At 52.3% G+C, this 52,029-nt stretch carries 48 protein-coding genes and 1 riboswitch (1 of these 49 cut by a window edge); of the genes, 18 read left to right on the plus strand and 30 right to left on the minus strand.

All coding sequences use genetic code 11. The features are described from left to right. Positions 1-992, plus strand: partial view of a hybrid sensor histidine kinase/response regulator gene (locus A1332_RS12445; protein WP_064008811.1) — the 3' portion only. The gene continues 1,438 nt to the left of window position 1, outside the view; the window shows 992 of its 2,430 coding nt (coding positions 1,439-2,430); its start codon lies off the left edge, out of view; it ends in the stop codon at positions 990-992. A 399-nt stretch (positions 993-1,391) separates the two neighbouring features. Here the strand turns inward: A1332_RS12445 and A1332_RS12450 are convergent, their stop codons facing one another. The 4 genes from A1332_RS12450 to A1332_RS12465 all read right to left on the minus strand — a co-directional run bounded on the left by A1332_RS12450 (position 1,392) and on the right by A1332_RS12465 (position 7,935). Beyond that, positions 1,392-3,071: a hypothetical protein gene (locus tag A1332_RS12450; protein ID WP_064008812.1), complete on the minus strand. Its 1,680-nt coding sequence runs from the start codon at positions 3,069-3,071 to the stop codon at positions 1,392-1,394. Then, the gene (locus tag A1332_RS12455; RefSeq protein WP_064008854.1) at positions 3,041-4,711 is read right to left on the minus strand and encodes a DUF1175 family protein; all 1,671 of its coding nucleotides are present in this window, start codon (positions 4,709-4,711) and stop codon (positions 3,041-3,043) included. Before A1332_RS12455 ends, A1332_RS12450 begins: the two co-directional genes overlap by 31 nt. A gap of 239 nt (positions 4,712-4,950) precedes the next feature. Then, positions 4,951-5,673, minus strand: a complete 723-nt coding sequence (locus tag A1332_RS12460) for a VPLPA-CTERM sorting domain-containing protein (RefSeq protein WP_064008813.1) — start codon at positions 5,671-5,673, stop codon at positions 4,951-4,953. A 96-nt stretch (positions 5,674-5,769) separates the two neighbouring features. Beyond that, positions 5,770-7,935: a zeta toxin family protein gene (locus A1332_RS12465; protein WP_064008814.1), complete on the minus strand. Its 2,166-nt coding sequence runs from the start codon at positions 7,933-7,935 to the stop codon at positions 5,770-5,772. A 311-nt stretch (positions 7,936-8,246) separates the two neighbouring features. Between A1332_RS12465 and glyQ the strand changes: the two genes are divergently transcribed. From glyQ to A1332_RS12485, 4 genes are read left to right on the plus strand one after another with little or no spacing between them, the layout of a single operon-like run. Next, positions 8,247-9,161: a glycine--tRNA ligase subunit alpha gene (gene glyQ, locus A1332_RS12470; protein ID WP_036272636.1), complete on the plus strand. Its 915-nt coding sequence runs from the start codon at positions 8,247-8,249 to the stop codon at positions 9,159-9,161. Between the two features lies 1 nt (position 9,162). Further along, positions 9,163-11,232 carry a glycine--tRNA ligase subunit beta gene (gene glyS / locus A1332_RS12475; protein WP_064008815.1) on the plus strand — a complete coding sequence of 690 codons (2,070 nt, stop codon included), beginning with the start codon at positions 9,163-9,165 and terminating at the stop codon, positions 11,230-11,232. Beyond that, positions 11,229-11,771 (plus strand): D-glycero-beta-D-manno-heptose 1,7-bisphosphate 7-phosphatase, encoded by a 543-nt coding sequence (gene gmhB / locus A1332_RS12480; protein ID WP_064008816.1) that lies wholly within the window; start codon positions 11,229-11,231, stop codon positions 11,769-11,771. The genes glyS and gmhB overlap by 4 nt, the downstream gene beginning before the upstream one ends. Further along, on the plus strand, positions 11,737-12,501 hold the full coding sequence (locus tag A1332_RS12485; RefSeq protein ID WP_064008817.1) for a lysophospholipid acyltransferase family protein: 765 nt from the start codon (positions 11,737-11,739) through the stop codon (positions 12,499-12,501). Before gmhB ends, A1332_RS12485 begins: the two co-directional genes overlap by 35 nt. Before the next feature lie 393 nt (positions 12,502-12,894). Here the strand turns inward: A1332_RS12485 and A1332_RS25655 are convergent, their stop codons facing one another. From A1332_RS25655 to A1332_RS26320, 3 genes are all read right to left on the minus strand, one after another. Continuing rightward, entirely contained in the window at positions 12,895-13,032 is a 138-nt protein-coding gene (locus A1332_RS25655) for a hypothetical protein (RefSeq protein WP_020483805.1), read from the minus strand. Between the two features lie 100 nt (positions 13,033-13,132). Then, entirely contained in the window at positions 13,133-15,040 is a 1,908-nt protein-coding gene (locus A1332_RS12490; RefSeq protein WP_064008818.1) for a DCC1-like thiol-disulfide oxidoreductase family protein, read from the minus strand. Positions 15,041-15,174: 134 nt separating this feature from the next. Beyond that, positions 15,175-15,303, minus strand: coding sequence for a hypothetical protein (locus A1332_RS26320; RefSeq protein WP_020483807.1), 129 nt, complete (start codon positions 15,301-15,303; stop codon positions 15,175-15,177). Between the two features lie 217 nt (positions 15,304-15,520). Between A1332_RS26320 and A1332_RS12495 the strand changes: the two genes are divergently transcribed. Continuing rightward, positions 15,521-15,940, plus strand: coding sequence for a hypothetical protein (locus A1332_RS12495; protein ID WP_064008819.1), 420 nt, complete (start codon positions 15,521-15,523; stop codon positions 15,938-15,940). 56 nt (positions 15,941-15,996) lie between these two features. Here A1332_RS12495 and A1332_RS12500 read toward each other — a convergent pair whose 3' ends face one another. After that, entirely contained in the window at positions 15,997-16,188 is a 192-nt protein-coding gene (locus A1332_RS12500; RefSeq protein WP_064008820.1) for a DUF2970 domain-containing protein, read from the minus strand. Between the two features lie 76 nt (positions 16,189-16,264). Between A1332_RS12500 and metH the strand changes: the two genes are divergently transcribed. Both metH and A1332_RS12510 read left to right on the plus strand, forming a co-directional pair. Continuing rightward, positions 16,265-19,936: a methionine synthase gene (gene metH, locus A1332_RS12505; protein WP_064008821.1), complete on the plus strand. Its 3,672-nt coding sequence runs from the start codon at positions 16,265-16,267 to the stop codon at positions 19,934-19,936. Positions 19,937-19,947: 11 nt separating this feature from the next. After that, positions 19,948-20,205: a glutaredoxin family protein gene (locus A1332_RS12510; RefSeq protein ID WP_064008822.1), complete on the plus strand. Its 258-nt coding sequence runs from the start codon at positions 19,948-19,950 to the stop codon at positions 20,203-20,205. A 71-nt stretch (positions 20,206-20,276) separates the two neighbouring features. Here A1332_RS12510 and A1332_RS12515 read toward each other — a convergent pair whose 3' ends face one another. Both A1332_RS12515 and A1332_RS12520 read right to left on the minus strand, forming a co-directional pair. Then, positions 20,277-24,404 carry a PAS domain-containing protein gene (locus A1332_RS12515; protein WP_064008823.1) on the minus strand — a complete coding sequence of 1,376 codons (4,128 nt, stop codon included), beginning with the start codon at positions 24,402-24,404 and terminating at the stop codon, positions 20,277-20,279. A 117-nt stretch (positions 24,405-24,521) separates the two neighbouring features. Continuing rightward, on the minus strand, positions 24,522-25,547 hold the full coding sequence (locus A1332_RS12520; RefSeq protein ID WP_064008824.1) for an HD domain-containing phosphohydrolase: 1,026 nt from the start codon (positions 25,545-25,547) through the stop codon (positions 24,522-24,524). A gap of 363 nt (positions 25,548-25,910) precedes the next feature. On the opposite strand from A1332_RS12520, the gene A1332_RS12525 reads away from it, so the two are divergent. After that, the gene (locus A1332_RS12525; protein ID WP_064008825.1) at positions 25,911-26,096 is read left to right on the plus strand and encodes a YjfB family protein; all 186 of its coding nucleotides are present in this window, start codon (positions 25,911-25,913) and stop codon (positions 26,094-26,096) included. Positions 26,097-26,117: 21 nt separating this feature from the next. Here the strand turns inward: A1332_RS12525 and rsmI are convergent, their stop codons facing one another. Continuing rightward, positions 26,118-26,969, minus strand: coding sequence for a 16S rRNA (cytidine(1402)-2'-O)-methyltransferase (rsmI, locus tag A1332_RS12530; protein ID WP_064008826.1), 852 nt, complete (start codon positions 26,967-26,969; stop codon positions 26,118-26,120). Positions 26,970-26,990: 21 nt separating this feature from the next. On the opposite strand from rsmI, the gene A1332_RS12535 reads away from it, so the two are divergent. The 3 genes from A1332_RS12535 to A1332_RS12545 are packed head-to-tail and all read left to right on the plus strand — an operon-like array spanning position 26,991 to position 29,774. Continuing rightward, complete coding sequence (locus A1332_RS12535; protein ID WP_064008827.1) at positions 26,991-28,811, plus strand: penicillin-binding protein activator; 1,821 nt, start codon at positions 26,991-26,993, stop codon at positions 28,809-28,811. A gap of 1 nt (position 28,812) precedes the next feature. Beyond that, positions 28,813-29,181 carry a YraN family protein gene (locus tag A1332_RS12540; protein WP_064008828.1) on the plus strand — a complete coding sequence of 123 codons (369 nt, stop codon included), beginning with the start codon at positions 28,813-28,815 and terminating at the stop codon, positions 29,179-29,181. Positions 29,182-29,186: 5 nt separating this feature from the next. Then, positions 29,187-29,774: a phosphoheptose isomerase gene (locus A1332_RS12545; protein ID WP_020483819.1), complete on the plus strand. Its 588-nt coding sequence runs from the start codon at positions 29,187-29,189 to the stop codon at positions 29,772-29,774. Positions 29,775-29,829: 55 nt separating this feature from the next. Here A1332_RS12545 and glgC read toward each other — a convergent pair whose 3' ends face one another. From glgC to A1332_RS12560, 3 genes are all read right to left on the minus strand, one after another. Beyond that, positions 29,830-31,095 carry a glucose-1-phosphate adenylyltransferase gene (glgC, locus tag A1332_RS12550; RefSeq protein ID WP_064008829.1) on the minus strand — a complete coding sequence of 422 codons (1,266 nt, stop codon included), beginning with the start codon at positions 31,093-31,095 and terminating at the stop codon, positions 29,830-29,832. Positions 31,096-31,196: 101 nt separating this feature from the next. Continuing rightward, complete coding sequence (locus A1332_RS12555) at positions 31,197-31,670, minus strand: hypothetical protein (protein ID WP_064008830.1); 474 nt, start codon at positions 31,668-31,670, stop codon at positions 31,197-31,199. 308 nt (positions 31,671-31,978) lie between these two features. After that, on the minus strand, positions 31,979-33,871 hold the full coding sequence (locus tag A1332_RS12560) for a transketolase C-terminal domain-containing protein (protein ID WP_157204008.1): 1,893 nt from the start codon (positions 33,869-33,871) through the stop codon (positions 31,979-31,981). 964 nt (positions 33,872-34,835) lie between these two features. Between A1332_RS12560 and A1332_RS12565 the strand changes: the two genes are divergently transcribed. Next, positions 34,836-35,300, plus strand: a complete 465-nt coding sequence (locus A1332_RS12565) for a hypothetical protein (protein ID WP_064008831.1) — start codon at positions 34,836-34,838, stop codon at positions 35,298-35,300. Between the two features lie 74 nt (positions 35,301-35,374). Here the strand turns inward: A1332_RS12565 and A1332_RS12570 are convergent, their stop codons facing one another. The 3 genes from A1332_RS12570 to rluD are packed head-to-tail and all read right to left on the minus strand — an operon-like array spanning position 35,375 to position 37,911. Then, positions 35,375-36,250: a ZIP family metal transporter gene (locus A1332_RS12570; protein ID WP_064008832.1), complete on the minus strand. Its 876-nt coding sequence runs from the start codon at positions 36,248-36,250 to the stop codon at positions 35,375-35,377. Between the two features lies 1 nt (position 36,251). Next, the gene (pgeF, locus tag A1332_RS12575) at positions 36,252-36,977 is read right to left on the minus strand and encodes a peptidoglycan editing factor PgeF (RefSeq protein WP_064008833.1); all 726 of its coding nucleotides are present in this window, start codon (positions 36,975-36,977) and stop codon (positions 36,252-36,254) included. After that, positions 36,958-37,911, minus strand: a complete 954-nt coding sequence (gene rluD, locus A1332_RS12580) for a 23S rRNA pseudouridine(1911/1915/1917) synthase RluD (protein WP_064008834.1) — start codon at positions 37,909-37,911, stop codon at positions 36,958-36,960. Before rluD ends, pgeF begins: the two co-directional genes overlap by 20 nt. Before the next feature lie 83 nt (positions 37,912-37,994). On the opposite strand from rluD, the gene A1332_RS12585 reads away from it, so the two are divergent. Genes A1332_RS12585 through A1332_RS12595 form a run of 3 tightly spaced genes read left to right on the plus strand, consistent with a single transcriptional unit; the run spans position 37,995 to position 40,668 of the window. After that, the gene (locus A1332_RS12585) at positions 37,995-38,840 is read left to right on the plus strand and encodes an outer membrane protein assembly factor BamD (protein ID WP_082769185.1); all 846 of its coding nucleotides are present in this window, start codon (positions 37,995-37,997) and stop codon (positions 38,838-38,840) included. Positions 38,841-38,844: 4 nt separating this feature from the next. Then, complete coding sequence (locus tag A1332_RS12590) at positions 38,845-40,059, plus strand: hypothetical protein (RefSeq protein ID WP_064008856.1); 1,215 nt, start codon at positions 38,845-38,847, stop codon at positions 40,057-40,059. 54 nt (positions 40,060-40,113) lie between these two features. Beyond that, complete coding sequence (locus A1332_RS12595; RefSeq protein ID WP_064008835.1) at positions 40,114-40,668, plus strand: DUF2058 domain-containing protein; 555 nt, start codon at positions 40,114-40,116, stop codon at positions 40,666-40,668. 4 nt (positions 40,669-40,672) lie between these two features. Here the strand turns inward: A1332_RS12595 and trmB are convergent, their stop codons facing one another. The 9 genes from trmB to aroG all read right to left on the minus strand — a co-directional run bounded on the left by trmB (position 40,673) and on the right by aroG (position 45,530). Further along, the gene (trmB, locus tag A1332_RS12600; protein ID WP_064008836.1) at positions 40,673-41,362 is read right to left on the minus strand and encodes a tRNA (guanosine(46)-N7)-methyltransferase TrmB; all 690 of its coding nucleotides are present in this window, start codon (positions 41,360-41,362) and stop codon (positions 40,673-40,675) included. Between the two features lie 119 nt (positions 41,363-41,481). Next, positions 41,482-41,763, minus strand: a complete 282-nt coding sequence (locus A1332_RS12605) for a hypothetical protein (RefSeq protein ID WP_064008837.1) — start codon at positions 41,761-41,763, stop codon at positions 41,482-41,484. A 60-nt stretch (positions 41,764-41,823) separates the two neighbouring features. Further along, positions 41,824-42,030, minus strand: a complete 207-nt coding sequence (locus A1332_RS12610) for a DUF2283 domain-containing protein (RefSeq protein WP_064008838.1) — start codon at positions 42,028-42,030, stop codon at positions 41,824-41,826. Between the two features lie 368 nt (positions 42,031-42,398). Further along, a complete protein-coding gene (locus A1332_RS12620; RefSeq protein ID WP_064008839.1) occupies positions 42,399-42,719 on the minus strand; it encodes a hypothetical protein in 321 nt (106 codons plus the stop codon). Between the two features lie 4 nt (positions 42,720-42,723). Next, positions 42,724-42,924 carry a (2Fe-2S)-binding protein gene (locus tag A1332_RS12625; protein WP_064008840.1) on the minus strand — a complete coding sequence of 67 codons (201 nt, stop codon included), beginning with the start codon at positions 42,922-42,924 and terminating at the stop codon, positions 42,724-42,726. A 21-nt stretch (positions 42,925-42,945) separates the two neighbouring features. Continuing rightward, a complete protein-coding gene (locus A1332_RS12630; RefSeq protein WP_064008841.1) occupies positions 42,946-43,185 on the minus strand; it encodes a DUF2442 domain-containing protein in 240 nt (79 codons plus the stop codon). Further along, complete coding sequence (locus tag A1332_RS12635) at positions 43,182-43,454, minus strand: DUF4160 domain-containing protein (protein WP_197491450.1); 273 nt, start codon at positions 43,452-43,454, stop codon at positions 43,182-43,184. The genes A1332_RS12630 and A1332_RS12635 overlap by 4 nt, the downstream gene beginning before the upstream one ends. Positions 43,455-43,466: 12 nt before the next feature. Continuing rightward, positions 43,467-44,444 carry a sulfur carrier protein ThiS gene (gene thiS, locus A1332_RS12640; RefSeq protein WP_064008843.1) on the minus strand — a complete coding sequence of 326 codons (978 nt, stop codon included), beginning with the start codon at positions 44,442-44,444 and terminating at the stop codon, positions 43,467-43,469. Positions 44,445-44,447: 3 nt separating this feature from the next. Further along, positions 44,448-45,530 (minus strand): 3-deoxy-7-phosphoheptulonate synthase AroG, encoded by a 1,083-nt coding sequence (gene aroG, locus A1332_RS12645; protein WP_064008844.1) that lies wholly within the window; start codon positions 45,528-45,530, stop codon positions 44,448-44,450. A 107-nt stretch (positions 45,531-45,637) separates the two neighbouring features. On the opposite strand from aroG, the gene A1332_RS12650 reads away from it, so the two are divergent. Further along, positions 45,638-46,432 (plus strand): RMD1 family protein, encoded by a 795-nt coding sequence (locus tag A1332_RS12650; RefSeq protein ID WP_064008845.1) that lies wholly within the window; start codon positions 45,638-45,640, stop codon positions 46,430-46,432. 216 nt (positions 46,433-46,648) lie between these two features. Further along, on the plus strand, positions 46,649-47,359 hold the full coding sequence (locus A1332_RS12655) for a PEP-CTERM sorting domain-containing protein (RefSeq protein ID WP_064008846.1): 711 nt from the start codon (positions 46,649-46,651) through the stop codon (positions 47,357-47,359). Here A1332_RS12655 and cobD read toward each other — a convergent pair. The 4 genes from cobD to A1332_RS12675 form a co-directional block, all read right to left on the minus strand. Continuing rightward, the gene (cobD, locus tag A1332_RS12660) at positions 47,288-48,352 is read right to left on the minus strand and encodes a threonine-phosphate decarboxylase CobD (RefSeq protein WP_231890284.1); all 1,065 of its coding nucleotides are present in this window, start codon (positions 48,350-48,352) and stop codon (positions 47,288-47,290) included. The genes A1332_RS12655 and cobD overlap by 72 nt on opposite strands. Then, entirely contained in the window at positions 48,339-49,256 is a 918-nt protein-coding gene (gene cbiB, locus A1332_RS12665) for an adenosylcobinamide-phosphate synthase CbiB (protein ID WP_064008848.1), read from the minus strand. The genes cobD and cbiB overlap by 14 nt, the downstream gene beginning before the upstream one ends. A gap of 106 nt (positions 49,257-49,362) precedes the next feature. Next, the gene (locus tag A1332_RS12670; RefSeq protein ID WP_064008849.1) at positions 49,363-49,938 is read right to left on the minus strand and encodes a hypothetical protein; all 576 of its coding nucleotides are present in this window, start codon (positions 49,936-49,938) and stop codon (positions 49,363-49,365) included. Positions 49,939-49,957: 19 nt separating this feature from the next. Then, on the minus strand, positions 49,958-51,781 hold the full coding sequence (locus A1332_RS12675; protein WP_064008850.1) for a TonB-dependent receptor domain-containing protein: 1,824 nt from the start codon (positions 51,779-51,781) through the stop codon (positions 49,958-49,960). A gap of 118 nt (positions 51,782-51,899) precedes the next feature. Next, positions 51,900-52,029, minus strand: a riboswitch (cobalamin riboswitch). This riboswitch is flagged as partial in the annotation.

Below are 52,029 nucleotides of genomic sequence, written 5' to 3' on the forward strand. Positions count from 1 at the left end.
TGGTGGGCAACGCCGTGAAATTTACCGAACAGGGCGTTGTCACCATCCGTCTGGGCGTGAAGCAAAATCGGCGGCAGCATTTGCTGCTTGAGGTTGAGGATACCGGCCCCGGTATTCATCTGGATGACCAGAAGCGTCTTTTCGAACCCTTCGTGCAGCTGGTGGAAGGCTGTGTGAATAAAGGTACGGGGCTTGGATTGACCATTAGCCGCCAGTTTGTGCGACTAATGGGCGGTGATATCAGTGTGGCAAGCACGCCAGGCAAGGGCTCATTGTTCCGCATCGAGTTGCCGGTGGAAACGGCAAGCGCGGATGATGTCGTTAAACCTGAGGCTAAAAAACAAGGCGAAGTGATAGGGATTGCACCGGGGCAGCCTGTCTACCGCATCCTGATTGCCGAAGACCAACTTGAGAATCAACTATTGCTCAGCCGATTGATGACAAGCATCGGTCTGGAGGTGAAGGTGGCGGAAAACGGCGAACAATGCGTCGAAACCTACCGGAACTGGCAACCAGACCTGATCTGGATGGACAGGCGCATGCCAGTCATGAGCGGCGAGGAAGCCACCAAGCGTATTCGCCAATTGCCCGATGGCGGGAAGGTCAAAATCGTCGCGGTCACCGCCGAAGTCTTTAAGGAACAGCAGCAGGAGATGCTTGACGCCGGCATGGACGATTTCGTGGGTAAGCCCTACCGCTTTGGGGAAATATACGACAGCCTGACGCGGCAATTGGGCATACGCTACCTGTATCGCTCCGACACCCTGGAGGAACAAACCGAAGCCGTCGTATTGAAATCCGAAATGCTGGACAGTTTGCCGGTTGCGCTACGCAACGAACTTAAAGGCGCACTGCAAGAGCTGGATAGCGAACGCATCTCAGAAGCCATCCGGCAAATCAGCGAAGTCGACACGACATTGGGTCGCGTATTGTCCAATCTAGCTGACTATTTCAACTACCCAGCCATTTTGAAGGCACTGGAGAGGGACTAGGCATTCGAGTCTGAGATATAGCCCCATGTCGACGATATAAGGTTTTTAGCTTACGACTGTCCGTTGTCTGGCAATAATCAGTCGATCAAGAAAATACTTTGAACGGCAATTTGGGGTCGATAATCTCCCTTCGATCAGACTTGACGCGAAAGCGTTCGGTCATAGTTCCATGCCTGGACCGCATAACCTTAACTTTATTTTTTAACCCAGTTTTGCGCAAATCGGCATCCCAACGGAATCGCCTTTACGCGCTATTGGCCCCTCGTTGCCGCGAGTAGAGTCGTCCGATAAGTTTTGGCCTGACACGGGCTTATTTCCGGCATTCAAAGTTTTCTTCCTGAATATTTATCGACAACCTTACTGGGCTGAAGCTTAACGATCTATATTACGGAAACAATTCTATTGGGATACTAACTTCCCTTCTAGCTTTGCCCCTGCAGAAGCATTCTCAACCCTCCCCGCATAACTCAAAATCGGCAAGCCATAAAACAACTTATCCCCCTCCTGCCGCATCGCGGCCTTGGCGGCTTCATAGTCTTGCTGCCAGCGCGGGGCAAATTCATTGGCTTCCTGCGTGGTACCCGCTCCGCCGGCCAAAAACAGTTCGCGCACCGCCGCGCCGGGATTGACGAAAGCGGTTAGTTGCGCGGCTTGCCAGCGTGGATTTTCGATGCCGCGTTGCCAATCCAAGGGGCTTAAGGACTGTTTGTTGCAGGCGTCTTTCATCCTGGTCAGCAGGCTTTCCGAGCTGGCGGCTAGGAACAAACTGCCGCCGGCACATTCCGCACCCAAGTCCGGGTTTTTTAAATATTGCGCGTACGCGGCGCTGGCTTGCGGCTGCTGGGGATTGGCGACGATGATGCCCACCGCGCCGGTCGGGCTGTCTGCAGTGAAATCCCAAACCAAACCCACGCCTGCCGGTTCCGCACCGGGTGGCTGGGTAGAGGGGCCGTTTGCAGCCAGCGTTTGCCAGTCTTCTGTCGTTAAATCAGGCGACAAGGCCAGGCTGGCAGCGGCGCCGGCAAAGGCATCATGCGGGATGCTGGCTAAAACGCCTTCAAACAATTGTCCGTGCAATTGGCTTTGCCAAGCCGCCGCCGGCAGATTCAAGGTACCCAGTTGGCCGTCTGTTAAGGCAAAATCCCATTGCAGCGGATAGGTTGGCGCGCCGGTCAGCACCGGCAGTAAATTATCGATAAAGGCTTCGCTGCGTAGCGTCAAACTCAAGGGCGCATCGCTGCGGCGGCTTTGCGGGGCGATGCTGTCGATCACGTTCAATAACGCTTCCAAGCTTTGCGCCAGATAAATCCGCTCGCGGAACTGGGTGAAAAACAGCTTCTGCAAACCGATACGGGCTTCCAGGATCGGTTCCGGGAGTTTGTTGAGACGATAGCCGCTGGTCGCCAACACGCCGGCCAAGGCCGGCATGGCTTGATCGGCAAACTGGCTGTCGCTACGCGAGTAGCTGATCACCCAGCCCTGGCTGGCATGGGCCATGTCGTAATGCAGCTCGGCGTTGGCGGCGATGGCATCGCGCAGCAGTTGCGCCAGAAACTCGCCTTGCAGGCCTTCCAGATTGAGTTGCTCGGCTTTGACTTTCAGGCTTTGCAACAAACCGAAAAACAAGCCTTGCACGAAGCGATTGCCGACCAAGCTTTGCACTTGCGGCTGCGCATCCCACCAGTTTAAAAATGCCTCGCCCTCATTGAAGTTCAAGGTAAAAGCCACCGGATGTTTTTTTACATACCAGGTCGCCTGCTTCGGACAATCGGCGGGGCGCTGTACGGTGGCGTCCATCGTGGTGCCCGAGCCGACATCGCCGCCAGTCAAGGCGGGACAATGATCGTCGCCCGCCGGCACTGCATCGTTGCTGCCGACCAGCGAGGTGCTGGCATCCAAGTCGTTATTGGCGGCATCGCGTAATTTCACGGTCAAATCCAGCAAGGGCAGACCGGCGCGCATCAAACGGCTGAGAGGTTGCCGGGAATAATCCTGATAGCCGACGATGCCGGCGGTAGCGGTCAGCACCGCCGCCGAGGCAATCACGGTCAGGCGTTTTGCGGGGCTAAGCGGTTCCATTCGTATACTCCAAGGAAATAGGGATTTTCAGCGCGGGGGACCCACACCGGATCGGGCGATTGCAATAGTTCGGTGACGCTAACCACCCGCACTTGAGCATCGGCGCCTTGTGCGCCGTTGTGGTAGACGGCCAGATTTTCCGGATGGCCGGCGGCGAACAGCATTAGGTGATAGGGTTCGTCGTTGATCAAGGGTTTTTGATACACCAGCAAATCGCCGCTTTTTGCTGCGGCCAGGTCGCGGGATTTCAAGCGAAAGTTGTAGCCGATCAGGGTTTCCGCGTCGGCAAAATGACCGTAGCGCGCTTGACCGTTATTCAAGCCGGTTTGCCAGATTTGCGGATAGTCGGGGATGGCTTTGCGGGCCTGCTCGGATAAGGGTGGCAACATCAATTTGGCCGGCACGCCGAGTTTGGCGGTGCGCGCGGCGTCGCGTGGCTCTAAAGCGGTGCGATAGGCAAAACGTACCAAGCCGGCGCAGTCGCGTTGTTTGGGCTCCCAGAGCGGGCTGAGTTTACGGGCTTGCAGCAGGGCTACATCGGTGACGACTTGGCGTAGCGCATCGGCGTCTTGCGGTAGCAGGTAAGTTTGCCTATTTGTATTCCCCTCACCCTGCCCTCTCCCGGAGGGAGAGGGTTCTAACTTGGCTTTTACGAGAAGCTCGTCTCCAGCGGGAGATGGAGTTGCGTTGCTTCCCGATGCAGGCGGCTCCAGATAGCCCAATTCTTCCGCGCTGTCCTCGGCTTCGCCTTCCCGTTTGGGCTCGTGTTTGATGTATTCCTTTACTTCCGCCGGCATATCCCGTTCGGCATCCTGCCCCGGCACATAGATTTTCGCCGGCTGGCGGTTGCCTTGGATCACTACATACGCCAGGGTTTTGGTTTCGCCGGGCCGGGCCAGCGGTTTTTGCACCCGGCGCCGACTCTCGGAGGGCAAACCTTCGTCAAGGATGATGTCCAGATTGGCCAGGGTATGCTGCACTGCGCCGCCCGGCCAGTAATTGGTGTCGATGCGGAATACGCCAATCGGTGGGGCCGGATGCACGTATAAATATGGCCCGTAACCAGGCTGGTCGAAATTGTCGCCGTTTTGATTTAAAAAGAAGATGCCGCCACTGTTGGAATTGGTATCGGCCCAATACACATGGCTATTGTCCGGCTCGTAAATGTGCAAATCGGTATAAACGCCGTCACTATCGCTGGTGAGCACCACTTTCAAACCTATCGAAGAAATCACCGCATCGACTGTGGTGGACGCCTTGGCGACGCCAACGCTATTGGCGCATTCGGCAATCACAGTGTTTTTACCCTTCGCGGAGGGAAAAGCGCGGGAGAAGCTGCCATTGGCGTTGCGCACGTAATAACGCACGCCGTTGATATTCACCACAATCGGATCGGCGCTTGGGTCGGAACAGGTGCCGGCCACGGTGATCTGCAAACCGCTGGTCCAGCCGCCGGCCGGTTTGCTCAGTGTCAGCGTTGGCGCGATGGCTGGCCCGGTTGTCAGTGGATGCTGTTGCCCACGGCGGGTCAGAACATCCGGATCGTCGCTAGGCGCGGCGCGGCTTTGAGCCGATAAAACCAGCAGAAAGGCCGTAACCCAGCCCAGCCAGCGAATATCGAACAAGTGAGGTATCCGCATTAAGGCCTCCATCGGGCTACCGGATTTAACGAGTGCTGGAAATGTAGCAAGCAAATCGGCTAACGGCAAATCTAACTGCCGGATGTTCTGCATAACGTGGACAGACCAGATTTTTTGGCGCAAAAAAAATCCCTCGTTCCGCCTGGAGCGAGGGATCTTCTTCGTCAAGAGATAAACGGCAAAAGAAAGAACGCCGACAGGCGAATCTTTAAGCTGGGCCGATTATTCCATGCTCAGGATTAAACGGCAGCCCGACGCCGTTGCAGACCCAAAAAGCCGACCAAACCAGTCAAGAACATCCAGGCCGCTGCTGGCAAAGGCACCGGAGAACCTAAACCGCCGCCGCCCGCTGTGTCACCATCGCTAACAAATGAATCGCTTTCTCCGTCCGTACCAATTGATCTGACATGTAAGCCGATGCGTAAAGCTTCGTCTTGCAGGCCATGCGCAAGGTCCAAAAAGCTGACGCCAGTCTGCAAGGCTATACGAATACCCAGCAAATCATTACTGGCGTTGATCCCTTTGCTAGGATTGCCCGGATTAACATCAGCGCCAAAACCAGAAGTTGCAACAAAAGGGGTAACCAGTGAGTTGCCAGCTGGCAAATTGTTTGGGTTCAGGGTAGTACCAAAATCGGTAGTGCCACCAAGCTGCAGAAAAGGGGCGTATTGAGACAGCAGAAAGTTACTATCGTCAAAATAGATCTCGGCAATATTGGAAGCAATGCCCACAGCGTTTTTAAACGTGAACAATACATCATTGGCACCAATACTTTGATTCAAAATTGAAAAAGCATCGGCTTGATTGAAAACATCAACACTCAATTGGCTAGCCACGTTTTGACTGCTGTTACTGGTAACACGGTTAAAATCCAGGCTTATAGGCGAGGCAAAAACTTGGGTGCTGGATAACAGTAATACTCCAGCTGCTACAAACGATTTGCTTAAAACGAACGATTTCATTACAAGGTCTCTCATGATTTTAAAAGCGATGCTTGATTCTATAGTCTTAGCAATTCACTCACAACCCTCCCCAAAGGGCAGTAAGGAAGGATAAAGTTATTCGAGAGTCCCTTGCAAACGGGTAACCCAAGCGTCTTTCGCATTCGGATCGACATGAAACGCCAGCGCCACCGGCTTGTGCAACAAACCTTCTTCTCCAGAGGCGTTAGGGTTGAGCTGGCGTTTTTCCACAAAGTCTATCAAGCGCCGCAGGTGGTAAACCAGCAACACTCGATTGCCCTCGCTACCTTTGTAGATTAAATAGCCCACATTATCTTCGCTCAAGTCCGGGTTGCGGGAGATCAGCGCTGCCAATTTGGTGTCGCAAATGCCGGCCAGGCTTTTCAATACCGAATCCGGATGCAGGCGGATCAATCCCAGGAAATGCTCGACCAAGTTGCCGGCCAGTTGCTGCTGTTGCAGTTGCTCCAGCTCGGCATCGCTGAGTAAGAAACTTTCCGCGACCAGATAATGCCGGTCACGTTCGCCGTCGTTGGCAAACAGCGAAATCTTTGCCACCGCCGTGTCCTCCAAGGCATTCAGGAATTCTTGCGGCGAACGGATGTGTTTATCGATGGTGACCACCCAGGGCAAGGCGCGACCGGTCGCTTCAAAGCGCGATTTGACGCTGCCGATAACGCCGGAACGCGACAGCTCCAACTCCCGGCCGACTGGCTTCACCAAAAACGCATCGACGGCGGCGATCTGGGTGCGAAAGCCGGCGGCCTGGAAATGTTTGATCGCGGTCGAATAGCGCGGATAGTAGGGAATGCCGGTGCCGTCGTAGAGAATATTGATCCGCAGTTCGCGTGCCTGTTGCGCCACTAAGTCACGCAGCCGATTGGCGAAGGGTTCGACGTAAACGTAGTCGTCGCTGTGGTGATTGGCAGCAGTCAACAAGCGGTACAAATCGCTGAGCTTTCTGAATTCGTCCAAAGAGGCGATTACAAAATTGTCGCCGCACAGTGCCGTCGCGATTTCCTCGACGGCGGTTTTACCGGCGCCGGCGCCGCCCATGCTCATCAAAAAGTGCGGTTGGTCCACTGGGGTTTTGCCGGCAAAAATCGCGTCCCTGGCCGCCAATAAAATCCGAGTAATCTTAGCCAAACGTTCGTAGGCAATTTCCACGGTGCGGCGCAGGCGGGTTTCGTTGCGGGCCGCGACCAGCATTCTTTGTTTTAAGGTTTCGTTGTCCGCCAATAAAAATAGATTGGCTTGCTCGCCGGCGCATTGCTTCAATAAATCGATCAATTCGGCCTGGCTGGGGGAGCGCAAGCCGGTGAGCATGTTCACGTCCAAGCAAAACAAAGGGGCGACACCGTCTTCGCGAATGGGGATGGCATCAATCTCGAATTTGCCGGGGGCGCGCAAATCTTCGGTGCCCGGCAGATAGCCGATGATGTGTTCGGATACGCTCAAGGGGTTGTCGGCAAAATGCTGGCCGGCAATCAGTTGCTCGGCGGTGATGCTGCTCAGCGGCACCAGGCCACCGGTAACGGTGATCAGACATTCCACGCCATCGCCGGTGATATGCGACAGAAACGGAATGCCTAGTAAAAAGCGTTTGTTCTCCGGCCATTTGCCATAGCGGTTGGCTTGGTTGTGCAGGCTTTTAATCCGTTTAGGATCGAGCGCATGAGCAAAGGCGCGGCTCAGCGCCCGGTGTTGGCTGCCGTGATCGTGCAGGACTAAAGCGTCATCGGCAGTTAGGCGGCGAAAGTCGATACCTTGTTCGTAGACCGCTTTAAAGGCCGGCAGATTGCCCAACGCGGTTATGAAAAAATCCAGGGTAATGCGGTTGCCATAGCCATACGGGCGAATCACGCGTAAGGAATGATAAAAGCTGGCCAGCCGCTCGGCGATGTCGTCGCTATGGATCACAAAGCCGTTATTATCGAAAATCGCCGTGTCGGCATTGCTGTCGCCATCCAGCACCAATCGCTCGATAGCGACGCGAAACTGCTTGCGCTTGTCCGCATCCGGCATGGTGCCGGGCCGATGAGTGACGGTGGGCTGCTCCTTCCAATCGCTGAACATCTCGCGATGAATGCGCGAGTACAAGCCGGTCATATAAGTGACGCGCTTGGTCTGGTCGTGCGAGACGGTGATTTCCAGCTCTTGCAGCAAGGTCGATAACAGCCCTGCACCTTGAGCTATGGCCAGTGCGGTACGCAGGCGTTTTAGCGGTCTGTAGCCCGGAATATTCCGGCTGGGGTTTTGCATGATCCACCCTCTTATTTTTATAGTTATTATTTTATAGGGGGTGATCTTAACTGGTTATTGGAGGAGAAGGAATATTGGCTGAATGTCATTGACCGGGATAGCGCTATTGTTGGCGGCCGAGTAAGTCTGTTGCACTGCGATATGGTGCTCCGTCTTATGACGAGGCCAAGGGGGTATCATTCTCGGATTTCGCCTGCGTGGAGCGATGTTAGCAGGCTTGGGCAGGATTCTTTAAAGCCCCTTGACGCCTGTCTGGCGAGCGCTTTTCAGGTACAATAAGTACATTTTTTATCTATCAAGTGGCTCCCGACGTGTCGATTAGCAAAAACGATGTCTCTACTTTTCAGGGCCTGATTCTGACCTTGCAGGAATACTGGTCGAATCAGGGTTGTGTGTTATTGCAGCCTTTGGATCAGGAAGTCGGCGCCGGCACTTTCCACCCCGCCACTTTCTTGCGCGCCATCGGCCCCGAGCCTTGGAACAGCGCTTACGTGCAGCCTTCGCGCCGCCCGACCGACGGCCGTTACGGCGAAAACCCCAACCGCTTGCAGCATTATTACCAGTTTCAGGTGATCATGAAGCCGTCGCCGGACAATATCCAGGAATTGTATCTGGGCTCATTACGGCATTTGGGTCTGGATTTGCTGGAGCATGATATTCGTTTTGTGGAAGACAATTGGGAATCGCCTACCCTGGGCGCCTGGGGCCTGGGCTGGGAAGTTTGGCTGAACGGCATGGAAGTCACGCAGTTTACTTATTTCCAACAAGTCGGCGGCTTGGAATGCCGGCCGGTTAGTGGCGAAATTACCTACGGCCTGGAGCGGATTGCGATGTATCTGCAAGGCGTGGAAAGCGTCTACGACTTGGTCTGGACCCGTGGTCCGCAAGGCGTGGTCACCTACGGCGATGTGTTCCATCAAAACGAAGTGGAAATGTCTGAGTTCAACTTCGACCACGCTAATGTTGATTTCCTATTCCAATGCTTTGATACCTACGAACGCGAATGTCTGATGTTGCTGGAGAAAAACCTGCCGCTGCCGGCTTACGAAATGGTGTTAAAAGCTTCGCATTCCTTTAACCTACTCGACGCCCGCCACGCCATCTCGGTCACCGAGCGTCAACGTTACATCCTACGGGTACGCAACATGGCCAAATCGGTCGCAGAAGCCTATTACAACCGCCGGGAAGCACTAGGCTTTCCGATCCTCGCCAGACAGGGAGCGTAACATGACCGAGACCAATCATTTATTGTTCGAACTGGGCTGCGAGGAGTTACCGCCGAAGTCCTTGAAAAAACTCAGCCAGGCCTTGCTGGACAACATTCTGGCCGGCTTGCAAGAAGCCGGTTTGAGCTACAACCAAGGCCGCGCCTATGCTACACCGCGCCGCTTGGCAGTATTGATCGACGATTTACAAACCTTCCAGGCCGACAAGGTTGTCGAAAAGCGCGGCCCGGCTATCCAAGCGGCGTACGGTCCCGACGGTTCACCGAGCAAGGCGGCACTGGGTTTTGCGGCCAGTTGCGGCGCCACCTTTGAGGATTTGGAAAAGCTGGAAACCGACAAGGGTTCTTGGTTGATTTTTAAACAAGCAGTGAAGGGCCAAGCCACCGCTGAACTGATCCCGGACATTATCCGTAAAAGCCTGAACAATTTGCCGATTGCCAAACGTATGCGTTGGGGCAGTTTCGACGCTGAATTTGCTCGGCCGGTACATTGGGCGGTTTTGCTGTTTGGTGCTGAAATCCTGATCACCGATATTCTCGGCCGCACCACCGGCCGCGTCACCCGTGGCCATCGTTTCCATTCGCCACTGGATTTGAGCATCGGCAGTCCGCATGAATATCTGGACATCCTGAAACAGTATGGCAAGGTACTGGCCGACTTCGAAGAACGTATGACCATCATCCGCGACGCCGCGAATCAAGCTGCCAGCAATGTTGGCGGTATCGCCCATATCGAAGACGATTTGCTGGAAGAAGTGGCGGCATTAAACGAATGGCCGGTACCGGTCGTGGGCAATTTCGACGCGCGTTTTCTGGAGTTGCCGCAGGAGGTGTTGATCACCACGATGCAGGCCAACCAAAAGTATTTTCCGGTTAAAAATGCGGCGGGCCGATTGTTGCCGCATTTCATTACCTTTGCCAATATCGAAAGCTCCAACCCGGAGTCCATCCGTCAAGGCAATGAGCGCGTGGTGTTGCCGCGTCTGGTCGACGCTGAATTTTTCTGGAAACAAGACAGAAAGCAATCGTTGGCCGAGCGGGTCGAGAGCCTGAAAAGCATCGTCTTTCAAAAAGATCTGGGCACGTTGTTCGACAAAACCGAGCGCGTCGCTAATCTGGCGGCTTTGATCGCCGAAAAATTTGGCGTCAATGTCGAATTAGCCAAGCGCTCCGCACTGTTGGCTAAAACCGATTTGATGACCAATATGGTCGGCGAATTCGCCAATCTGCAAGGCACGATGGGTCGCTATTACGCGGCGGCCGATGGCGAACATGCCGACGTAGCCCTGGCCTTGGAAGAGCATTATTATCCCAAGCAATCCGGCGGCGCGACACCGAGCGGCCCAATCGGCCAGGTGTTGGCGCTGGCAGAAAAAATAGACACCCTGGCCGGCATTTTCAGCGCCGGCTTGATCCCAACCGGCGATAAAGACCCTTACGCGTTGCGCCGAGCCACGCTGGGCATCTTGCGGGTACTGATCGAAAACGGTATTGCTTTGGATGTAGTGGAACTGCTGGACGCGGCACTGGATCAATTCAGCCATGACTTTAATAAGGTCGAAACCCGGCAGAAAGTGATCGGTTTTCTATTCGACCGCTTAAAAGGCTATTGCCTGGATCAAGGCTACACCAGCCACGAATTCGAAGCGGTATTGGCGGTCAATCCGACCAGCCCCTTGGATTTTATGTTGCGTATTCGCGCCGTGCAAAGCTTTAGGGCCTTGCCGGAAGCGGAAAGCCTGGCAGCGGCTAACAAGCGCATTATCAACATCCTGAAAAAATCGGATCAAGCGCCTACGGAGACCATTGGTACCCTGGTTGAGGCCGCCGAGAAAAACTTGCTTGCGGCGGCCGAGCAATCGGAAACCGACATTCTGCCGCTATTAGCCGAACAGAATTATCCGTTGGCATTGAGCCGGCTGGCGCAATTGCGCGATAGCGTCGATGCGTTTTTCGATAATGTCATGGTCAATACCGACGACGAAGCCTTGCGCAACAGCCGTTTGGCATTGCTGGCGAAATTGTCTAACCAGTTCTTGAAAATCGCCGATATATCCAAATTGCAATCGTGACCGAGCGTTACGTTATTCTGGACCGGGACGGCACTATCAATGTCGATTCCGATGCATTCATCAAATCTCCCGAGGAATGGCTGCCGCTGGCCGGCAGCCTGGAAGCCATAGCGCTGTTAAATCGACACGGCTACAAAGTGGTGGTGATCAGCAATCAGTCGGGGATTGCCAGAGGCTTATTCGATTTGGCAACGTTGGAGGCGATACACGCCAAAATGCATGAATTGGTCGGTCTGGCGGGTGGAAGCATTGAGGCGATTTACTTTTGCCCACACGGCCCAAACGACTCCTGCGACTGCCGCAAACCCAAAGATGGACTATTTCGGCGCTTTGCTGGCGCCACAAACGCTGATTTGAGCCGGACTTATGCCATTGGCGACTCCTTGCGCGATATCCAGGCCGCCGAGTCAGCCGGTGCAAAACCGATTTTGGTCAGAACCGGGAAAGGCGAAAAAACCGCTATTGATAATCCCCAACTCAACGTTCCTATTTTCGATAATCTTTATGACGCAGCCACGCACATCGTCTCGACAAGCTGATTTCAGAGTCTATTTAGGCTCGACATTGTTGTTCATTTACATAGTATTCTCGACGCTGATTGTCGGGGTAGCCATCTTGGGCGGGTTTTTTCTGCCATTTCCGATGCGCTATAAAATCGCCGATATTTGGATCAACTGCCTGCTGTATATGCTGAAGTTGTGTTGCGGCTTAAGTTATGAAGTGGAAGGCCTGGAAAACATTCCGCGTGATAGCGCGGCGATTATCCTCAGCAAACATCAATCGGCCTGGGAAACGGTAGCCTTGCGGCAATTTATCTCCCCGCAAACCGCGGTTCTGAAAAAATCGTTACTGCAAATTCCATTCGGCGGCTGGGCCTTGGCGACGTTAAAGCCGATTGCGATTGATCGGCAGAATCAAAAAGAAGCGTTAAAAATGCTGATCGATCAGGGTATCGAGCGTTTGCAGGAAGGCTTGTTTGTAGTGGTGTTTCCTGAAGGAACCAGAGTGGCGCCGGGAGCGCATAAAAAATTTAACGCCGGTGGCTCTATGCTGGCGCAAAAATCGGGTTTTCCAGTGATCCCCTTAGCGCACAATGCTGGCGAATATTGGCCACGTAACAGCTTTTTGAAATATCCGGGCGTCATTAAGGTAAAGATTGGGCCGGCCATTGGCAGCATCGATAAAAAATCGAAGGATATTAATGCAGAAGCCGAAGCATGGATCAATAAAGCAATGCAGGAAATCGACGAGGAACGCACTGAGGCGTAAATCGAAATTAGGATATAAACCTCTTCTTGACCCACAAAAAAAAAAGGCCCGCTTTCGCGGGCCTTTTTTTCAAGCTTAAAGATTAAAGCGCTACAGAAGTAGAGCTAGAAACTTTTTGTTTTGACGCATCTGGATCGTCCATGCAACCGCTCAGGCCAACAATCATCAGGGTCATAGCTAAAAGAGATAATACTTTTTTCATAACATCCTCCAAATAAAAGTTTTTTATATTTTTTCGTGTACTGAATCTAAACAGAAAATTAAGCACGGCGAGATTTAAACATGCCGAAGCAGTTTAGCGCAAACTAAATCTGTTTGGAGGAAAAGAATCTGGAATATAAGGCCCACTTGCGTGGGCCTTACTCAGGTAGGAATATCCTGCCAGGGCTAGGATTATTTAACCCCTGAACCTTGTTGGCTAGGTGAACCATAGCCTTTTGGTTTTGGATTGCCTTGGTCTGGGTCGTCCATGCAACCGCTCAAGCTTACAATCATCATTACCATAGCCAAGACAGAAAATACTTTTTTCATAACATCCTCCGATTTAAAGGTTTTTATTTTTGTGTGTACTCAAATTCAAGCACGCAAAATTTATAGCATGACAAAACCGAGTATGCAATACCCTAGATGTTTACAAAATATCGATGTCTTTCGGCAAGTTGATCTTTATGTCCTTTCCAACCCATTGCGCAGAGCCTATTGCTTGCCATTCTCCGGCCAAGTTACTGTTCCTGAGGTCTTTTTCCCACACAAACGGCGCTCGAATTCTCTTCATTTTGACAATAAATTGTGTGCTATCCAGCTCTAAGTCGGTCTTTTTCCCCCAGAACGCCGTGACTTTCATGATAAATTTTTTCAAGCGGAACTCATCGATATTCGGCGTTACCGCTATGTTGGCCCACATCGAATGTACCCGCCCCCAATTCGGCGCCAACAAGCGACCCTGCCGATCAACAAACGGCAACCATTGCTCTTCGCCGTTGGCATCCAAATACGTAATAGCCAGCAAACGGTCGTAGCCTTCGAAATGGTCGTGCAGATACAAAGCGTGCGGAGTGATGCCTAAAAACGTGTGAGACATCATCAAGACCGCGTTGCTCATATCCGCCAACATGCTGGTTATCGGCGACTGGCGGGCATCGACATGCAAGCGGTACAACAAGCCATAGTGAAAGCTGCTGTTGAACTGAAACAAGATCAGCACCAGCAGCACTTTGCTGATTTTGTGTACGCGACTTCTGGCGGGTACCGCATGCTCCGCTTCGAAAATTCGCTCGTAGAAGCTCGGCGGCAGGCTTTCGGTTGATGCAGGCATACAGCTCACATCGCACACCAACCGCGCGCGTGAATCGGCAATCGCCCGATAACGCCCGCATATCCACTGATACAGTAGCGGCAGCTTCATGGCCCAGCCTATCATCGCGGCATAACGCATCGAGATTAAAATCTGCGCATAGGTGTCAACGCCGGCATAAACCCGCCCGTCGCCATCCACCGCGTACAAATCCGTCAGCAGTTGCTTTTCGCCCAACTCTGCTAGGGCTGGATAGTCGATTGCAAACACTTGTGCAGGCTTGAAATCGACAGCGTGCAAAACGTCGAAGTGATTGAGCGTTAAAACCGTGCGATTGCACAATGGGCATTGCTGGTCGTAAAACACCGTCAATAGCGGCTGTTTGACCCGCAGAAAGGCACCGATTTTTCTATACCAGGCAAACGGCATCACTAAAGCGTAAAAAATCAGCATGCCCATGCCAAACGGATAAATATTGAACGACAGCGTGATACCGACATGCAGCGAGATACCTAGCAGAAAATACAGCCATCTGCACCGGTGGCGATGGAAAAACAACAGGAAAGTAAACTGGAAAACTATGATGGTGTAACCGATGATTTTCTGCAAAATCTCGATATTCAGTAGCCACGACAAATCCAGCGCGGACATGTAATACGGAATTGAAGACGGCAGCCAGGCACCCAAGCCGTTGCGCCAATGCTCGGCAAACATCTTGTGTATCGCCGAATCGAAGTACAAAAATCCCAGACAAATCGCGACCGGCAGATAGTAGGTCAATGCCGACACTGCCGGAGCCTGGTACTGAGAATAATGCACGAAGGGACGCAGCAATTTTTTTCTCAGGCTATCAACAGAGAAGGCCTGGTCCATCGGCATGAAGATCAGAAAGAAATTGGCGCCGATCATGAACAAATCGAAGCCGCCGTCGAAATCGCGTTGCATAGGCGTGAAATTGACGAATACCAGCCAAAAAATGTAATTAGCAATACTGACAGCCTGACAGCGGTAGCCGATGACCAAGCAAAACGCCACCACGGCCCACAGCCACAAAAAGAACGGAATCATCGGAAATTCGACATCCATGAATGGGATGGGATCGAATATCAAGTGATTGAAATACAGCAGAAAGAAAACTTCCTGCAGTGTCACCAACCCGAACAATAGCCTGAAAAGGCCTACGCCGGTAGCGGGTACTTTTTTGGAATAAAGCGCGTTTATTTTCTGAACTAACAGTTTGTACATAGCGGATCGGCAGGCCAAAAGGCCACGGATTATAAGGTATTTAAACTAGGCATGCTTCAGGCAAAAAAAAAGCGGCTACGGGATCTATCCGTAGCCGCTTTTTCCAGAAAAGCTTTGTAAGCGAGGGGTATAGCTTACTCTTCGTCTTTAGGCTCAGCAAAAACCCATTTTACAAAGAAGTATCCTGCAGCGATGATAACCAGCGCTCCAATCATGCCCGACGGTTCTTTCAGCATTTCTGTTAAATCTAAGATCGCTCCCATGGGTGCCTCCTACCTTTAGTTAGTTGTTATAAAATGTGCCATGTCTTTGGCGGTCGAGCTTCATATGTTACTTTAGCCACCTTCAAAGTCAAGCGATTCATGGCTATCGCGGAAACATCCGACCGTAATTGCCATCCAGGCGGATTATGGTAGTATGCCCTCTCGACCAGATTTTTGAGAATTATAAAAATAGTTAACAGTTACAAGGGGAATAGAGATGATTGGTGGCGTAATAATGATTTTGACGGCAATCTGGGTTTATCAAACCCTGATAAAAGCCAAAACTGGTAATGTGCTGTTGTGGGTTGCCGGCTGTGCCATAGTGTTCTTGGTCATTCAAGTGATGTTCTACAACATCAACATCATGATCATCGACGGCTTGGACGGTAAAGATGTCGGCGGCGAATATGATCGCGATCTGACCAGCGTTGGCGATAGAAAAACCCAGGAAGGCGCTGGCGGCTGGTTCATGCCGGTTTTCTTCGAATTACTGCCGCCGTTTGCCGGCGTAATGGCTGTGGCGCTAATTCGCACACAGTTCATTCTGAAACAATCCCTGACACCTGCTAACCTGTTCAGCGGCATCAAAGAGTTGTTTGTCAGTATAAAAAACAGCTTCAAAACTTCCAGCAATTAATACTGGCTGATCCCGAAGCCCAAGGTAGCTTGGGCTTCGTTACCGACCGAAATTCCTCAACCGCCGGTAACTGCGGATACGATGCTGACTATCGTTAAAATAAATAACACGGTCACGATCAGCCCGACGACAATATAGGCAGGCAAAGAGCCGTGCTGAAAATCAACCTCTCTATTCTTATTGCTTTGCACGCCGATCACGGCGGCGATCACGCTTTTTATGACATGCAATAGACTGGGTTTAGACATGATTTCCCTCAAAATTTGGTTTGATAATTATACGGACTAGCCCACCGTACATTCACCCTTGCGACCATCAGGCAGTATGAACAGCACACAAAGATTACACCAGTTATTATCTCAACGGATTTTGTTTCTGGACGGTGCGATGGGCACCATGATTCAGAGCTACAAATTGGAGGAGAAGGATTATCGCGGCACACGCTTTGCCGACTGGCCTGTCGATCTTAAGGGCAACAACGATTTATTATCGATTACCCAGCCGGCTATAATCAAGGCTATTCACCGCGCCTATCTGGATGCCGGTTCGGATATTCTGGAAACCAATACGTTCAACTCCACCCGTATCGCGATGGCCGATTATCGGATGGAGGATCTGGCTTACGAGATTAACGTCGCCTCAGCCCGCGTTGCCAAACAGGCCGCGGAGGAAGTTAGTGCTCTGACGCCGGACAAACCGCGCTTCGTCGCTGGAGTGTTAGGACCCACCAATCGCACCTCATCCATGTCCCCGGATGTGAATGATCCGGGCTTCCGCAACATTACTTTCGACGACTTGGTTGCAGCCTACAGCGAAGCCACCCAAGGCTTGATCGACGGCGGTGCCGACATCATCCTGATAGAAACTGTATTCGATACGCTGAATGCCAAAGCGGCGATTTTCGCGGTCGAACAAACCTTCGACAAACTCGGCTACAAACTGCCGGTAATGATCTCCGGCACGATCACCGACGCATCCGGTCGGACGCTTTCGGGCCAAACCGCAGCGGCATTTTGGTATTCATTAAAGCACGTGCAACCGATCTCTATCGGCTTCAACTGCGCGCTGGGTGCCCAGGAATTGCGCCAGTACATCGAAGAACTGTCCAACATCGCCGACACCTACGTTTCCGCGCATCCCAACGCCGGTTTGCCTAACGAATTCGGCGAATACGACGAAACCCCGGAGCAAATGGCCGCCGAATTGGCCGACTGGGCCGCCAGCGGCTACTTAAATATCATCGGCGGTTGTTGCGGCACCTCGCCGGACACCATCCGCGCCATTGTTGCCGCGCTGGAAAAATACCCGCCAAGGCAAATCCCGGAACTGGAAAAACGCTGCCACCTGGCCGGCCTGGAAGCCATGAGCATCGGTCCGGAAACTCTGTTCGTTAACGTTGGCGAACGCACTAACGTTACCGGCTCGGCAGTGTTCAAAAAAATGATCATTGAAGAGCGTTACGAAGAAGCCTTGGAAGTTGCCAAACAGCAGGTCGAAAACGGCGCGCAGATTATCGACATCAACATGGACGAAGGCATGCTGGATTCAAAAGCCGCGATGGTGCGCTTTTTGAATCTGCTGGCGGCCGAGCCGGACATCGCCAAGGTGCCGATCATGCTGGATTCCTCGAAATGGGAGATTCTGGAAGCCGGTCTGAAATGCATCCAGGGTAAGGGTGTCGTCAACTCGATTTCCATCAAGGAAGGCGAGGAAGCGTTTATTAAGCACGCCAAGCTGGTGCGCCGTTATGGCGCCGCCGTCATCGTGATGGCGTTTGATGAGCAAGGCCAAGCCGATACGATGACGCGCAAGGTGGAAATCTGTACCCGCGCCTATAAAATTCTGACCGAACAAATCGGTTTCCCGCCGGAAGACATCATCTTCGACCCGAATATCTTCGCGGTCGCCACCGGCATTGAAGAGCACAACAATTACGGCGTCGATTTCATCGAAGCTACCCGCATCATCAAGCAGACTTTGCCGCACGCCTTGATTTCGGGCGGCGTCTCCAATGTGTCGTTCTCATTCCGCGGCAACAACCCGGTACGCGAAGCGATCCATGCGGTGTTCCTGTACCATGCGGTACAAGCCGGCATGGACATGGGTATCGTCAACGCCGGGCAGCTGGCGATTTACGCCGATATTCCGGAAGAACTGCGTAACGCTGTCGAAGACGTGATCCTGAACCGCACGCCGGAAGGTACTGAAAATCTGCTGGCAATCGCCGAAAAATATCGCGGCAGCGGCCAGGCTGCGAAACAGGAAACCCTGGAATGGCGGGAATGGCCGGTCACTAAACGCCTGGAACATGCGTTAGTAAAAGGTATCGCCGATTACATCGAAGAAGATACCGAAGCGGCAAGGCTGGAAGCCGAAAAGCCGCTGCACGTCATCGAAGGGCCGTTGATGGACGGCATGAATGTGGTCGGCGACTTGTTCGGCGAAGGCAAGATGTTTCTGCCGCAAGTGGTCAAATCGGCGCGAGTCATGAAAAAAGCCGTGGCGTATTTAATGCCCTTCATGGATGCCGAAATAGACGGCAGCGAGCGACAAACCAACGGCAAGGTGCTGATGGCCACCGTGAAAGGCGACGTGCACGACATCGGCAAAAACATCGTCGGTGTGGTCTTGCAATGCAACAATTATGAAGTCATCGACTTGGGCGTAATGGTGCCGGCCGAGACCATTTTGAAAACCGCCCGTGAGCAAAATGTCGACGTAATCGGCCTCAGCGGCTTGATCACGCCGTCCCTGGATGAAATGGTGCACGTCGCCAAGGAAATGCAACGCCAAGGGTTTACGATTCCCTTGATGATAGGCGGCGCGACTACCTCGCGCGCGCATACCGCCGTAAAAATCGAACCGCACTACCAGTCGCCGACCGTCTATGTCACCGATGCATCGCGCAGTGTCGGCGTGGTCAGCTCCCTGCTCAGCGACGATTTAAAAGCCGATTTCGTGGAAAAAACCCGTGCCGAGTATGAAGTGGTGCGCGAGCGTCACAAGGGGCGACACGCTAAGAATCCACAACATAATCTGGAAAACGCCCGGCTCAATAAATTCGATTACGCCAGCCATCAGCCGGTTAAGCCCAAGTTCCTCGGCACCAAAGTCGTCGATAATTTCCCACTGGATACACTGGTTTGGTATATCGACTGGACACCTTTCTTCCAGACCTGGGAGTTGTCTGGCAGCTATCCGGCCATTCTTAGCGATCACGTGGTCGGCGTCGAGGCAACAAAATTGTTCGAAGACGCCCAGGATATGCTGAAACACATCATCCGCGAGCAATGGCTGACGGCCAAAGCCGTGATCGGTTTCTTCCCTGCCAACAGCGACGGCGACGACATCGTGCTGTATACCGACGACAGCCGCAGTCAGCAACGCGAAACGCTGCATCATTTGCGTCAGCAAAACGTCAAAGCGCCGGGCCGGCCAAACTACTGTCTGTCCGACTTCATCGCTCCGGTCGGTAGCGGCATTGCCGACTATCTAGGCGGTTTCGCGGTGACCTCCGGTATCGGCATCGAAACCAAGTTGGCTGAATTCGAAAAAGATCACGATGACTACAGCTCCATCATGCTCAAAGCCCTGGCCGATCGTTTGGCCGAAGCATTTGCGGAATACATGCATCAAGCCGTACGCCGCGATTATTGGGGTTATGCGGAAGATGAAGTACACGACAACCATGCGCTGATCGAAGAAGCGTATCAGGGTATCCGTCCGGCCCCCGGCTATCCGGCCTGCCCGGACCACACCGAAAAAGCCAAGTTGTTCGAGCTGCTGAATGTCACTGAGAACACCACTATCGAACTAACCGAAAACTTTGCGATGTATCCGACCGCCGCAGTCAGTGGCTGGTATTTCTCGCACCCGGACTCGCAGTATTTCAATGTCGGCAAGATCGATCAAGACCAGCTGGAAGACTACGCGCGACGCAAAGGCCTGAAGGTCGAGGTGGCCGAACGCTGGTTGGCGGCGCATTTAAACCATTAACCGTTAAAGTAATGACGGAGTTTATCCTGTTCGGCACCGAAGGCTGCCATTTGTGCGAAGAGGCTGAGGCGTTATTGGTAGCCGCCGGACTGGATTTCACGAGCCGGGACATTATGGCCAGTGAGCAATGGCAGGCGGACTACAGCGTATTGATTCCGGTGCTGTGGCACGCCCAAAGCCAAAGCCAACTAAATTGGCCATTCGATAGCCTACAGCTCAATGCGTTTAGCATAGCCATCGATACAGGCGACTGCTTGCCAACCGCTTAGTATCGGTTTAGCCGCAGTTAAAGCGCAACTGCCGGAACAACGCACCGCCACTCAAAACGGCGAACGAAAAATCAGCTGGTCAAAGCCTTCAGAATGGCCGGATAGTCAAAGTTATCAGCTAAATAGGCCAGGATTTTGCGCAATTCAGGATCCTGAGCAGTCGCCAGAACTATCGCTTGTTCTATACGTTCCGGCTCGAGGCTTTCCAGTGCATTTTTCAGTTCCTCCCGTGCGGATGCCGGCAAGCCTGCCAACATGTCCGGCGTTAATGGCGCGAACTGCCGGTTTTGTTCCGGAACACCCTCGTAAACATAACGCACACCCAAGTGCTTGGCTAGACAGTCGTAGATTTCGTTGAAGCGATAAGGCTTGCGCACAAAATCGTTCATACCGGCTTCCAGTAGTTCGCTACGCTGCTCCAGGAATGCGGAGGCTGTGACGGCAACAATGACGACCTCTCGCCCGCCTGGCAACTTACGGATTTTTTTCGTGGCCTCCAAGCCGTCCATTACCGGCATTTGCCTATCCATCCAGATAAAGTGCGGTTGCCATGTTTGAAATAGCTCTATGCCTTGTGCGCCATTGCCGGCCACCTTGCAGGAAAACCCGACCGATTCCATCAACTTGGCCAGCAATAACTGATTTTCGGGCTGATCTTCAACGATTAATATACGGTAATTGCTTTGCCCCTCAACTAAGCCGATGACGGTACCGGCTTCGGCTTTATCGAAACTGGGACCGGCGATATCCGCCTGATTAACTTCCGCGAGCGGTAAATCTATTCTAAATAAAGCGCCTTGATTCGGTTGGCTTTCCAGCGTAAGCGCACCGCCCATCAGCTCCACAAACTGGCGGGTAATGGTCAATCCCAAGCCGGTGCCTTGATTATCCCTTTGCTCACCCAACTGCACGAACGGTTCGAAAATGCGCTGTTGATCAGCCGCCGGGATTCCCACGCCGGAATCTTCAACCTCGATCTGTAGATGCGAAATTCGATTTTTACGGGTGCCAAGGCGTAAGGTAACACCGCCTTGCTGAGTAAATTTAATGGCATTACCCACCAGATTGATCAGCACTTGACGCAAGCGGGCCTCGTCACCGACGATGAAACGCGGAAATTGCGAGGCCTGATCGATCAACAACCTCAAGCCCTTTTCGGCGGCGCGGACACTCATCATATCGCTAATATCGCGCACCATATTACCCAAATCGAAGGGGGCATTTTCCAGATGCAGACGGCCTACTTCGATTTTAGCCATTTCCAATACGTCGTTAATCAACGCCAACAAATGCTCGCCGCTACGATTGATGATATCCAGGTTTTGCCTTTGCTCGTCCGACAATTGCGGATTTTTCCGCATCAATTTCGAGAATCCGAGAATTGCGTTCAGCGGAGTACGCAATTCGTGGCTCATATTGGCCAGGAATACGCTCTTGGCCCTATTTGCCGCTTCCGCTGCATCGCGCGCCACTATGAGGTCGGAAGTACGCTGCTGGATTTCGTCTTCCAGATGTTCTTTATAACGCCGCAATTCTTCCTCGTTTTGCTTGCTATCGTGGATATCCATGCGAATACCCAACATCCGAATGACCTTACCGTCCGCATCGCGCCGAATACCAAAACCGCGCACATACTGCCAACGATAACTGCCGTCTGCATGGCGCATGCGCGCTTGGTATTGATATTCCGTGAAATCCAGGGACAACACGCCGCTCATTTTGGCGCTGACCTCCGCCTGATCCTCCGGATGGACGCTCTCGAACCATTCGCGCCGATCAACCATGCCGTCACGGGCAGGATAGCCGAGCATCGTGTAATAGGTCGGCGAGGCATACCATTGGTCGTTTCTTACATCCCAGTCCCAAACACCAACCTTGGTAGCTTCCAATGTCAAACGCAACCGCTCCTCGGAATCGCGTAAATACTCTTCCATTTGCAAGCGCTCAGCCTTATCGCGCAGCACAGAAATGCCGAAGGCCAGATCGCCGGCCAGTTCCTCTAGCAAACGGATCTCCGCTGCCGTGATCGCGTTTGGTTCTGCCGAATAAATCGTTAGCGCGCCAAAAATATCCGCGTTTTGATCCGCCAAAGGCAAGGCGATAACCGAGCGATAGCCGCGTTGCAACGCAGCGTCTCGTGCCGAAGCCATCAGCGCATCGGTGCAGACATCCTGAACATACACTTTTTTGCCGCTGTAAATGGCGGCGGCAGCGGGACTGTGTTCGCCCGCCGCATCCCCACAACTGTGATCGGTAGCCGCCAGATAGCCGTCTTCAAAACCGGCCCAGGCTACCGGGCGTATCGTTTTGGGATGGCCGTGCTCCAAATAGCCTACCCACGCCATACGATATTCGGCTTCGTCACAGACAATACGACAGATTTCTTTGAGCAGGCTTTGCTCGTCGTCGTTACGCAGCAAGGCCTGATTACAATTACTGATGGCGCGCAACTCGCGATTGAGCTTGTATAAGGCAGCTTCCGTTCGCTTGGCTTCGGTGATGTCCGTGCGTAAATAAAGATAATTACAAACCTGATAGGCTTCGTCGTAAATCGGCGACGCAGTGATCTGCTCCCAGCGCAATTCGCCGTTCTTGTGGCGATTTGTCAGCGAGGATTTCCACAGTTTGCCTGCTGCCAATTTTGCCTGACAGGCTTGGTATTCGTCGGCAGTTATTTCAGTGGACACTAGTGCGCGAGGCGTCATTTTATAAGCCTCGCCGAACGTATAGCCGGTGATCCGCGTATAGGCGTGATTGGTGTAGGTCAATATGCCCTGAAGATCGGTAATCTGGATGCCGGTCGGATTTTGATCCGCCGCTTGCGCCAGCCGATTGATTTCAGTGGCAAATAGGTGCCGTTCCGTAATGTCGCGATTAGTGATACGCCTGCCCCGGTAGCTATTGTCCGCCCCGAACACGGCCTGGCAACAATGCGAGATCCAACGAATTTCGCCGTCGCGGCGGACGATGCGAAAATCTACTTCAGCCAAGCGCAAATGCTCGACGTCATGACGATGATCGGCCAGCAAGTGCCGGTCGTCGGCATGTATGATGCGGGGCAATAACCCGACATCGGCGATGAATTCCTCGGCCGCATAACCGGTAACCCGCTGGCTGGAAGGCGTCATATACAAAATCTGCTGTTCGTCGCCTTCCCAATATTCCCAGTCGTAGGTGTAGTCAGCGACGGTATGGAATTTTTCCTCCTCCACCGCCAACTTGGCCCCGGCCTGCAATTGCCGCAGCCAAGCGCGGACTACGAACCGGGCGCTGCTAACCGAAATCAAAGTAAACAGGATGACCAGACCGGCCATTTCCATAACTTCATTCCACCACTCCGCCAGAAAATCGTCCCGAGCCAGACCGACGCTCACCCATAGCGGATAGGAATCCAGTTTGCGAAAAGATACCACCCTGGCGGTATTGTCAAAGCTGGTAGGCGTGTAGAACACTCCCGAGGTATATCCGGATGCGAGCATCCGGCGAAATTCCGGCGAAATGGTTTTATCGCCAATCGCGTTGCCGGGCTCGGCAGGGGTGGGGTAACGAACAATTAGGCCCATGTCCGCATCTCTTAGGTTAATCGCCCCGCGACTGCCGACATCGATGTTGGCAAGCACTTTACCCAGGTTATCCAATGAAACGTTTGCGAAAACCACGCCGGCAAAACTGCCGTCGTCATGGTTAAGACGCCGCGCAAAATTAATCACCCAAACCTTATTGACATGAGACATCACCGGTTTGTTAATAAATAACCCAAGTGCCGGATTATCGCGCAAACTAGTGAAATAGAGCCGATCAGCCATGCTAAGCCGTGTGTCTTTAGGTACATCCACGCCATAGGATAACCAACCTTGCTGGTCTGTAGCCCTAAGCCCGATAACCCATGGCAGACGCGATTGTAAGCGCCGCATAAAAACAGACAGCGCTTCGGCATCAACGCTCCCCATAGCTTGTTGCCGCTGGATTTCCTCCACTGCCACCAACACGCCTAAGTCGACTTTTTCGATAACGCTATCTAAGTTTTGCGAGATAACCTTGGCCAGGTTCTGCGTCGTAATTTCGGCGCGCTGTTGATATTTGTCGAAGCTGCGATACAGCGCAAATCCCACGGTGACGATAACCAACAAATTAAGCAGAACCGCCCCGGCAATCAGCCGCCTGGAGACATTGTTTGGAAAATCAAGCTGACCTGGCATAGCTGAACTCACAAGACTGATGTGGTTTACGGGCTGCCCTCAGGTAGTTTCGGGCAAACGGTCTGATCGCATTCCTTAAATTTGCCAAAGCGCGCTGCTAACCGCGTAAGGAGCCGCTCAAACAGGCAGACTGTAACCCCGTTCTCGAAAAAGCTTCAAACAAATCTCGACTATCTCCGAGTTATACAGCACACCGCGATTATCGGAAATTTCCTGTAGTGCGGCATCCAGGCCCAAACCGGCTCGGTAGGGGCGATGAGACGTCATCGCTTCCACCACATCGGCAACCGCCAGAATTTCGGCTTCCAGCAAAATCTCACCCGCCTTTAAGCCATGCGGATAACCGCTGCCGTTGGGGCGTTCGTGGTGCTGCAAGACGATTTGGGCAATTGGCCAGGGGAAATGGATGGATTTGAGGATATCGTAGCCAGTTTCGGCGTGCCGCTTAATCAAGCTGAATTCCAAATCGTCCAGCCGTCCGGGCTTGCAAAGTATTTCGGCGGGGATCCGAATTTTGCCGATATCGTGTACCACGCTCGCCAGCGTAAGCCCCTCTATCCGCTCTTCCGGCAATTGCAAACCGCGGGCGATAGCCGTGGCGAGGTGAGCGACGCGGCGCTGATGACCGGCGGTGTAAGGATCGCGCGCTTCAATAGTAGCCGCAATCGCCGTGACGAAATCCAGCATGCCGGCGCGCAACTTTCTCTCGCTTTCCATGAGTTTACTGGTTCGCTCTTCCACCTGTTCTTCCAGATGGTTGCGCAGGCGATCAAACTCCAAATGAGTACGCACCCTAACCAACAATTCGTCGCGCTGATAAGGCTTGGTGACAAAATCCACTCCGCCCAAGTCAAAGCCGCGCACTTTTTCGTCGGTATCCATTATCGCGCTAACGAAGATGACCGGTACATCGCAAGTATTCGGGTTAGCCTTCAGTTGCCGGCAGACTTCGAAGCCATCCATCTCCGGCATGCGGATATCCAGCAATACCAGTTCCGGCGGGTTTTTTAGCGCGGAATTCAAGGCCAATTCGCCGCTAATAGCGGAACGAACCTCGTAGCCTTCGTCCTTCAGAATATCCGTTAATAATTTTAAGGACGCCGGGGTGTCGTCAACGGCGAGAATATTGCCTTTATGTGTCATAAAACTCTTTAATCGGTTTGCCGTAACGCTTTCAGGATACCCTGCCAAACGCAGTTTTCAGCAAAATATACCAATTTTTTCCGGGGCTGACGCAATCTCGTGCGCCGCGCCGGAAGGCGAATTCGTTTGGAACCGTTTTGGACGCCGCCCGATTCTGAATGGTGCCGGTCTAGCCGACTCCGTAGGACATTATAGTTTACGCCCCACGCCCCGGCAGAACGCGGGTAAGTTTATTGAAAGTGCCGGTATGCGGCTATTTTTGTAACTCCTCTAAAGTTATCGGCTTGCTGTTCGATAACCTAGCATGCCCACGCGTTGCCTTACGGCGACCGCTTTCCTGAACCAACCCGACGAGGCCACGTCATGCTCGATTCCGTCTCTTCCATAGCCGCACTTGCGACGCAAATGTCCACCCAAAAAACCGCTCAGCAAGTCGAAGTGGCCATGCTGGTTAAAGCCAAGGAAATGCAGGAACAACAAGGACAAAACGCCTTGAAATTGCTGGAGTCGGCCAGTGTCTCCAGTAATGGGATCGATGTCCGGGTTTAAGCGACATAAGATTGTCGGCATTTAGCCGCCTTGCTTGTCCTGCATCGCCAACGCCGCCTGATACAAGGTTTTTTTACGCTGGCCGGTAATCTCTGCCGCCAGCGCGGCGGCGGTTTTGGTGGAGCATTCTGTTAGCAGTATGCCCAAAATCCGCCGCTGCTCGTCGTTTAATTCATCATCCTGATCAACGTGCTCGCGACCGGCCACCAACACCACGAACTCACCCTTGCGCATGTTTTCGTCGATCTGCACTTTCTCCAACACCTTGGCCAGTTCGTCGCCAACGATGGTTTCATGCAATTTGGTGATTTCCCGGGCCACGACGATTTGATGCTCGGCCGGAAATACCGTGAGCATGTCTTCCAGAGCGGCCTGGATACGATGGCTGGATTCGTAAAAGGCCCAAGTCGAGTTGTCAGCCAACTTGTGTTCGAAAAAACTGCGCCGCGCCGAGCCGGTGCGTGGCAAAAAACCTTCGAAACTGAAACGACTGGTCGGCAAGCCCGCCACCGACAAGGCTGCGATCAGCGCGCAGGCACCGGGAATCGGACACACCTCCACACCCTGTTGCCTGGCCAATTTGACCAGCGGAAAACCGGGATCGCTGATCATCGGCGTACCGGCATCGGACACCAAGGCCACCGACTGACCATCGCGTATTTTGTCTACCAAGCCTTGCGAAGCATGGTCTTCATTATGTTGATGCAGCGATTGCAGCGGCTTATTGATGCCGTAATGTTGCAACAACATCTTGACGTGGCGGGTATCTTCGGCGGCAATCAAATCCACCTGCTTTAAGACGTCCACCGCCCGAAAGCTGAAATCGGCCAGATTACCTATTGGCGTGGCAACCACGTATAATTTTCCGTACATTTATTCTTCAGGCCCTATGCTATGTCTGATCGCAAATTTGCCGTCATTATGCCGCGTCGTGTTTTAAGCTGCTGGTTTTTCGGCCTGTTGTTTCTGGCGGCTTGCAGCGAACAACCGGTCAAAAACAAGACTCAATTGGAAGTGCGCCCACAGGCCAGCACCCGAAAAGCCAAACCGGCAGAACCGCCGCGCAGTTACCGGATGACCGACAATCAAAACAGTCTGCATCTGCTGGATGCCGACACTCGCTTGCAAGCCGGCGACAGCCAGGCCGCGCAAAAAGCCCTGGATAAGATCAACGCCGAACAGTTATCACCGGAACTGTTCAGCAAATATAAATTGCTCCAAGCCCAAGTGGCCTTGAGTATGGGCGATGCGGAACAAGCCTTGAAAAAGCTCGAGGGGGTGCGGCCTGCCATACTGACCGACGCCGATCAAATTGCTTATTACCAATCCATGGCCTTCGTCCATGCCTTGCTGGGTGATGTATTGCCCAGCGTCAGAGCTCGTCTTAAACTGGGCCGACTGCTGCAAAAACCCGAGCAGCAAAAACAAAACATTGTCGCCATCCTGGATGCGCTCAGCGTGTTGCCGCTGGAAACCCTCAGCGGCCCGTCGCCCATCGTCGACGAATTGAGCGGCTGGATGGCGTTGGCTAAAATTCTTAAGCAACGCAACGTGGCCGGTTTCGACACAGCCGGACAAATCCAGCAATGGCGGCAAATGTTTCCCGGTCATCCGGCCAACGCCGATTATCTGCAAGCCTATCTGAACCCGCCGCCAGCCGTTCAACAAGCAACTCAAGAACCGGAACAGCCCGCGCAACCGCCAACGCCGGGAGCAACCATTGCCGTACTGCTGCCCAGCTCGGGCTCTTATGCCAGTGCGGCTAAAGCTATCAGGGAAGGATTGACGGTAGCCCATCGCCTGGCCGCCAGCGCCGCGCCGCAAATGCCTTTAAAGTATTACGACAGCGAAAAAGACGATATCGCCAACGTGTATCGGCAAGCCGTCAGCGACGGCGCCAAACAGGTGATAGGGCCGTTGGTGAAAGAACAAATCCAAAGCCTGGTGCAATCCACCGAATTAACCATACCGGTGCTGGCGCTGAATCATGTGGAAAATCTGAGCAAAACCAATCTGTATCAGTTCGGCCTCAGCCCGATCGACGACGCGGAACAATTGGTGCTAAAGGCCAAGCGTGACGGCCAACAGAACGCTGTATTGCTGACGCCGGATACCAATCAAGGCCAACGAGTGCGCCATTATCTGATGTCGGCCTGGCAAGCAGCCGGCGGCGCGGTGGTTGGCGTGGAAAGCTACGATCCGAAACAGCACGATTTCGCGGCCATCGTAAAAACCTTACTCAGCCCCAGCGTCAGCGTGAATGGTCAGAAACAATCATTGGCCTTGTTCGTGAGTGCCAGCCCGGAATTGGCTAGAGAGCTGGCGCCGCAATTAAAGTACTCGCAAAGCAGCGAGTTGTCGGTTTATGCGATGCCCAATATCTATAGCGGCCGGCAAAACCCGGTGCGCGATAGTGAGTTAGGCAACATTAATTTCTGCGATCTACCGTGGGTGTTTGCCGACGCCTATAGCGGCCCTTTGAGCCAACAAGCCGTGCAAAATACCTGGCAAGGCCTGAGCGATAGCCAAGTCAAACTAGTCGCTTTGGGCATAGATGCCTATAACGTCATCGGCCAACTACCGCAGTTGGCCGGCGGACCTTACGCCGGCGCGACCGGTCGCTTGTCCTTAAACAACGAAAATCGCATTACCCGCAAACTGGTATGCGCCCAGTTTAGAAGCGGCGTGCCGGTCGCCTCAGGCTTTATCGAATAGCATGTTATTCGGCAAAACCAAGCCGGTTCATCTGCAAAAGGGCGATAGCGCCGAACAACAAGCCTTGGCCTATTTACAAAAGCACGGCTTGCAATGGGTGTGTAGTAACTTCCGCTGCAAAATGGGCGAGTTGGATCTGGTGATGAAAGACGGCGCGGCGCTGGTGATCGTGGAAGTGCGCTTTCGTAAATCGGAGCAATTCGGCGGCGCGCTAGCCAGTATCACCCGGCAAAAACAGGCGCGCATCATCGCCGCCACCCAACACTATGTCATAATCAACAATCTGAGCAACGTCTCGATTCGCTTCGACGTAGTTGCTGTAGCCGGCGACAACCGGCTGGACTGGATTAAAAACGCTTTTCAAACCTGAGCACTATGAGTTTACAAGACCGCATCATCGCCCACTTTTCCGACAGCATTCAAACCAAGCAGGATGCGATGGCCAGCCTGTGCGAGCTGATAGAATTCGCCTCGCAAAAAATCGTCGAAGCGTTGGTAAACGACAAAAAAGTGCTGACCTGTGGTAATGGCGGCTCAGCGGGCGATGCGCAGCATTTTTCTTCGGAAATGTTGAACCGTTTTGAACGGGAGCGTCCCGCCCTACCGGCGATTGCCCTGAGTACCGACACCTCAACCATAACGTCTATCGCCAACGACTATCATTATGACGAAATCTTCGCGAAGCAATTGCGTGCTTTGGGGCAGGCTGGCGACATCTTGTTGGTCTACACCAGCAGCGGCAACTCCGGCAATATCATCAAGGCCGTAAAAGTGGCGCACGACCGCGACATGACCGTTATCGCGCTAAGCGGCAAGGACGGCGGTGTACTGGCTGGCGCGTTGAACGAAGCCGACATCGAAATCCGCGTACCGTCTTACTCCACGGCCCGCATTCAGGAAGTACATTTGTTGATCTCGCATTGTCTATGCGATTTGATCGATCACCAGCTATTTGGCGGCTAAGGCCTTAGGCGCCCGTTATAAATCAATCCTATAAACGGGCGCTTCGGATACCTTATTACCTGACGTAATGTAGTTTTTGCCCCAACATTTCGGCAGTTACCAGCACCACCCCGCCTTCGCTGACATAAAATCTGTTTTTGTCGTCGTCAAGATTCTCGCCAATCACCGTGCCTGCTGGCACTTCACAACCTTTTTCAACGATGGCTTTGGTAATACGGCAATTTTGACCTATCCGTACTTGTGGTAACAGGATGCTGTCTTTGATAAGCGATGATTCGTTCACGGTAACATTCGAGAACACCATGGAATGCTTGATAGTTGCGCCGGAAATAATGGAACCGCCGGCAATCATCGAATCCACAGCTAGACCCCGCCGGCCGTTGTCGTCGAAGACAAATTTGGCCGGCGGCGTTTGTTCCTGATAGGTCCATATCGGCCAGGACGTATCGTATAAATTCAAATCCGGTTCGACGCCAATTAATTCCAAATTGGACGCCCAATAGGCGTCTATTGTCCCGACATCGCGCCAATAACTTTGTTGACCGCTTTGTAGATCCAAAAACGGATAGGCATTAACAATATGATCGTCGATGACGGCGGGAATAATATCTTTACCAAAATCGTTGGTGGAATTTTCAGTCTGGGAGTCTTTAATTAATTGCTGCCATAAAAAATCGGCATTAAAGATATAAATACCCATTGAGGCCAATGCGGTATCGGTTCTACCGGGCATCACAGGTGGATTGGCCGGTTTTTCGACAAATGCTCTGACCCGGCGATTTTCGTCCACGTCCATCACGCCAAAAGCAGATGCGTCTTTTAACGATACTTCCAGACAGCCTATGGTTAAATCGGCATTTTTTTCGACGTGGTCGATTAACATGGCCGCATAATCCATTTTATAAATATGATCGCCGGCCAGAATTAAAATATGATCAGGTTGGCGGGCCCGCAGAATATCGATATTCTGCAATACGGCATCGGCTGTACCTTTGTACCAAGAGTTTTCGTCGATGCGTTGTTGCGCCGGCATTATGTCGACATATTCCCCGAATTCGCCGCGCATGAATCCCCAGCCTTTTTGAATATGGCGGATCAGCGAATCGGCCTTATATTGCGTCATTACGCCTATTTTACGGATGCCGGAATTCACGCAATTGGATAACGGAAAATCGATAATACGAAACTTGCCGCCAAAAGGCACGGCGGGTTTGGCCCGCCAATCCGTCATATTCATTAACCGGGAACCGCGTCCGCCGGCAAGAATTAGAGCAATGGTATTTTTGGTTAATTGATGGATATTGTGTGTAGGCGCTGACATGGTTAAATCTTCAGAAAAATAAGCTGCTGGCCGAATATGTTTTATAGGGTGTATCAGGTTTTTCCAAGGCTTTTTCAAACCTAAAAATTACCGGCGAAAACTCAAAATACACGCATTTTTTCAAGCGAAGCAAATACGCCTGAGTCGTTAATATCCGGAGTGATATGTAATTCGATAATGCTTACCGCAGGTAAATCGACAAGGTGCTGTTCCGATGCCACAGTGCAACCTTGCGGATTAAAATTCCAATGTTGGCGGACGATTTCGTTAAACGACTGTCCGTTATCCTGAGAAATGCGAACGACGTACTCTTGCGTTCTGGCAATAGCGGATTCCAAAAAATCCAGTTGAATACACTTCACTGGCTGCGCCTGCATAAACAGTAGCCGAATAACTTGCAATCCCGGCATTCCCGCTCGCCACCCGCCTCTAAATCCATTCAGTAGAGCGGCTTCGATAGGGTGCTCCGCATCCTCTGACGAGACTTCAACGTCTGCAAGTTCCTCCAGATTTAACTGCGGCGTGGTTAAAGATGCTGTGTCGGGCCGATTGTCACCGATAATTCGTTTTTGCATGTTTTACCTGACGTAGGACTGCATTAATCAGTCGAAATAATTTGAATCCGGTTTTGTTTGTCGGAATTGATTTGCTGAAACTTTTAACTCGAGTGAAATTGGGCCGATATTTGATCTGCAATAACTGCACACCAGACATCGGACTGTTAAGAGGTACGTATTTTCGGCATGGCTCGGTCCTAGAAGAGCAAAGTGTTTTTACTGCGAATTCGCCAAGTTCCGTAGATTTGATTAGGAACCCCCGTCTTGCAACGAACCGCAGCCGAAAAATATGGGCGCTTCCCTGCGCCCCAAGTTGAGAGGGAGGATTAACCTTTCAAGAAACTGGCCATGATGCCAGCCGGGTCAATACCTTGATGCGGGAATTGCTCCCACAACCCGCCACAGCCTTCTTTATGCGTAGCAATATGCGCGTATTTCGGTGTGTAACCGCGCTCCAGCAACCAAGTACCCATACGGCTACCCAAACCGGTTTTACGGTTAAACGACTCAACCACCAGCACTTTCGGCGCTTTGCCGAGCTTGGCCAGCACGTCTTCGTCGATGACATTCAACGTAGGCTTGTTAATCAAACCGACGTCCACGCCTTGTTGTTTCAAGCGCTCAACCGCATCCAGCGAGCGATACAAGGCTTCACCGAAGCTGACGATATAACCCGCTGTACCTTCGCGAATGATTTCGTCTTTGCCGGGCACGAATTTGTAGTCGCCACCGAAAAACTCATTACCATTGCCGTCCAAAATAGTCGGCACTTTGGAGCGGGTGGAGAAGATAAAACGCAAACCTGGGTCGAAGAAGACTTTTTCCACGCAAGCTTTCATTTGCAACGGATCAGCCGGGAAATACAGCTTGGTATCGTATGCGTCGCTTAGGCCGTTGTCGGCGAACATATTGTTCAAACCGAAATGGCAGGTGTTGTCGGCCATGTCATCGATACCGGAATGCGAGAAATGGCTCAATACATTGGAGTTGTTCAAACGGGCCATAGTGATTTCAGACATCAGCATCTCTAAAAACGCGCTGAAAGTGCCGAAAATGCCTTGTTTACCTGCTGCCATACCAAAGCCGGCCGCTGCGGAAAAATTTCCGCGCTCCATGATGCCAGAGGAGATAAACACTTCCGGGAAGGCTTTATGAATTTTGAACAAGCCGCAAGAGCCTTCCAAATCGCTGTCCACAACCCGCACTTTGGCAATCCGCTCTGCTTCAGTTAAACGACCCAAAACATCCACGCAGGCATCGCCGAAGACATTGCGGTTGGCATCCCATTTGTCGCTGGAACCCAAAAATACCGCGTCGTTTTTAGGCGCTTGCACGGTTCTTAGATGATCCGCGGCGGCTTGTTGGCCGTGCGACTCCAGATATTCCAGCGCGACTTTTACCGAGACGACATCGTGGCCGTGAGTTGAGCCTTCCAGGCCGACGATGCCTGGACACATCGGCCGATGGTTGATGACTGCCACCGGGCCGGGCGTGTTGATCGCGGTGATGATGCGTTTATATAAATCATCCAGGTCTTCACCGTCGCCTTCCAGCACGGTAACACCTTGACCAGCCAGGGTTTTGGCGGTGCTGCAACCTTTCAGATAATCGGACGGATGGCCGGCGATGGTGACGTTGTTGTCGTCGATGATCAGTTTGACGTTCAGGCCTTGCGCCACTGCCAGACGGGCGGCTTCGGCATCGTTACCTTCCTGTTGCGAACCATCGGAACCCAAACAGAACAAGGTTTTATCGGGGTTGGCTATAGCCACACCGTTGACATACGGCCACATGTGGCCCAAACGGCCGGAACTGAATTTTACGCCCGGGGTGAAGCCCAATTCAGGGTGACCCGGCAAATGCGAATGCGCGGCGCGATATTCCATCAGCCGTTCAGCCGGTAGATCACCGTTCAGGGTCGACATCAGATACTGAGTGGCAACACGATGGCCGGCTTCGTCAAAGAAAATCGGCACAAATTGATCGGAACCACGAAATAACGCATCCATGATCATGACTTCCGGTACGGTATCGTATGGGCCGCCGGTATGACCGCCCACGCCGCGCGCCGCGCCGGTTGAAGTAAAAAATACGATGGCGTCACGGCAAAGCTGAATATTGGCTTTCAGGCTGGCACGTTGTGCATCGGTCAAGGTTGGGTTTTTTGGATCTAAGCTGATGCGCTGGTAAGCGCCAAGATCGATTGGAAATTTGGACATAACTAATCTCATGGTGAGGACATTATTTTTATAGACGCGCATCTAGTTGTTACGCTGTCATTTTTAAACGCGGCATAAAATAAAGATAATATTTAGCCCCGGTAAATATCCGTTGCTAATTAACTACAATAGCGCTGCTTTTTTACACAAACCGTTGCTATTTGTAGTCTTACATTTATTTTTCCATGCCGTCATATCGAACCTTACACCCATTAAAACTGGCTTTGCAAGACTTATTAAATACCTACTAATTTGTATATAAATTGAAACGGACAGCCTGTATGGCCGTGCGATAAGCAACAGAATACGTTCCATGGAAAATCAATTAGTTATTCAAGCCGTTTCTGCTCTCGGGGAAATATAAGCCGCAAAAAAATTATTTTATTTTTCGCCACAAAGCCGCTTTGCTGTACATATTGAGTGGATTGTAGTGTGTTGCGAAACCGCAATCGGAAAAACACCAAAGAGCCTACCGCTGGAAGTAGACCGCGGCCTTGGAACCATTAGTTTCGTTCTCGCTCTAAAGCGGTAAGTTAAAGAATGGCTTCGGCCGAGGATAAGCTAGGCCGATTGGTCAAGCTTTCCGATGCGGCGACCCAAGACCATCGCTTCTTCAACAGCCAGGGAACCGAAGATTTTAGCCCAAGCGTCATGTCGGATTTTTTGGAGAGCACCGGCAAGACATCGCAATGCGGCGTACGTGACCGGCACAAGGGGAGAGGTCGCGTTAGTTGTATTTCTCGGGAACGTGGGCTATGTTTCCAGCACCTAAAGTAAAACGACTGGTTGACGCTATACAAGATAACCAAGGTGGTCAAAGTCAATCAACTTACTGATAAGGGCGGAAGTCCGGCAACTTGATTTTCATGAATTCCGCATCGAAGGCCGCGAGTGCTGATCCGATAACTATTGAAGCTGCTGCAAATATCCTTGGAATACTGCTAAGTACTACCAGAGTGTCTTTATGATATTGATTATTAAAAATATCCCGTCGATTACTCAAGAAAGTGAGCTGGGAGACTTTGTCGCCCCCGCCCTCAAGTTTTGTCTGTTACTTCCCTTCAAGCTTGGCAATATCCTAAAAACCGACATCTTTTGTCTTAAAAACATAAAGACAAATGTTTTGTCGTTTCATGGTCGTATTTTTATTGACGATGAAAAAGCAGGGAAGCTTGCTATCAAAAAACTGCATGGCAAGCGCTTCAAAAATAAAATCGTCGAGGTCAGAGAATATTTTATTCGTTCGCACAAAAACGACAGACGCTTAGGGCAAAAACCGGTATCGACGGACTTACTTGAAAAGCGCAAAGGCGAGCGCCGCTGCAATATTAAGCATGAAGGCGAAACAGCAGCTTACACGAATGTATTCGATACCGAAAATATCTATCAAATTAGCCGCAGATTACGAGATGACTCTTATGATTACTAAATCACGGAACTTGCAGCCCGCGTTTCGCCCGCACGACGAAGAGACACCCGGACCATGACCTTAAAAGTCTGGAATCAAACAATACCGGTTTGCTCCACTCTCTCCCCGTCAATTTTCCCTTCAAACCGATGCGCTATGCTCTGCATCACCAAAATCAACACCACCCCTGCCAAAATAAAACCGATCTGTTGCAGCGACGTTTTGATGTCGGTCTTTTGATGTAAAGACGGGATCAAATCGGCAACCGCGATATAAATAAAACTGGAGGCCGCCAAAGTTAAAAAGTAAGGCAAGATGTGATGCAAATCGCCCAGACTGAAATACGCCAATACGCCGCCAACTACCGTGCTTAAGCTGGCAAGAACGTTGTAAAACAAAGCTTCGCCGCGTTTGTAGCCGCTGTGCAGCAATATTGCGAAGTCGCCGACTTCTTGCGGAATTTCGTGCGCCGCCACTGCCAAACTGGTGACGATACCCAACTGCACGTCGGTCAGAAACGCCGCACCGATCAGCACACCATCGACGAAGTTATGGATGCTGTCGCCGAGGATGATAAACATGCCGGCAGGGCGATGGCCGGCCGGTTGGATTGAATGCTTATGGTCATGATTATGATGATGGTCATCGTGCGATTCTTCGCCGTGGGCTTCGCAAGCGTGAGAATGGCAGTGCCGCCACACCAGTAACTTTTCCAAGACAAAAAACAACAGGATGCCGGCCAGGATCGTAGCCGAGAGATTAGACATATCCTCGACCGGCACTTCCTCAAAGGCATGCGGGATCAAACCGCAAAATGCGCCGGTCAATAAAGCACCAATCGCAAAGCTGATGCCGTGCGGCAGCACATGCTTTTGCTTGTCTTCCGGCAGCAATAAAAAGACCGCAGCAGCCAGCACGCTAAGCACACCACCCAGCGCGGTAAACAAGATAATCGACAACAACACAGTCAAATTAGTCTCTCCAAATCAGGCTGGCCATGCGGCCAGTGGTCGCGCCGTCACGGCGGTACGAGTAAAAACGTTGTGGATCGGCGACGGTGCACAGGTCGCCGCCGTAGACTTGTTCCACGCCGAGCTCAGCCAGTTTAATGCGCGCCAAGCGGTAAATATCGGCCAGCCATTTGCCCGGCTGCCTGGCACGAAATGCCACGGCGGTAATCGGGTTGTCTTTAATAAAAGCGTCCCGCACCTCGTCGCCGACTTCGAAATTGTCCGGGCCTATCGCCGGCCCCAGCCAAACATGCACATCCTGGCAACTCATCGCGTATAGGGTTTCGGCGATGATGCCGGCCTGCAAGCCACGCCAACCGGCGTGGGCGGCGGCGACCACTTCACCGTCGTCTCCGCAGAACAGCACGGGTAGACAATCCGCCGTCAGTACCGCGCACACTGTGCCGGGCTGATCGGCGAAACTGGCGTCGGCTTCTGCCAAACTGTCGGTTTCATCAGCATTCACTACCCGAACCCCGTGTACTTGCTGTAGCCAGACCGGTTCGGATGGCAGTTGCAGCATGTCTTTGATGATGTAGCGGTTGGTTTTAACATGCTGCGGGTCGTCGTTGACGTGGCCGGCCGGATTTAAGCTGGCGTAAGCACCGGTGCTGACGCCGCCGGTGCGCAAGGTTACGGCGGCATGCACATGCGCCGGCAGCGGCCAATCAGGCTTGATCCAGTTCATTTTCCGCCAGTAGTTTCAATAGGTTTTGCATGTCTTCGGGGATCGCTTGTTCCCATTCGCAATACTCGCCGGTTTCCGGATGCTCCAGACCCAGTTTGGCTGCGTGTAGGGCCTGACGTTTGAAATTGCGCAAGGCTTCGGCCAACGCCGGGCTGCAATCGGCCGGCATCTGGAAGCGACCACCGTAGACTTGATCGCCGACCAGCGGATAATTGATGTGCGTCATATGCACTCTGATTTGATGAGTGCGGCCGGTTTCCAGCTTCACGCGAATCAGCGTATGGCGCTTAAAGCGTTGTTCTAGGCGGTAATGGGTAATGGCTTCTTTACCACCGCGACGCACGACCGCATTACGTTTACGGTCCACTGGATGGCGACCGATCGGTTCGTCGACGGTGCCGCCGGCAGTCATCCAGCCTTTTACCAGCGCCAGATATTCACGATGGATGCTACGCTCCTGGAGTTGCTCGACCAGGCTGTTATGAGCCTGCAAGGTTTTGGCGATCATCAGCAGGCCGCTGGTATCCTTGTCGATGCGGTGCACAATGCCGGCACGCGGCAGGGTATCCAAGCTGGGAGCGTGATTGAGCAAGGCATTGACTAAGGTGCCGTCCCAGTTGCCGACAGCCGGATGCACAACCAATCCGGCCGGCTTATTCACGATTAGTAAAGAATCATCTTCGTAAATAATGTCTAGCGGGATTTCCTGAGGCGCGTATTCGATCACGCGCTCGGCTTCGGCATCCAGCTCAATTTCCTCGCCGCCATCCAATTTCTCGCGGCCTTTCATGATCTCGCCATCCACCAACACTCGCCCGGCTTTGATCCAGGTTTGCAGTTTGCTGCGCGAATAATCCGGAAACACTTCGGCCAGACACTGGTCCAGTCGCATACCCGCCAGTTCCTCTGGAACCCTTGCCGTCAATATCGTCATAGTCGTTTTTAAGTTATACTCGCGGCCAGAACGCCGCCAAAAGCTGCAAAAAACCCGCAATATTACAACGTGTTGATAAACGTATGCGATTAGTTTTAGTAAAAACCGTTTTTATCGCCAGTCTGGCTTGGATGCTGCAGGGCTGCGAAACCCTGGATGCCTTCATGAGCAAGGACTCTTCCGCCAGCAAAGAGGAAGAATACGCCGGCTGGGACGACAAGATGTTCCATGAAAAAGCCAAAGAAGCGCTGGATAATAAAAACTACCAAAAAGCCGTTACCCTCTACGAAGCGCTGGAATCGCGGTATCCATTCGGCGATTACGCTGCTCAAGCCCAATTGAACGTGGCCTTCGCTTATTACAAAAATGACGACCCGGAAGCAGCGCTGGCCGCGGCCGACCGTTTCATCAAGATTCATCCGCGTAATCCCAGCGTCGATTACGCCTACTATTTGAAAGGTCTGATCAATTACAACCGCGGCATCGGCTTTATCGACCGCTTCCTGCCCACCGATTCATCGCAGCGCGACCCCGGTCCGGCCAAGGATTCTTACGATAATTTCCAGGAATTGATCCGCCGCTACCCCAACAGCCAATATGTCGCCGACGCCAAGCAGCGGATGATCGCGTTGCGCAACAATATGGCGATGTACGAAGTTCATGTCGCCGACTTTTACATGCGCCGCAAAGCCTATGTCGCCGCCGTAAACCGCGCCAATTACATCATTAAGGAATACCAACGCACCCCGGCGGTACCATTTGCCCTGCAAATCATGCAGGACGGCTATCGGCAGTTGGGTATGGATGAATTGGCTGCCGACGCCGAACGGATTTACACCTTGAATTACCCGGCCGGCGCGCCACAGGCCAATTACAAGGACGAAGGCGCCATCCAAAAAGTCTGGGATGCCATGGGCCTGGATAAATAAACGCTTGAGAGGTTCGACTGATTTGCGGTTGGTTGGTCTAGGCTGGCTGCTATTACACGCTGGCTGCCTCAACGCAGCGGAACCGCTGTTTCAAAACCGCTTTTTCCCGCTGTCGCAAAACACCGAGCTGGTTTGCGCCACCAGCCAACAAAACTTTACCCCCACCGCCGCACTAGCCGACATCATCCGTTTTTATGAAGCGGGTCACCCGGACTTGCGCAAACATGCAGTGGCGGTGCTGACCGATCATAAAAACCAGGACCACCTGGATGATCTGGCGGATTATCGAGAAGACTGCGCGAACAATAGCGCCGGCGAACTCTGCGTACTGGAGAAATACTGGGATGACCGCGAAGCGGCCTGGCGGGCGCTCGCCTTGTTCTACGACACCAAAACCGTCATTAAACACAGCGACGACTATCGCTATGAAGTCAAACGCTTCAACGCCGACCATCTGCGCCTGTTCGAAAAAGCCATTCGCAAGATCCCGGCCTTTTTAAGACAAAGCATCAGCAAAGCCAAGCCGGTAGATAATCTGGAACAGGAAATTGCCGATAAACCCACGGTAATGCAGGAACTGATACGCGATGCGTTTCAGGAGGACTACAAAAACAGTATCTGGCAGGATCACACCCACCCGTTGACACTGATACCTGGCATAGGCTTTCGTTCGCAAACCGTGGCGCAGGTGTTCAGCGGCCAGAACCTGATCGTGTTTACCGTCAAGGCCTTTGATAAAGGCAAGGAAGGCGGCACGTATCGCGACATCGGCGTACAATATTTGGTGGATTTTCGCTTGCCCATCGTCGTGCATGAAATCGCCCACACCATCGATAATTTTCATTTCTGGAACGGTCAGGACGATCTGTACTTTTTCTACAAGTACCACAAGATTTCCAACGACGAAGAGATCATGAAAATCATTGCCGACTCCAAACTGGCGCTGTGGCCGTCGAAATGGTTCGAGGCTTTCGAATATCTAGGCGAGGTCAACGAGGGCCGTTACGACGGCACCACGCAGGAAAAACTGGCCGAATTGGTGGCGCAATACATCCTGATCCCGGAACGCTTGCAACAAAGCGCGCCGGCCGCCTATCAATGGCTGCGTGAAGACATTTTTCGCGGCATCGAATATGAAGGCTACGACCGTTGCAATGTACCGTTGACTAAGCCGCTGAGCTGGTGGCAGTACGCCACCGGCAAGATGTTGGGCCAGTAATACTTTATGCTATGCTGATCTGGAATTTTAACCTTGCTAAACCGCTGTCCAGCCATGAAAAAACCGCAAACCCTTTCCCTGCAAGAACAACTGCTTAAATCCGGCCTCAGCAACGACGCCAAGCTCAAGCAAGTCAAAGCCGAGAAGCGCAAACAAACCAAGCTGGAACGCAATAATGGCGTGGAGATTATCGATGAGGTCAAACTCAGTGCAGAGCAACTGCGCCAGCAACAAGTAGAGCGCGACCGCGAATTGAATCGGCAACGCAAGCTGGCCGAGGAACAAAAAGCCCTGGGCGCGCAAATCAAACAAATCGTCGACATGAACCGTATCGCTCAAGACTCAAACGGCTTGGCTTACAATTTCACCGACGACAACAAAGTTAAAACGCTATACGTGGCAGACAAAGTACGGGAGGCCTTGATCAACGGCCGGGCCGGCATCGCCAAGATAGATGGGCACTATGAGATCATACCGGCGGAGGTCGCCCGTAAAGTACAGGCGCGGGATGCGGGTAGTATTGTGGTGTTAAACGAAGCGACGCAGGATGTGGCGGCCGCCGACGATCCGTATGCCGAGTTTCAGATTCCGGACGATTTGATGTGGTGAGGCGCTAGACCTTACGAAAAATCAAATCCCAAACCCCATGACCCAAACCCAATCCGCGATTTTCGAACTTGGTCAAGGGTCGATAAGTCGGTCGTTCACAAAAGTCGTTAGTCGGGCTGCTATTTTTCAAACCGGTGCCCGCCGACAAAATCCCCAACATGTCCTTGGCGTAATGCTCCCAATCGGTGGCCGCATGAAAATAGCCGCCGGCCATCAACTTCTTGTTCAGCAATTCCACGAAACTGGGTCGGACGATGCGGCGCTTGTGATGACGGCGTTTTTGCCAGGGGTCGGGGAAAAACAGATGAACACCGGCCAGGCTATGACCGGCGATTTTTTGCTCCAGAATCTCGATCGCATCATGGTGGTAAATCCGCACATTGCTAATACCGCGCTGCTCCAGCAATATCATCAAATGGCCGACGCCGGGCCGGTGCACTTCTATGCCTAAATAATTGAAATCCGGATTGGCTGCCGCCATCGCCGCCAGACTGTCGCCGTTGCCGAAACCGATCTCGACGATCAAGGGTGCTAGGCGACCAAAGGCTTGCTCTGGATCAAATCCAGCTTGCGGCGACAGGCAATACTTGTCCCAATGGCTTTCCAATGCCAGCTTTTGGCCGGCGGTAGCGCGGCCTTGGCGGCGGATGAAGCTTTTGATTTTAGCGGGGTCGATTTTTTGGGGTGAGGTCATGGGGTATAGCTGTTTTTAGTCGAGTAAAACGTAGGTCATGCTCTTTTGAATCACCCAAGAACTGGCGGAATAATCGTAAACGTTTCCGGCAATCTGGTTTCGCCGGAAAACCTATTGGCTTATTCTTGCCTTGGCTCTGGTAAAAGCACAATACGAAAAGATGAAAATTTCATTTTAAGCACTTTTGATAGCGCCAAAATGGAAATAACCAGACCAGTGGTAATACTCAAATAGTGTGCAATCGGCTTTGTCACTTGATCGTCGAAGCCAAAAGCAATTGTTATTAAAGCACCGATAAATCCAATGGCTGCACCCGCAAGTAATCCGAATACTGTAGATCTCCAAGCCCATGACCAAAATATTTCTACTGTACGGCTAAATGTGACATCAAGTTCTAGCATCGAATATTTCCCATAAATTTTAGCCCTCAACTGGGTTGAATCCAAGCAACAGATATTGTCCTACGCCGCTTGTCTTCCAATTTGTTCGTACGAAAACTGCGGAAGGTCGACACCTTGCTTGGCATGCTCCACAGTGATGCCGCATACCTGCCCGGCTGCATCTATATCGAACAGGGTGTTATTGTCATAATCGCGGGTTTCCATAATTTCGGCGTTACTAAACTCGATATATAAGGTATCGGTGTCTTCAAACCATTTGATCTTCATGGGGTAAATGACCTATCAAAAAACGCGTTATGAATTGTTTCGCCGTCTTCCAAAAGTACGACACGCAAATATCGTCCTCCGGCTTCGTCAATCGCCCCCCAGCCGTATTCTACCGTCCATTTGAATCACTTGCTTTGTGGGTTGATTGATAACCCTTTCAATCCAAGTAAAATCGATGTCTCTTCGATCAGGTCGCTGGCGCATGATTTCAAAATACTGGGTGAATTTCATGCGTAAAGGTTAGATTGAATTATGTCAGATGTAATACTGCTAGGGGCCTTTCTAACTAAGCAGTGCCGACAATTAAGAGGCTCATCAATCGCGACCAATGCCTCACTTTGCTCAGCGTATCGTACTTGGTTGAATATTTAACCGCCAAGCTGCTCCAGTCTCGACTTCGCCGCCAGCCCAAACGCCGACTCCGGCTCCTTTTCGGCAATACGTTGCAGCACCGATGAACTGGGTTTTTCCAATAAACCAATGGCCCGCAACCGCACCGAAGCGTGGTGGGCGTTTAGCGCCGCCAGTTCCGTCAGATAACTGCCGGAATCGTTCAGCAGTTTAAGAATCACTCTTTCCGGGTCTTCGGTAAACAGATCGCGGACCAGTTCGCCGTATTGTTCCTGCAAACGGATCAAGTCGCGACGGTCGAGTTTTTTCGGTTCGGTGGGATCGTCACAGCAGCCCATTGCTTCAGGCTTCTTGGGTATGCTCGGAAACGAGCTGGTGAAATTCGAACTCGCAGCCACCGCAACCGGATGCCGCGCCGGTGATGCGGGAAATTCTTTCCAGATCGACGATGCCGTCGGCTAGCAAGGCTTTAATTTGCTGCGCGGTGGTGCCGCTGCAATAACAAATTACGTCGTTTTCGGAGTCAGGCTTCGTGGCATTCATGAAACGGTAGGGTATCCGGAGTTAGTTGAGCGGTTCCGATTGCCAGCGCAATTGAATGGTATCAGCTGAAAGATCTGCCCCGCAGTCCCATTCGATAAAATAATGGCCGTTATGGATTCGTTCAAATTCAGTCTTGTCCTTAAGGGGAGTAAACGCTTCCGAGTCCAGATAGGGTTTTACGTCAAATAAACCGGTTTTTCCGTCATCGGTGACGATGTAGAGTACATAATCATCTTTGGGGACAATTTCGGCGATTCTCATTGATCGAGTCCTCGAATGGGAAATGGTTTTTTGCCGCTGACCGCAAGTTGCCAGTCAGCGAGTAAATCGTCCTGGTGAATTTCAATCCATGCGACAACCAGCTTGTGTTTCTTTGCGGGCAGTTCGCCCGCCAATACCGTTCCATCGTGAATCGCATAAACCGCCACTTGCCCCTGATATTCAGCATGGATATGCGGAATATTGTGTTTGTCCGTGTCGTAGAAGAACATCCTGATCAGGATGCCATAGAACATGGAGATGGTCGGCACGGTAATACTCGGTTACAAAAACAACCCATCAATCGGCGAAGATGCCGACGCAAAACGCTTACGCGGCATACGTCCAGCCAGGAAGGCTTCGCGTCCCGCTTCGATGCCTTTTTTCATCGCCGAGGCCATCAACACCGGATTTTTGGCGGCGGCAATCGCTGTGTTCATTAACACGCCGTCGCAACCCAATTCCATCGCCATCGCCGCATCGGACGCAGTACCGACGCCGGCATCGACCAGGATGGGCACCTTGGCGTTTTCGACGATAGTTAGAATGTTGTAGGGATTACGGATGCCCAAACCGGAACCGATTGGCGCGGCCAGCGGCATTACCGCCACACAGCCGATTTCTTCCAAACGCTTGGCGGCAATCGGGTCGTCGTTGGTGTACACCATCACGTCGAAGCCTTCCTTGACCAGCAATTCGGCGGCGACATAGGTTTCGGCGACATCCGGAAATAAAGTCAGTTGGTCGGCTAATACTTCCAGTTTGACCAGTTTATGGCCGCCCAACAATTCGCGAGCCAAGCGGCAAGTACGCACCGCATCGTCGGCGGTGAAGCAGCCGGCGGTGTTGGGCAATATCGTGTATTTATCCGGCGAAATCACGTCCAGCAAGCTGGGTTCGCCCGGATTCTGGCCGATGTTGGTACGGCGAATTGCGACAGTGATGATCTCAGCGCCGCTGGCTTCGGTGGCCAGGCGGGTTTCTTCCAGGTCCTTATATTTGCCTGAACCTACCAACAGTCGTGAACTATAGTTTTTGCCAGCCAGCGTAAAGTAGTCGGCTTGACCGCCGCCGATGGCTTGCACGATTTCCAATCTATCGTCAGCTTGCAAGCGCTGGCTGGTGTGTTGGGTAAACGGCAAAATTTCTTTGTTTAATTCGACTGCGATGCGTTTGCCGGTCAAGCCCAAATCGGCAATTACGTCGGCGACGGTAGCGTTCTCGCCATATTCGCGATTGTCGCCATTGACCAATATTTTCATGCGTTAAACCTTGTGTGTTTTTGCGGCGGCGCGGCGACGTTCAACGGCGCCGGCCAGATGATGTAATAATTCTGCGCTGTCTTCCCAGCTTAAGCAGGCGTCGGTAATGCTTTGCCCATAAGTCAGTGGCTTGCCTTCCTCGACATCCTGACGACCGCCGATCAGATGACTTTCCACCATCGCGCCGATGATGCGGTGGTCGCCACCGCGAATTTGGCTAGCCACATCTTCCGACACCAGCATTTGCCGCTGGTATTTTTTAAGGCTGTTGGCATGGCTGAAATCGATCATGATATTCGGGCGCAAACCGGCTTTTTCCAGACCCTCGGCGACTTGATCGACGCTAACTTCGTCATAGTTAGGCCGGCTATTGCCACCGCGCAGGATGATGTGGGCGTCTTCATTGCCACGTGTCGAGAAAATCGCCGAGCGGCCTTCCTTGGTCAAGGACAAAAAGTGATGGGGACTCATAGCGGCATTGATGGCGTCGATGGCGATTTGAATCCCGCCGTCGGTGGCATTTTTAAAACCCACCGGGCAAGACAGACCGGAGGCCAGTTCCCTATGCACCTGACTCTCGGTAGTGCGCGCGCCGATGGCGCCCCAGGAAATCAAATCGGAGACATATTGAGGGGTGATTAAGTCCAGGTATTCGGTAGCGGCCGGCACACCCAGGTTATTAATGTCCAATAGAACCTGGCGGGCCATGTGCAGGCCTTTGTTGATGTTAAAGCTGGAATTCAAATCCGGGTCGTTGATCAGGCCTTTCCAGCCCACCGTGGTACGCGGCTTTTCGAAATAAACCCGCATCACGATCACCAGGTCGTCTTGCAACTCGTCCATGATCAGTTTCAAGCGCCCGGCGTATTCCACCGCCGCTGCCGGGTCGTGGATCGAGCAGGGGCCTATAATCACCAGTAATCTATCGTCGGCACCGGTAAGAATGTTGTGAATCGCCGCCCTGGTATGCAGAATAGTGGCTGCGGCCTGCTCGGTCATCGGGATTTCTTCGTGAACCTGAATCGGCGCCACCACGTCCTTGGTTTCACAAATTCTTAAATCATCGGTGTTATAGTTAGTTGGCATGACACTCAGCAATAAGCTTTCAGTAGATGGATTAAGCGGTTATTTTAACCGTTTTGCCGCGTCGGTGTTACAAAGTAATGCCTAAACCGACTTGAGAAAACCCGGATATGACTGACGACAGACCCATTAAACGCTGCTTGACGGTGTGCCTGGCACAGTCGTTCGAGTTCGCACAATTGCGGGAAAAACTGCTGGATACCACCCGCGCGCAACTGTTCAGAAACGCCTTAGTGATAGACTACAAAACCGGCTGCGCGATTGTGTTTGCCTACGGGGTGATGGTGTGCTGGAACCTCAACCTAGACGACCGGCGCTCTTTGCAGGATTTGCTGCTGGACTACGCGATCAAACCCGACGCCGAGCCTCAGGAAGACAATTTCAGCTACGAAGTGGGCTGCGAGCAAGACCGCTTTCAACACGATCATCTCGAACTCCAGTCCGCCGATTTCAAAGTATTGCTGGCGTTGTCGCATGCGATGGCACAATCGATCAAGCTGGCGGCTTTCGAAGGCCATGCTATCGACACGATCCGCGCTACCAGCCATTTGCCGCAATCGCTGGCGCGGGAAGGCACGATCAAACTCAATCGCAAAACCATGGCCATGATTCGCGGCCAATTGTTCCTGACCAAAAGCGACATCATCCTCAATTACGACTTGTTGGATACCCCGGAATTTTTCTGGGAACATCCTGAATATCAGCATATTTACTCGATGGCCGCCAATTACCTGGAAATTCAGCAACGCACCGACGTATTGTCAAAAAAGCTTGAGACAATACACGAGCTTCTGGAAATGCTGGCCGATGAACAAAAACACCAGCATTCCTCGGCCTTGGAGTGGATCATCATTTGGCTGATTGCGGTGGAGATTGTGATGTCGATTTTGGATAAACTTTTTTAGTTAGCCCAACTCTCGGCTTTCCAATTTGGCACCTGGTTTGCCGCAAGCTAACAGTTGCCCCGGAAAATCAAGGGTTGACGGTATCGACCGGCTGCCGCGATAATCGACCCAAAGATTGAACTCGCTCACAAAAATATTGGTATCCCCTACGCCTCCACTTAGTCTTGCTGCTAAGTCTAAGAAGTCGTATCACTAAATTTACTTTAAGGACAAACCATGAAAATACTATCTGCCCTATTAGCGACGTTTTTATACTCGGCTAACGCGACTGCGGCTCTTGAATTTACTTTTTCAGGCAATTTCGTCAACTTCACCAACGGCAATTTTTCAGGTCAATTAAGTTTTAACCCTTTTTCACCGACCGAAAGCATTTTTTTCCCGGCCACTCCCGAAGAGTCCGGTAGTTTGCGTTTAAGCTACGCACTAAGCAATCCGCTATCGGTGCAGGTCAACAGCCAAGCGTTTACCATCGACAACGATAGTGTCGTAGTTAATATTGTCGACAATGCCACCAGCACCACCGATGATCTGATAGCTGCACATGGCTTTACCGGTCACGTTAACGCCGGCATTTATGACCTACTGACACTCAGCATGGAGTCTTCAAATAACCAATACGACGCCAACGGCCTGGTATCCGGAGCAGAGTTTTCGGTAACAGCCTTTTTCGATCATAACCTACTCGACGGCAACGATCTTGAAAACCCTAACTTTCAAGGCGTATTCGGATTGCCCGACCCTAGCTATTTGGTTTTTGAAATCAACCGGAAATTAGGCGAAAGTGCGGATTATCGCGGCGCCGGCATCATCTCTGACAGCAATATCCGCGAAATTCCGGTATTAGGGCCGGTTCCGCTACCTGGCGCGGTATGGTTGTTTGGTAGCGTTATCGCCGGATTCGGTTTCCGTATGCGCAAACAAGCTTAATTGCCTGATATCGGGATGAGTCAACGCCTGCGCCAATCTTTGCCAGGCTGACTCGTCTTTGGGTAAACCAAAACGCAAACTAGTAGGTTCGTGAAAAAAACGGGTCAGAACGCCTTGTCTAGCCAGTAGCTCATGCAGCTTGGATGCCTGCTCATTTTTCACCCATTGAAACAAATCACATCCGCCGTAGGGCTGCCAGCCACAGCCTGTCAATAGCTGCTGTAGACGTTGACCCTGCAATGCCAGCGATACAGCATTGGCAGACTGCCAGTCTCGATCAGCCAACGCCAGCGCCGCGACATAGCGTCCGGGATGGCTTATAGCCCATGGCCCTAGCAGCTCCGCCAGTCTAGCCAACAAGCCCGGCTCGGTAATCACGAAGCCGCAACGGATGCCCGCCAGACCGAAAAATTTGCCCACCGAACGCAGGACAATTAAGCCCGGCCTTAACGGTAGTGAAGTAAGGCTGTACTCGGATAGACCATCCATAAAGGCTTCGTCAACCAACAGCCAGCCGCCGCGCCGACTAAGTTTTTCATGCCAGCTTAACAGCTGCGATCGGCTCCATAGACGGCCGGTGGGATTATTAGGATTGACCAGAATCAGCACCTCCAACTCATCCATGTGGTCGTCTATCGCGCGCTCTTCGACTCTGATGACCTGATGCCCGGCTTTTTGCCAGCTGCCGGCATGCTCGGCGTAGGCCGGATGCAGCAGGCCGACTCGCGATTTTGGTCGTAACAAAGGTAATGATTGAATCGCCGCTTGCGAGCCGGCTACCGCCAGCAAGGAGTCGTTTTGGTAGTAAGCCCGTGCCGCCGCAAGTAATTCGTCATCATCCTCCGGCAGGCGTTGCCAGCATGCGGCGGGAATGGCAGGCACGGGCCAGCCATTGGGGTTGATGCCGGTGGACAAATCCAGCCAGTCGGACAAAGGAATGCCATATTGGCTAGCGGCTTGCCGCAAGCGTCCGCCGTGCTCAAGCAAGAGCATCTCCCGCACCGATTACGATCAGCCATAACACTAGAGTCCGGTACATCAGCTTGCAGGCGCGCTTAATATCGTCGTTTTCCGGCGCTTGTAGGCCGCCAAACCAGGGTTTTTGTTTTATTTGTCCGTGATAGCAAGCCGGTCCGCCCAGTTGCAACATTAGGGCACCACCGCCAGCGGTCATCACTGGCCCGGCGTTAGGGCTATCCAATAAGTGCGCTTGCGTCCGCCAAGCATTGATGGCCTGCGCGGTATTGCCGAGCAAGGCATAACTCAAGGCCGTCAGGCGTGCCGGCAACCAATTCAGCAAATCGTCGAAGCGCGCGGCGGCCCAGCCGAAATGTAAATAGCGTTGGTTTTTGTAACCCCACATAGCATCCAACGTATTGCTGAAACGGTAGAGCAAGGCGCCGAACGGTCCCAATACGACGAACCAGAACAAAGGCGCAAATACCGCATCAGCACCATTTTCCAAAACCGATTCGATGGCCGCCCGCCGCACATCGGCTTCGGTCATGGCTTCGGTCTGACGGCTAACGATTTTGCCAACCTGTTGTCGCGCTAACGGCAAGTCGCCACCCACCAAGGCCACATGAACGGCCAATGCATGCTGTTGCAAGCTACGCGCGGCGATACAAAAATACAAAACCAGCACATCGACAGCGATGTTTAGCGGAGGCCAACTCGGTAGAACCAGTATCCACAGCACGCTCGATGTCAGGACCACAAATACCGCCAATCCACCACTAAGTTTCTGCCAGAAATCCGATTGTCGGCAGTCCAACAGTAGATTTTCGACAGTACTCGCCCATTTTCCGAACAGCGCCAAGGGGTGATACGCATCGCGCGGCTCACCCAACCAAAAATCGATGGCTACGGCCAACAAGATGCTGATGGTGAGAATCATGATTTATGAGGGATAAACGAACCTAGACGCAGGAAAGGGTGAGCCAATTGGCCCAACTCCGATCAGTGGGACGATTTTCATCGTCCCACTGGATTTGGCGGAATGCTTAGATAGCTTCGTGAGTGGCCTTGGCGGCCAGCAAGAATTTTACGGCACTGACCAGAGCGAAAATGACCACGCCATAGATCAAGGTAGACGTCAGGTAAGGCGGGTAATACATCGCCACGCGCTCAACATATTGTGTGAATGAGCCGTTGGGATAACGGCCGGACAGCCAGTAAAAGCTGCCGTTGGAAAACAAAAACGCGATGGAGGTAGCCGCTACCAGAGCCATCAGACGTTGTGCGGCAGTGGCTACCGACAATATAGTGAATTTGCGGCACCATTTGCCGCCCAACCACATCGAGCCGTAAGAGCCGATCAGAAATACGTAGGCTTTGGACACACAAAAATCGCTGACGCCGAGTTTAGTGATCGCCAAGTAATCAATCAGCACTGCTTCCGCCAGCAATATGGCGAACAAATAGCGTCCGCCCAGCCATAAGCCGGCGAAAAAAAACACCGCCAGCGATGCGTCAGGCAATGCGAACGGTGTACCGAAATGGTGAAAACGGGTGGCAGCCATCAACGCCATCAACGCTACCGCGCCGGGTTTGACAGCCAAGGTTTGATTCAGACTCATAGGGTTCTCCAGAAAAGGTTTAGTAATTGTAATGGATCGAAAAATAGAAGTTTCTGCCGAAGCTGTTATAGGTGTTGACCGTTTGATAGCGTTTGTCGAACATATTATTCAGTTTGGCGCTTAACATCCAATTTTTGTCGATACGATAAGCAGTGCGTAAATCTGCGGTCATGAAGCTGCCCAACCGCACGGTATTAGTACTGTTATCGAAACGTTCGCCCTGAGCCAGCACGGAGGCGCCAATATCAACGTCGCCGAACGAACGCGAAACATCGTAGGACAAGCTTTCCGTCACCCGACGCGGCAGACGCAAGTTGGTCTGCCTGTCCTTCGGTGTCATCAGGTTCATGCTTAGTTTGTTGTTCCAGCCGAAAATTTGCGTGGACACTTCGGCTTCTATGCCGTCTATCTGAGCCTTGCCGATATTTCTGGCAGTGGATGGCGTACCACTGAATACAATCAAATCCTCGATATTGGTGTGATAAGCGCGCAGCTCCCAATTTGCCCAATCGTGACGTCCGGCAAAACCGGCTTCGAAACTGGTGGATTTTTCCGGCCGTAAGCCAGGGTTACCGAAACCCGGGAAGTATAACTGGTTAAAAGTCGGCGCCTTGAAGGCATTGCCGAAACTGGCAAACGCGCTGAGACCGTAATTCCAGTTGAACCGCCAGCCAAAATTGCCGGTGACGCTGTCGCCAAAAGCCTGGTTTTCGTCCCAACGCAAGGAAGCATTCAAAAAATGCTTATCAAAAACTCGGCTATGCAACTCGGCAAATGCGCCTACATCATAGCGGGACGTTTCCGCGTAACGCGTGGTGCTGTCGATTTCATCAAAACGGTAGTCTGTGCCCAGCGTTAATTGGTGATCCCTATGCAAGGCCAGTTCGTTCAACCAGCTGACGTTCCAGCGCGTGGTGTTAAAACGGCTGGAGAATAGGCCGTTATGCCGAAACTGATCGGCATCGTCCACGCTTTGTCCTATGCGTAATGTGGACCGCCACATATCACTGAAATTAGCGCTGGCGGTCGCCCCCAGCGTCTGATTGACAAACTCAGTGGTGCTACTGATGGAGTTGTCTATCTCGGTTTCACCTTCGGCCCGCAGGAAAAACGCCTCCAGCTCGGTACCATTGTCGAACCGGTAACCGGCTTTGGCATTCAGACTGGTGTTGTTATAGCCGTCGCGGTCTGGATTATAGCCACTCGCGACGCTGACACCGCTCAAAGCATTGATGCCCTGGCTGCCCAATTGCGCGGCACCCAGGCTATACCAAGCCTTGCCCCATTTGCCGTTGACCGCAGCCGAACCATTATACGTGTCGTAAGAGCCGCCGCCGGCTTCCAGCGCGATGTTCGGCCGTTCGCTGCTGCCGCCCTTTCGGGTAAATATCTGAATCACCCCGCCAATCGCTTCCGAACCATAAAGGCTGGATTGCGGGCCACGGGTTATTTCCACGCGTTCGATTTGATCGATAGGAATAAACTGAAACGCACTGGTGCCGGTGGTAACCGAGCCAGCCTTGATGCCGTCGATCAGAACCAGCACATGATCGGAGTTAGTGCCGCGCAGATAGACGTTGGTGTCCTTACCGTAACCGCCGCTCTGCACCATATCGACACCCGGCGTGCCTTTCAGTAGCTCGGGTAGGGTTCTGACCTGAAGTTTTTCGATGTCCTGGCGCGTATAAACCGTCATCGCTGTGGCCAACTCGCTCTGCCGAGTTTCGGTGCGAGTAGCCGTGACGACCGTCTCGGCAAGGTTTATCGCCTCGTCGCCAGACGCCGCCAACACCGTAAAAGGCGTACTCGCCAGAAATAAAGATCTGTATAAAATGGATTGCATATTGTCCTCTGCGCCCGCCGCGCATCCGGGTGAAAAAGGACAGAGGAAAAACGGAAAACGAAAAAGACGGAGGCAGGCTAGGCATGGACTCAGACCATTCCGTAAACAGCCCTCCGCTGTCTCGAATGATCTTCCGGGCCAGTCTCCGGGCTTATAAGTGGCTTTACGCCTGATCTACGACCTTCCCATGCAAAGCGCACAGTGGCAAAAACGCAGCTCTTTACTTATCTACCGTTGCGGGGGCAGCG

It is taken from the genome of Methylomonas methanica, from assembly GCF_001644035.1.
GTDB lineage: Bacteria > Pseudomonadota > Gammaproteobacteria > Methylococcales > Methylomonadaceae > Methylomonas > Methylomonas methanica_A.

Excerpts from the sequence above, each read along its gene's own strand:
- A1332_RS12450 (WP_064008812.1), bottom strand. The coding sequence starts at position 3,071 with ATGGAACCGCTTAGCCCCGCAAAACGCCTGACCGTGATTGCCTCGGCG.
- A1332_RS12455 (WP_064008854.1), bottom strand. The coding sequence starts at position 4,711 with ATGCGGATACCTCACTTGTTCGATATTCGCTGGCTGGGCTGGGTTACG.
- A1332_RS12460 (WP_064008813.1), bottom strand. The coding sequence starts at position 5,673 with ATGAAATCGTTCGTTTTAAGCAAATCGTTTGTAGCAGCTGGAGTATTA.
- A1332_RS12465 (WP_064008814.1), bottom strand. The coding sequence starts at position 7,935 with ATGCAAAACCCCAGCCGGAATATTCCGGGCTACAGACCGCTAAAACGC.
- glyS (WP_064008815.1), top strand. The coding sequence starts at position 9,163 with ATGACCGAGACCAATCATTTATTGTTCGAACTGGGCTGCGAGGAGTTA.
- A1332_RS12485 (WP_064008817.1), top strand. The coding sequence starts at position 11,737 with ATGACGCAGCCACGCACATCGTCTCGACAAGCTGATTTCAGAGTCTAT.
- A1332_RS25655 (WP_020483805.1), bottom strand. The coding sequence starts at position 13,032 with ATGAAAAAAGTATTTTCTGTCTTGGCTATGGTAATGATGATTGTAAGC.
- A1332_RS12490 (WP_064008818.1), bottom strand. The coding sequence starts at position 15,040 with ATGTACAAACTGTTAGTTCAGAAAATAAACGCGCTTTATTCCAAAAAA.
- A1332_RS26320 (WP_020483807.1), bottom strand. The coding sequence starts at position 15,303 with ATGGGAGCGATCTTAGATTTAACAGAAATGCTGAAAGAACCGTCGGGC.
- A1332_RS12495 (WP_064008819.1), top strand. The coding sequence starts at position 15,521 with ATGATTGGTGGCGTAATAATGATTTTGACGGCAATCTGGGTTTATCAA.
- A1332_RS12500 (WP_064008820.1), bottom strand. The coding sequence starts at position 16,188 with ATGTCTAAACCCAGTCTATTGCATGTCATAAAAAGCGTGATCGCCGCC.
- metH (WP_064008821.1), top strand. The coding sequence starts at position 16,265 with ATGAACAGCACACAAAGATTACACCAGTTATTATCTCAACGGATTTTG.
- A1332_RS12510 (WP_064008822.1), top strand. The coding sequence starts at position 19,948 with ATGACGGAGTTTATCCTGTTCGGCACCGAAGGCTGCCATTTGTGCGAA.
- A1332_RS12515 (WP_064008823.1), bottom strand. The coding sequence starts at position 24,404 with ATGCCAGGTCAGCTTGATTTTCCAAACAATGTCTCCAGGCGGCTGATT.
- A1332_RS12520 (WP_064008824.1), bottom strand. The coding sequence starts at position 25,547 with ATGACACATAAAGGCAATATTCTCGCCGTTGACGACACCCCGGCGTCC.
- A1332_RS12525 (WP_064008825.1), top strand. The coding sequence starts at position 25,911 with ATGCTCGATTCCGTCTCTTCCATAGCCGCACTTGCGACGCAAATGTCC.
- rsmI (WP_064008826.1), bottom strand. The coding sequence starts at position 26,969 with ATGTACGGAAAATTATACGTGGTTGCCACGCCAATAGGTAATCTGGCC.
- A1332_RS12535 (WP_064008827.1), top strand. The coding sequence starts at position 26,991 with ATGTCTGATCGCAAATTTGCCGTCATTATGCCGCGTCGTGTTTTAAGC.
- A1332_RS12540 (WP_064008828.1), top strand. The coding sequence starts at position 28,813 with ATGTTATTCGGCAAAACCAAGCCGGTTCATCTGCAAAAGGGCGATAGC.
- A1332_RS12545 (WP_020483819.1), top strand. The coding sequence starts at position 29,187 with ATGAGTTTACAAGACCGCATCATCGCCCACTTTTCCGACAGCATTCAA.
- glgC (WP_064008829.1), bottom strand. The coding sequence starts at position 31,095 with ATGTCAGCGCCTACACACAATATCCATCAATTAACCAAAAATACCATT.
- A1332_RS12555 (WP_064008830.1), bottom strand. The coding sequence starts at position 31,670 with ATGCAAAAACGAATTATCGGTGACAATCGGCCCGACACAGCATCTTTA.
- A1332_RS12560 (WP_157204008.1), bottom strand. The coding sequence starts at position 33,871 with ATGTCCAAATTTCCAATCGATCTTGGCGCTTACCAGCGCATCAGCTTA.
- A1332_RS12565 (WP_064008831.1), top strand. The coding sequence starts at position 34,836 with ATGATATTGATTATTAAAAATATCCCGTCGATTACTCAAGAAAGTGAG.
- pgeF (WP_064008833.1), bottom strand. The coding sequence starts at position 36,977 with ATGAACTGGATCAAGCCTGATTGGCCGCTGCCGGCGCATGTGCATGCC.
- rluD (WP_064008834.1), bottom strand. The coding sequence starts at position 37,911 with ATGACGATATTGACGGCAAGGGTTCCAGAGGAACTGGCGGGTATGCGA.
- A1332_RS12585 (WP_082769185.1), top strand. The coding sequence starts at position 37,995 with ATGCGATTAGTTTTAGTAAAAACCGTTTTTATCGCCAGTCTGGCTTGG.
- A1332_RS12595 (WP_064008835.1), top strand. The coding sequence starts at position 40,114 with ATGAAAAAACCGCAAACCCTTTCCCTGCAAGAACAACTGCTTAAATCC.
- trmB (WP_064008836.1), bottom strand. The coding sequence starts at position 41,362 with ATGACCTCACCCCAAAAAATCGACCCCGCTAAAATCAAAAGCTTCATC.
- A1332_RS12605 (WP_064008837.1), bottom strand. The coding sequence starts at position 41,763 with ATGCTAGAACTTGATGTCACATTTAGCCGTACAGTAGAAATATTTTGG.
- A1332_RS12610 (WP_064008838.1), bottom strand. The coding sequence starts at position 42,030 with ATGAAGATCAAATGGTTTGAAGACACCGATACCTTATATATCGAGTTT.
- A1332_RS12620 (WP_064008839.1), bottom strand. The coding sequence starts at position 42,719 with ATGGGCTGCTGTGACGATCCCACCGAACCGAAAAAACTCGACCGTCGC.
- A1332_RS12625 (WP_064008840.1), bottom strand. The coding sequence starts at position 42,924 with ATGAATGCCACGAAGCCTGACTCCGAAAACGACGTAATTTGTTATTGC.
- A1332_RS12630 (WP_064008841.1), bottom strand. The coding sequence starts at position 43,185 with ATGAGAATCGCCGAAATTGTCCCCAAAGATGATTATGTACTCTACATC.
- thiS (WP_064008843.1), bottom strand. The coding sequence starts at position 44,444 with ATGAAAATATTGGTCAATGGCGACAATCGCGAATATGGCGAGAACGCT.
- aroG (WP_064008844.1), bottom strand. The coding sequence starts at position 45,530 with ATGCCAACTAACTATAACACCGATGATTTAAGAATTTGTGAAACCAAG.
- A1332_RS12650 (WP_064008845.1), top strand. The coding sequence starts at position 45,638 with ATGACTGACGACAGACCCATTAAACGCTGCTTGACGGTGTGCCTGGCA.
- A1332_RS12655 (WP_064008846.1), top strand. The coding sequence starts at position 46,649 with ATGAAAATACTATCTGCCCTATTAGCGACGTTTTTATACTCGGCTAAC.
- cobD (WP_231890284.1), bottom strand. The coding sequence starts at position 48,352 with ATGCTCTTGCTTGAGCACGGCGGACGCTTGCGGCAAGCCGCTAGCCAA.
- cbiB (WP_064008848.1), bottom strand. The coding sequence starts at position 49,256 with ATGATTCTCACCATCAGCATCTTGTTGGCCGTAGCCATCGATTTTTGG.
- A1332_RS12670 (WP_064008849.1), bottom strand. The coding sequence starts at position 49,938 with ATGAGTCTGAATCAAACCTTGGCTGTCAAACCCGGCGCGGTAGCGTTG.
- A1332_RS12675 (WP_064008850.1), bottom strand. The coding sequence starts at position 51,781 with ATGCAATCCATTTTATACAGATCTTTATTTCTGGCGAGTACGCCTTTT.